Consider the following 56303-nt stretch of genomic DNA (forward strand, 5'->3'; position numbering starts at 1 on the left):
GTTCGCGGACCTCGGTGGTCTGGACTACGTCGACGCGGTCACCATCCACCCGTACGTGCAGCCGAGCGACCCGGAGGCGTCGGTCGCCTACGTCAACACGATCCGCGGCATCATGGCCGCGCACGGCTCGACCAAGCCGATCTACATCTCCGAGCAGGGCTGGGCCACCGGCACCAACCCGCAGGCGGTCAGCGAGCCGGTCCAGGCGCGCGACCTGGTCCGCGGCGAGCTGCTTGCCTTCGGCAACGGTGTGGCCCGGTACAGCGGGTACAACTTCATGGACTCCGGCACCGACCCGGCCAACGTCGAGCACCGGTTCGGCCTGGTTCGCAACCGGCTGGACACCCGTGGTGCCCTGGTGCCGAAGCCGTCGTACACCGCCACCGCCGTCCTCGCCCGGCAGATCGACGAGCTGCCGCTGATCGGCCAGACCAAGTTCGGCACCAACGGGTACGACGTCGCCTTCAACGCCGGCGGCGGACAGAGCGTGCACGCGGTCTGGGCCACCACACCCGGACTGGTGAACGCTGCGGCCCCACCCGGCTCGACCGTCCAGGTGACCAGCATGTACGGCGCTGTGACCAACCTGACCGCGGACGCCGGCGGCCACGTCTGGGTGACCGCTGGACCCGAGCCGGTGTACCTCCGCGGCGCCATCAGCGGCGTTGCTCCGTCGAACCGCTTTGCCCTGTCGGTCACCCCTGAAATCGCGGGCGACGCGGTCAGCGGCAGCCTGACCTTCACCAACCCCGACACGACCGCACACGCCTTCACCGTCGACGCGGGCGGAAGCCAGACGAGTGGCAACGTCCCGGCTGCTGGTACGACGTCCGCACCGGTCACCTACCCGGCCCAGAACTCGACCGGTGCCCGCACTTACACCGCCAAGGTCACCGTCGACGGCGTGCCCGCCGCACTCCTGAATGTGAGCGGTACGGCGACCCCACCGCTGACTGTCACCGGGTCACACGTGCTGAGCACCAGCGGCCAGGACCTGCTGAGGCTGCGCGTCACCAACGCGTCGACCCACTCGTACACGGTCGCCGGACTCGACTGGGCGTCCGGCCCCGGATCCGGAACCCTGCTGGGCGGCACCACGATCGCAGCGCACGGTACGGCGTCGGCCGACGTACCGCTCACCGTCACAGCCGCATCCGACTGGGCGGCCAGCCTGCGGATCTCGGGCGTCGGCTTCTTCAAGGCATCCGGCAAGCTCAAGCCCGTCGGTACGCCGACAGTCGCGACCGAGCACACCGTGACACTCGACGGGGTGATCGATCCCGAGCTGAGTCAGGTCCCGCCGATCGCGCTGGAAGGCACCGGAACACCACCGGTGACCGGCTGGGGTGGACCGAGCGATCTCTCCGGGTCGCTGTGGGTCACGCACGACGATCAGAACCTCTACCTGTCGGCCAAGGTCACCGACGACGTGTTCTCGCAGCCCAACCGCAACGGCAACATCTGGGGTGGTGACGGCCTGCAGATCGGCATGACGGCCGGTGCGCCGGGTGAGGCGACCAGGACCCAGGAGATCGGTGCCGCCCTGACCGATGCGGGCACTGTGGACACGTGGCGATGGACTCCGGTGGAGCTGGCCGGAACGCCGCCGGGTGTCCAGGCGAAGGTCGTGCGTGATGCCACTGCCCACACGACGACGTACGAGATCGCCATTCCCTGGAGCACGCTGGAGTTCGCGCCGGGTGACCGGTTGCTGTCCTCGACCGTGGTGGTCAACGAGAACGACGGCACGGGCCGCCGTGGCTGGCTGACCTGGGGGACCGGCGTCGCGGAGGCGAAGAACCCGGCCGGCTTCAACGCCATCCGGCTGGACGCCACACCGGCGGCACCGGCCAGCGCGTCGGACCCGGTCTTCAAGATCACGACGACGGCACGGCCGCAGTGCTGGAACGGCTCGGCGGTGCTGCCGGTCTACGCGTACAACGCGGGCTCGGCGTCGATGGACGTCCGCTTCACCACTCCGGTCGGTGAGCAGAAGATCTCGGCGGTCGCCGCGGGGAAGGGCGCGTACTACGCGTTCCCGGCGGGCGGCACGTCCCTGGCCGCGGGATCGCTCACCACGGCGGCGTACCGGTGGAACAACGGGTCGCCGCAGTACACCCGCCTGACCCTCGACTACCCGGCGATCAACTGTGCCGGGTGAGTAACTCGGCGTAGGTGCCCCGGACGCTGCCCCCGGGGCACCTGCGCCGGTCCTGGCCGGCCCGCCTAGGATCGAGGTGGGATTGCCGGACCGGAGGAGCGCGAGTTGAGTCACACCGTGGTGGCCGAGCTGGTGGCCAATGTGCTGAAGGTCACCGCCCGGGCCGGCGACACGGTGGGGCCGGACGACACCCTCGTCATCCTGGAGTCGATGAAGATGGAGATCCCGGTGCTGGCCGAGGTGGCCGGGACCATCGTCGAGCTGAAGGTCGTCGAGGGCGAAGTGGTCCGCGACGGGGACCCGATCGCCGTCATAGAAGAGAAGTGATTCAACCGAAATGGCCGCCCACGCGTCTTTACCGGTGAGGGCACCGGCCGGGAACTTCCGGCCGGGGCGCCGCGTTGAGCCGTCGTACGAGCAACTCAGGGTTTTTCCCGGGTTCTCCCGACGTGCGCAGAGGACGGTGACCGCGGCACCATGGCCTTCACGCTTATTGCCGAGAGGACCCAGGGAGGCGTTGCGGTGAAGCCGCTCGACGCGACGGTGCCCGCGCTCCAGCCGGTGCCGGACGCGCTGCCGTCGTGGGACGAGATCGTCCGCGCCCACTCCGCCCGCGTCTACCGGCTCGCGTACCGCCTGACCGGCAACAAGCACGACGCCGAGGACCTGACCCAGGAGGTCTTCGTCCGGGTCTTCCGCTCGCTGTCGTCGTACACGCCGGGCACCTTCGAGGGCTGGCTGTACCGGATCACCACGAACCTGTTCCTGGACGGCGCCCGCCGCAAGCAGCGGATCCGCTTCGACGGCCTGCCCGAGGACGCCCACGACCGGCTGCCGGCCAAGGGCGAGGGCCCGGCCGAGAAGCTGGACTCCGACCTTTTCGACCACGACGTGCAGGACGCGCTCGACGCGCTGCCGGAGGACTTCCGGGCCGCCGTCGTGCTCTGCGACATCGAGGGCATGACGTACGACGAGATCGCGGACGTGCTGGACGTGAAGCTCGGGACGGTCCGCAGCCGGATCCACCGCGGCCGGTCGATGCTGCGCAAGCACCTCGAGCACCGGGCTCCGCGGTCCGGCCAGTCCCGGGTCGGCGGCCCGCCCGCCGACGGACAGTCGCACGCCGGAGGTGAGCACCGGTGAGTCTCCAGCACCCGATGGACAAGCTCAGCGCCGTCGTCGACGGCGAACTCGACCACGACTCCCGCGACAAGGTGCTGGGCCACCTGGTCGGCTGCGACACCTGTCGCGCCGAGGTGGACGCACAGCGCCGGCTCAAGGCCCGGATGGCGGCGCTGGAGCCGCCGGAGCCTTCCACCGATCTGATGCAGCGCCTGATGGGTGTCTCGTCGTTCTCCCCAGAGCCGCGCGAGGAGGTCCGCCCGGTCCTCACGCCGGCGGTCACCCTCTTCCCGCAGCGGTCCGCGTTCCCGGCCGGGCGTACAGGTGGCACCCGGCCGGGCGCACCGCGGACCACGAGGTCCCGCCGGCGCACCGGCGTACTGGGTGCGGCCGGCTCCGCCGCCGCAGTCGCCTCACTCCTCGGTACGGCGTTCGTCGTCGGCGACCCGGCCCGGTCGGAGCAGCCGCCCGCGCTGCAGCCGCCGGTGGCGAGCTTCTCCTCGGACCACGCGAGTACGACCGGGGGAGCACCGTTCGCCGACCCGGTCGCGCTGCTGAACTCCTACAACGGGGCTGGGTATGCGGGGCTGAGCCCGACGCTGCAGCCGGTGGCCCTGACAGGACGCTGACTCGTGAGCCTCTCCCGGCTCGCCGTACTGGTCAGCACCGCTCTGATCGGCTTCGGCCTGCCCATGCCCGCCGTCGCGGCGCCGGCCGTCACGCGTGCGGACTCGCCGCAGGCGATCAGCTGGCTGGGCCGTGCCGCCGCCGCGCCGAACCAGGTGTCGTACCACGGCACGCAGATCATCACGGCCTGGGGACCGCAGGGCGCGAGCTCGGCCATGCTCGACATCGTCCACGCGGCCTCTCAGGGCTCCGAGATCAGCGTGGTCGGCTCCTCGTCCGCACCGGGCGCCAAGGCGTTCGTGCAGCGTGCGACGACCACGGGCGCGGCGATCGACGGCGGACCGTTGGCTCTGCTGCAGGCGACGTACCAGCTGGTCTACAAATGCTGCACGGACACCATCGGGCGGGCCGCCGTCCTGGTTGAGGCCCTACGCGCTGACCAGACCCTGGCTGCGCGATTCTGGATCGACAAGGCGACCGGACTGCTGCTGCAGCGGCAGCTGTTCAGCGGAGACGGCAAGACCATGGTCCGGGCGACCGTGTTCACCGAGCTGGAGATCGAGGATTCGGAGTTCATCAGCCATCTGCCGCCGATGGTGCCGAACGGGGTGGAAGACCTCGGCCTGGGCAAGGTCGACAACCTGCGCTCCGAAGGCTGGGTCTGCGCGCCGGAGCTGCCCGCCTCGCTGAAGCTGTACGACGTTCACCAGGACAGCAGCAACGGGTCGCTGCAGTTCTCGTACTCGGACGGGTTGTTCAACGTGTCACTCTTCGAACAGCGCGGCGCGCTCGACCCGGCCGCGGTGGCGGGCTTCAGCAGCACCGAGAGCCCCGGGGTGTACCTCCGCTACGGAATGCCGTCGTACGTCGTCTGGTCGTCGGGAGGGATCGTCTACACACTGATCGGCGACCTGCCCCCGGACACGCTCGGACAGGTCGTCAGGTCGTTCCCGCACGACGTGCCGGTCAAGCTGTCCGCGCTCCAGCGGATGGGCACCGGGCTGGCCAAAATCGCGACGTGGCTCACTCCGATGGGTGCGCTTTCGCCGAAACTGGGATAATCGAATCTGGAAGTGCCTCTCGTCACCCCGAGCAGGACCTCCGACCGACGACCACGATGACGACGTGAGGCGGGGACCGTGACCAGCGACGACGCCGAGCCGACAGTTCCGAATCCGACTTCGGAGCCCACTGCAGCGCTTCCCGCCTCAGATCGTCCCCCCGCGCCGCCGAACGGCTCGGGACCCGTCACCTCGCTGGCGCCGCCGACGCCGGGAGCGGGGACAGCTCCGATCCCGACACCGGGCAGTGACGCGCCGTACCGGCAGACGAACGGACGGTCCGTCACGCAGCGCAGCTTCGGCAAGCCGCAGGCCCAGGAGCCCACCTTCCGGCCGGTGTACCAGGGTCAGGCCTGGCCGACACAGCAACCGGCGTACAGGCCGACGTACACGCCGCCTCCGCCGCTCGACTGGCACCAGCAGCAGGCCCGCGCGTACACGCCGGCCCCGCCGCAGAAGGCCAACCGGGTGATCACCATCGCCGCGGTCGTCGCGCTGGTGATCGGTGTGATCGCCGGAGCCGGTGCCGCCGCGACGGTCGTCGCACTGGACCACAACGGCACCCCGGTCGCCGACCAGCCCAACGTGCCGGTCGGGACCGGCGCCGACCCGAAGATCCGGAGCGGATCCGTCTCCGCGGTCGCCGCCACCCTGCTGCCGAGTGTCGTCCAGCTGAAGGTCGAGGGCGCGGACAACTCCGACGCCACCGGGTCCGGGTTCGTGATCGACAACGCCGGGCACATCCTGACCAACAACCACGTCGTCGCGGGCGCGGCCAAGGGCGGCTCGATCCAGGTCCTCACCGAGAAGGGCAAGACCTCCACCGCACGGCTCGTCGGCCGGTCCCCGGCGTACGACCTCGCGGTCGTCCAGGTGATCGGGCTGGACGCGCCGTCGGTGCAGTTCGGCCGCTCGGACCTGGCTATCGTCGGGCAGGACGTGGTCGCGATCGGCTCGCCGCTCGGGCTGGCGGGCACGGTCACCTCCGGGATCATCTCGGCCAAGAACCGGCCGGTGACCACGGGCGAGAGTGCGGACCAGACGTCGTACATCAACGCCTTGCAGACCGACGCGGCGATCAACCCGGGCAACTCCGGCGGCCCGCTGGTCGACATGAACGCGCGGGTGATCGGCGTGAACTCCGCGATCGCCACCGTCCGCGGGGCCGAGGAGGGCCAGAGCGGGAACATCGGGCTCGGGTTCGCGATCCCGATCGACCAGGCCCGGCGGACCGCCCAGCAGTTGATCGCCAACGGCGTCGCGTCGTACCCGGTGATCGGGGCGAGCGTGGACATGCAGTTCGAGGGCGGGGCGCGGGTGAGTGCGGTGAACGCCGGCTCGCCGGCCGCGCGGGCCGGGATGCGGGTGGGTGACGTGATCACGGCGATCAACAACCAGGCGGTGGACTCCGCGGAGGCGCTGATCGTCGCGATCCGGACGCATCAGCCGGGCGAGAGCGTGCGGCTGGAGTACGAGCGCAGCGGCAAGCCTCGCGAGGCCACGGTCACGCTCGCGCAGCAGATCGGCTGAACTCGTCGACGGTGTCCGGGATCGGCTGACCCGGCAGGCGGCGTCACCATGGTCGGGATACCCTGGTCCGCGTCGGCGTTGACGTACTGAGAGGTGGGGACATGTTCGGCATCGGGCCACTCGAGCTGGTCGTGATCGCGATCGTCGCCGTGCTCGTCTTCGGCCCGGACCGGCTGCCGGAGTTCGCGCGGACGGCGGGCCGGTTGCTGCGTCAGGTCCGTCAGATGGTCACCAACGCGCAGAACGATCTGCGCAACGAGCTCGGCCCCGAGTTCGCCGACCTCGACCTGCAGGACCTGAATCCGAAGAACTTCGTCCGCAAGCACCTGCTCGAGGGCTCCGACGACTACGACGACGAGAAGCCCGTCGCCGACTTCGCGGACTCCACCCCGCAGCGCCTCCCGGCCGGCCAGAAGCCGCCGTACGACCCCGAGTCGACCTAGGCCGTCCAGATCGGCCGGAGTGCGGCCAGCCCGTCTTCGACGTACGTCGCGACCGCCTACGCGCAGCACGGCAAGCAGGCCTCCGAGGGCGCGCTCTACGGGCTCCTGTACGGCGTCGCCGTACTCGATGCCCTGCTCTGGCTTCGCGCTCCTACCGGCCGCAGCCGGTGCCGTCGCGGCCGCGCAGCTGTTTCAGCGGTCCGTGGCCAGCAGGTCATAGGTGACCTTGCCGTCGAGGTGGGTGGACAGGCGGAAGGCTTCCCGTTCGATGCCCGCCAGCTGGAAGCCGGCCTTCTCCGCGGTCCGGCGGGCTGCCGCGTTGGTTTCCGCCGTCCGGATGAAGAGTCTCCGGCCGCCGAAGCCGCCATCGTTCTCCGGCGCGAAGTACCACTCGGCGACCCGCTCGATCGCCTCGGTCATCACGCCGCGGCCCTGCGCGTCGGGATGCAACCAGTAGCCGAGCTCGGCGTCCTGCGCACCGTCGTGATGGATCCCGAACAGGGTCAGGTTGCCCAGTCCTTGGTCGGTCTCGGCGTCGGCCACGCACCAGTTGAACCTTCGGCCCGCCGCGGCCTGCTCGGCCATGTCCTTCAGCCAGAACCGCGCATCGTCGGCGGTGAAGGGCTGCGGGATGAACGGCAGGAAATGCGCGGTCGCCTGGTTGGTGCGAGCGGTCGTGATCCGCGCGACCTCGTCCTCACGCCAGGTCCGTAGCTTCAGCCGCGGCGTCTCCAGCACCGGGTGCACGTACCACGGCCTCCTCGGTGCCCGCGGATCCTCCGGCCCGATCCACGCCGTCCAGGCATCCACCCGCTCACCGCCTTCCTCCGCCAGCGCGGGAATGGTCTCACCGAAGTGGAACCCGGTCGCCCACGCGACCCGCCGCGACGCCCAGTTGCCGACCCGCGCCCACCAATGGATGACGTGGAAGCCACAAGTTGTGAACCCGAACTCCAGCAGCAGCCGCACCGACCGGCTCATCACGCCGGCTCCCTGAGCCCATCGCGACAAGCTGTAGTGCACCCGCGCGTTGCCGTCGGCGTCGGGCTCCAGCGCGACGGACCCGGCGTACCGGCCGTCGTACTCGACGATGAACAGGAGCCGTTCGTGCTTCGCCCAGGCCTCGGTGATGCCGTACGTGATCCACCGCCGGGCGTCCTCGGCGCCGAAGCGGCGGCCGGGTTGTTCCGCCTGGCGGTCGATCTGGCCCTGGACGTCGTCGGGCCGGGGAGCGCGCAGGGTCACGACGCCGTCGGTCAGGACCGGATGCTCAGCAGGAATCGGCACCCGGCCTAGTCAACACCAGGACAGCGTCAGCTTCCGCCGGATTACCGGCCGACGGGGGAGAGACCGAGCTGGCGGCCGAGGAGGCCGCGGGGACGGCCGCCGAGCTTGGCGGCGATCTTGTCGAGGACCTGCGCGGCCGGGGTGTCCGGGTCGGTGGCGATCAGCGGGTTGCCGAGGTCGCCACCACTGCGCAGCCGCTCGTCCAGCGGGATCTCACCCAGCAGCGGGATCGGGTAGCCGAGGCGCGCCGACAGGGTCTCCGCGACCCGCGTCCCGCCGCCGGACCCGAAGATCTCGATCCGGTGCTCGGGACCGCAGTGCGGACACGGCAGGAACGACATGTTCTCGACCACGCCGGCGACCCGCTGGTGCACCATCTGCGCCATCGTGCCGGCCCGCTCGGCCACCTCGGCGGCGGCCTCCTGCGGGGTCGTCACCACGATCACCTCGGCGCTGGTCAGCCGCTGGCCGACCGAGATCGCGATGTCACCCGTGCCGGGCGGCAGGTCGAGCAGCAGTACGTCGAGGTCGCCCCAGTACACGTCCGCGAGCATCTGCACCAGCGCGCGGTCCAGGATCGGGCCGCGCCAGGCGACCACCTGGTCCCGCTTCGGCTTCAGCATGCCGATCGAGATCACCTTCACGCCGTGCGCGGGCACCGGCATGATCATGTCGTCGACCGCGGTCGGCCGCTGGTCCGCGACGCCGAACATGGCCGGCACCGAGTGGCCGTAGATGTCCGCGTCCAGGACGCCGACCGACAGCCCCTGCCGGGCCATCGCGACCGCGAGGTTCACGGTGACCGAGGACTTGCCCACGCCGCCCTTGCCGGACGCGATCGCGAACACCTTGGTCAGCGAGTCCGGCCGGGAGAACGGGATCTCCTTCTCCGCCACGCCGCCGCGCAGTTGGGTCTGCAGCGCCGCGCGCTGCTCCGCCGACATCACCCCGAGGTCGATCTCGACCCCGGTGACGCCGTCGAGCTTGGTGATCGCGGCCGTGGTGTCGCGCCGCAGCGTGTCCTTCATCGGACAGCCCGCGACGGTGAGCAGGATCCGCACGGCGACCACGCCGTCGTCCCGCACCACGACGGACTCGACCATGCCGAGGTCCGTGATCGGCTTCTTGATCTCCGGATCCAGCACACCACCGAGGGCGGTGGTCACCTGATCAGCAGTGAGAGCCATGCCCCAAGGCTACGTGCTCCACAACCTCCAGCCGACCACGGTCCCTGTGACATAGGCCCACCAAGGCAACCCTTACCTCAGAGGCCCGGCGCTCCGTAGACGGGGAACCAGCGGGCGAGGTCCTGTTCCATCCGGAGGTCGGTGCCGATGATGGACCGGAGCTGGAGCTCGGTGGCGTTGTCGCGGCGGTCGGCGCCGGTGGGGACGAACGGGTACCAGGAGCCGCGTTTGTACAGGTAGACGAGGCCCAGTGACTTGGTGCCGTTGGTGAAGGCGATCAGGGTGCACAGCAGGGCCGAGCCGAAGCCGGCGTCGACCAGGGACGTGTTGACCCCATGGAGATCGGTGACGAGGCCTTCGAGGTCGTCGGGGCTGGTTTCGCGGACCAGCCAGGTGAAGCCGTAGGAGTCCGTGTGGGTGGTGAACTTGCCGTCGTCGAGGGCGAGCAGCTTGTCGACCTCCTCGCGCAGCGTCGAGAACCCACCGCCTTCGGCCGCCTTGAAGCAGACCGAACCACTGCCGGTCGGGCGGTAGCCGGCCGCGGTCTCCAAGGTGATCGCGGCCGACGGGAGCGAGAACAGCTGGTCGAGATTCGGCGGGACGGCCTTACTCCGGCCGAGCAAGATGTCGAGGATGCCCATAGGCCGAGGGTATGTCTCCCGATCCCACGCCTACTGCGCAGCACTCGGCACGGCACCTCGCCGCACGTGAGCACAGGCCACGATGCTCCGCATCGAGACCTTCGCTCCCGCGCGCCGATGCACCGCGCCGGGCACTTGCTCGCTACGGCGTGGGATCGGGAGACATACCCTAAGCTTGCTCGCCCAGTTCGCGGGAGAGCACACCGAGGCGGTCGAGGCGGGTCTCGAGCGGCGGGTGCGTCGAGAACAGCGACGACAGGCTCGCGCCCTTGCCGGAGATCGCGGGCGCGAAGAAGAACGCGTTGAACGCCTCCGCCTGTCGCAGGTCGCGCGACGGTATTCGGGCGATGTCCCCGCTGATCTTCGTCAACGCGGATGCTAGTGCGGATGGTCGTCCGGTCAGCATCGCCCCGGCCCGGTCGGCGGCCAGCTCCCGGTAGCGCGAGAGCGCCCGGGTCAGCAGGAAGGAGATCGCGTACACGGCGATGGACACCGCGATGATCGTGAGCACGATGACCGCGGTGTTCTGGTCACGGTTCCGCCCAAGGCCGCCGTACAGGCCGAAGCGGGTGATCAGGCCGGCGAGCACACCGAGGAACGACGCGATCGTCATCACGGCCACGTCCCGGTGCGCGACGTGCGAGAGCTCGTGCGACAGCACGCCCTCGAGCTCGTCGGTGTCCAGGCGGCGCATGATGCCGGTGGTCACGCAGACGACCGCCTTGTTCGGGTTTCGGCCAGTGGCGAAGGCGTTCGGCAGGTCGACGTCGGCGATCGCGACCCGCGGCTTCGGCATGTCGGCCAGCGCGCACAGCCGGTCGATCGCGCCGTGCAGCTGGGGAGCCTCCTCCGGCGTGACGATCCGTCCGCGCATCGCATAGAGCGCGATCCGGTCGGAGAACCAGTACTGCACGAACAGTGCGCCGCCCGCGATCACGATCGCCAGCACGGCGCTGCTCGTCAGCGCGATCAGCAGCGCCACGAAACCGACGTACAGCAGACCGAGCAGGAAGCTCGTGATCAGCATCCGGCTGGACAGCCCACGGTCAGGCGCGAATCGAGTCTTCATCCCACGTCCTTCCTCACCTGACAACGAGCGTAGCTCGGCTCCGAAGGGCCCGGAGAAGGGCCTGGAGAGGGGCTCAGACCCGGTCGTCCTCGCGGCTCTTCAGGTCCAGATCGGCGAGCAGCGAACGGAGCTCGGAGCGGAGGAAGTCGCGGGTCGCGACCTCGCCCACGGCCATCCGCAGCGACGCCATCTCGCGGGCCAGGAACTCCATGTCGGCGCGGGTCCGGGAGTCGACGTCGCGGTCGCGCTCGTACTGCACCCGGTCGCGCGCCTCCTGCCGGTTCTGCGCGAGCAGGATGAGCGGAGCGGCGTACGACGCCTGCAGGCTGAGCGCGAGGGTCAGGAAGATGAACGGGTACTGGTCGAACCGCCAGCTCGCCGGCGCGAAGATGTTCCAGGCGACCCAGAACAGGATCGTCGCGGTCATGTAGACCAGGAACCGCCCGGTGCCGAGGAAGCGGGCGATCCGCTCCGACAACCGCCCGAACGCGTCGGCGTCGTACGTCGGCCGCGGTACGAACGTCCGGCGCCAGTCCCGTGGCACGTCGAGTCGCGCCGTACTGCGGAGGCGGCGGTCGTCAATGCTGCGGTCGTCACGAGGCATCGTGGTCCACCTCCTGGGAGTCGCGGGGCTGGTCCGGTTCACGCCAGTCGTCGGGCAGCAGGTGGTCGAGGACGTCGTCGACCGTGACCGCACCGAGCAGCCGGCCTTCGTCGTCGAGCACCGGCGCCGCGACCAGGTTGTACGTGGCCAGGTACTTGCTGACCGTCTGCAGGCTGTCGTCCGGCCGCAGCCCGTCCAGATCGGTGTCCAGTACGGCGGACACCAGCTGCGACGGTGGTTCGCGGAGCAGTCGCTGGATGTGGCCGATGCCGATGAACCGTCCGGTCGGAGTCTCCAGCGGTGGCCGGCAGACGTAGATCATCGCGGCCAGCGCCGGACTCAGCTCGGCGTTGCGTACATGGGCGAGTGCGTCCGCCACGGTGGCGTCGGCCGGCAGGATGACCGGCTCCGACGTCATCAGACCGCCCGCGGTCCGCTCCTCGTACGTCAGCAGCCGCCGTACGTCCTCCGCCTCGTCCGGCTCCATCAACGTGAGCAGCCGCTCGGCGGTCTCCGTCGGCAGCTCGGCGATCAGGTCGGCCGCGTCGTCCGGTGACATCTCCTCGAGCACGTCCGCGGCCCGCTCGGTGTCCAGACCGGCCAGGATCTCCACCTGGTCGTCCTCGGGCAGCTCCTCCAGGACGTCCGCCAACCGCTCGTCGTTCAGGGCGGCCGCGATCTCGTTGCGCCGCTTGGACGACAGTTCGTGCAGTACGCCGGCCAGGTCCGCCGCCTTCATCGAGTCGAACGCGGCCAGGATGTGCGTCGCGCCCTGCCCCTCCTCGACCTGGGCGAAACCGCTGACGTCGGCCCAGTCGAGCACATGCGATTGTCCGCGCCGCCGGAACCGTTTGGTGGGCTCCCGGACCGCCACCTTCGACAGCACCCAGTCCCGGGTCCGCCACTGCTCCATGGCCATGTCGAACACGACCGCGGTGGTGTTGTTCTCGAGGATGGTGACAGTGCGGTCGAGCATCTCGCCGAGCACGAGTACCTCGGTCGGCCGCTGCTCGAACCGCCTCATGTTGACCAGGCCGGTGGTGATGACGTGCCCGACGTCGACGGACGTCACCCGGGTCATCGGCACGAAGATCCGGCGCCGGGTGAACACCTCCACCACCAGGCCGAGCACGCGCGGCGGCTGGGTGCCCTGCCGCAGCATCGCCACGACATCGCGAACCTTGCCGACCTGATCCCCGTTCGGGTCGTACACCGGGAGACCAGCCAGCCGGGCGACGTAGACGCGCGACGGTGATCCGCTCATGCTCGAAGGCTAACCCGTCGGCTTCCCCGGACCCCGGCACCGCGTCGGAACACTAGACTTCCGGCCAGGCGGGTTCGGCACCTTCGAGACTGGGGCGGGCGCATGCTGGGGTCGGGTGGGCTCGGGGCGGAGAGCGAGGCGACGTACCTGGCGCTGGTCCGGGACGGCGCGGCCTCGGTCGAGGAACTGGCCGGCCGGGTCGGTCGGCCGGTGGAGGAGGTGCGCCGAGCGGTCGACGTCCTCCAGCTCGAGGGATTCGTGCACCGGACGCCGCCGCCCCGCGAGCTGGTCGTACCGGTGCCGCCGGAGCTCGCCGTCGAGCAGATGATCGAGCGGCACGAGCAGGAGCTGCAGCGGACCCGCGAGGCGGCGTACCGGCTGACGGCCGCGGCGTTCAACCAGGCCGGCGACCGGCGGACCGAGGAGCTGATCGAGATCGTCACCGGGCAGACCGCGGTCGGCCTGGCGTTCGACCGGGTCCAGCGGACGGCCCGCAAGGACATGCGGGAGCTCGTCGCCCCGCCGTACGCCGCATCCGCCGAGGTGAACCGGACCCAGCTCGACCGGCAGGCCGACGGCGTCGTGTACCGGGTCGTCTACGACAGCTCGGCGCTGGCCGACGCGGTGCTCTCGGCCAGTGCGGTCAGCCATGTCCGGGCCGGTGAGCAGGCGCGGATCGCGGACGATCTGCCGACCAAACTGGCCGTGGCCGACCGGGAGCTGGCGCTGCTGCCGCTGGACTGGGCGACGCCGGCCCACGACGCGGCACTGCTGGTTCATCCGTGCAGCCTGCTGGACGCACTGGTCGCACTGTTCGAAACCGTCTGGAACAGGGCGAGTCCGCTGTCGGTGACCGAGTCGGACGGGCTGTCCGCCGAGGCCACGATGTCCGCGGAGGACCGGCACCTGTTGTCGCTCCTGGTCGCCGGTCTCACCGACGACGCGGCCGGGGCGCGGCTCGGGGTCAGCCGGCGGACAGTGGCCCGCCGGGTCCAGGTGCTGATGGAGCAGACCAACTCCCGGTCCCGGATGCAGCTCGGCTGGCACGCCCGCGAACGCGGCTGGCTCTGAACCCTGGCCGGGTTGGCCGTGTCAGCTTTGCGCCAGCGCAATCGATGGCACCCGGTGCCCGGGCGCACATGTAATGCGGGAGATCTGTGAGTTCGCCCCTCACCCTCTGGAGCTCCCTTGTCCCTGTCATCGTCCCGCCGGCGCGGGTTGATCGCCGGTGTGGCTGTACTGGCGCTGACGGCCGCCGTGCCGTCCACGCCAGGCGCAGCCGCCACCACGCCGCCCGCAGCTGTCCCTTCCGGCTCCCCGCGAACGGTCACCCTGATCACTGGGGACAAGGTCACGGTGACTGCCACCGCCGACGGCCGGTCTGCCACGACCGTGCAGAAGCCCAACGGCACTCCGGCCGGCGCACACATCATGGCCGTGGGCAACGACACCTACGTCTATCCCGACGCGGCCCTGCCGTACCTGGCGTCCGGCGTACTCGACCAGCGGCTCTTCAACGTCACCGAACTGATCGCGGACGGGTACGACGATGCGCACAGCGACCAGCTCCCGCTGATCGTCTCGTACACCGACGCCGCCACCCGCGCCCGCAGACAGGCCGTACCAGTCGGGGCTCGCCGTACCCGGGAGCTCACCAGCATCCAGGGCGCGGCACTGACGGCCGATCACTCCGCCGCGGCCGGCTTCTGGGCGTCTCTCACGAGTAGTCCGGCCGCCCGCAGTACCAGTGGACTCCTGGGTGGGATCGCCAGGGTCTGGCTGGACGGTAAGGCGAAAGCGACGCTGTCCGACACCACCGCGCAGATCGGCGCCCCACAGGTGTGGCAGACCGGCGACACCGGCCAGGGCGTCGACGTCGCCGTACTGGACACCGGCATCGACGCCGCGCACCCGGACTTCGGTGGCCGGATCGCCGCAGCGGAGAGCTTCGTGCCCGGTGCGGACGTCACCGATCGGAACGGCCACGGTACGCACGTCGCCTCGACCGTCGCCGGCACCGGCGCCGCGTCCGGTGGCAAGGAGAAGGGCGTCGCTCCCGGCGCTGCCCTGCACATCGGCAAGGTGCTGGCCGACGACGGCAGCGGCCAGGACTCCTGGATCCTGGCCGGGATGGAGTGGGCGGCCCGCGATCAGCACGCCAAGGTGATCAGCATGAGCCTCGGCTCGGGGCCGACCGATGGCACCGATCCGATGAGCCAGGCCGTGAACGAGCTCAGCGCGGAGACCGGTGCCTTGTTCGTCATCGCGGCGGGCAACTCCGGACCGGATCCCTACAGCGTCAGCGCACCTGGTGCGGCCGACGCGGCGCTGACCGTCGGCGCGGTGGACGCCGCCGACCGGCTGGCCCCGTTCTCCAGTCGCGGTCCGCGGATGGGCGACAGTGCCGTCAAGCCCGATCTGACCGCCCCTGGCGTCGACGTACTCGCGGCCCGGTCGCAGTACGCCCAGGAAGGGGAGGGCCAGTACCTGACCATGAGCGGGACCTCGATGGCGACACCGCACGTCGCGGGTGCCGCCGCACTGCTCGCGGCAACGCACCCGGACTGGAACGGCGCGCAACTCAAGGACGCGCTGGTGAGCACCGCGAAGACCACCGTCCAGTACAGCCCGTTCGCAGCCGGCAGCGGCCGACTTGATGTGGCTGCCGCGGTGAACAGCACTGTGTTCGCCACCGGTACGGCGTTCGCGGCCGTCAAGTGGCCGTATCCGTCGAGCGGGTCGGTGCAGAAGGACGTCACGTACACGAACACCTCCGCCGAGCCCGTCACGCTGGACCTCGCCGTCCGGTCGCAGGGGATTCCATCGGGTCTGTTCACTCTGACCACTCCGCAGGTGACTGTGCCCGCCCACGGCACCGCGACGGTCGGCGTACTGAGTCATCTGGAGCTCGCTGCCGACGACGCCGGCTACAGCTCGGTCGTCACCGCGACCGACAGCAGCGGCACAGTGCGAGCGCACACGTCGATCGGCGTCAGCAAGCAGAGCCAGCGAGTCAAGCTGTCGCTCCGCGCCAAGGACCGGAGCGGCTCGGCGTTGCCGGGAATCGTCGTACTGAAGGACATCCTGCGTGACGCCGTCCCCCAGGTGTACGCCGTTGACGAGAGCGGCGGCCTGGACGCGAGCGTGCGTCCGAGCACCTACGCCGCCTGGATGTACGCCGACGTCCCCGGACTCGACGGACCGCACTCGCTCAGCCGTGCCGTGCTCAGTGCGCCCGAAGTGGTCGTGGACAGCGACCGGACGTTGACGTTCGATGCGTCCACCTTGCGCAAGGTCAGTGCGATCACGCCGCAGCCCAGTGTCAACAGCTACCTGCGCGTGGACCAGTACCGCAGCTATGGCACGCTCCATCGCTTTGTCGACACCTACCAGCTCGAGTGGTGGCTCTACGACAGCGTCTGGGCCACTCCGACCCCCAAGGTGACGCATGGCTCGTACACGTTCGCGACCCGGTGGCGTCAGGTGCAGCCGGCGTTGACGGCGGGTGGGTTCGGCACGATGGTGCAGAGCTTCTCGCCCAAGCTGCCGGAAGGGACGGCGACGTACCCCGTGGTCTTCGCCGGCGATGGCTCCGACCTGGGCAAGGTCGTTGCCCGCGGCAAGATTGTTGTCGTCCGCCGCAACGGCACGGTGGCCGCGACCGACCAGGCCGCCGCGGCGGCGAAGGCCGGCGCCAAGCTGTTGCTGCTCGTGAACGACGGCTATGGGCCGCTCGACGCATGGGCCGATCTTCCGCAGGAGGACGCGGCTCCGTTGCCGGTGGCATCGCTCAACACGGACGACGGGCAGCGGCTCGTCGATCAGCTCGCGCATGGCACCAAGACGCTCAAGCTGGTCTCGCATCCCTATCCGCAGTACCTGTACGACCTCGTCCAGCACCATGACGGTGCGATCCCACGCGATCCGGCGTACCGGCCCGCAGCCGGGGACCTGGCCCGGATCGACGAGTCCTTCCGCAACACCTCGCCGGATGAGGCGCTCGACATCCGGTACGACCTGTCGACCGACTTCCCCTGGGCCGTCGGCGCCGCTGCGACCCCGGTGCCCGCGCAGGGCGACCACACCGTCTGGGTCACTGCCGGGCCGAAGGTCAAGTGGCTCAGTCAGGCCGCGGTGCCGGATCTGAACGAGATCGGGTCGTCGCTGTCCTACCCAGCCCGCAGTACGACGCGCGAAACCTGGTTCGCCGGGATCCAGCGGCCGAGGTTGCTCAGCGACAGCGCAGTCTTCACTCCGCCGTCACGGGTCGGCGACATCATCAGCGTCTTCGGCATGCCCGGCTGGGGCGACTCCGGCCGGCACCAAGGCATTGTGTACGGCGGTGTCACGGTGAACACCTCGCTGTACCAGGGCGACACCCTGGTCGGAGAGGGCAGCGACTTCGTCTCGGCCGAGGTCTCGCCGGACCGGCTTCCGTATCGACTGGTCGTGGACACCACGCGGGACCTGCCGGATCGGCCGTATTCACCGAGCACTCACACCGAGTGGGGCTTCAGCTCCGACGAGGCCGACGTCACCGCGCTGGAGACGCTTCCGCTGATCCAGCTGGACTACGCCGTCGCTACGGACCTGTCCGGCCTGGCACACCGGCGTACGGATCTGACGGTGAGCCCATCGCACCTGCCGGGGGCCGCAGGGGTCGGGAAGATCGCGGATGTGAAGCTCGAACTGTCGTACGACGGTGTCAGCTGGCACACAGCCCGGCTGAAGCGGCAAGGATCGAGTTGGACGACGCAGGTGGATGCACCGTCGAAGGCTCGCTTTGTGAGTGTGCGGGCGACCGCCCGGGACTCCGCGGGTAACAGCGTCACCCAGACCGTGGATCGGGCGTTCGGGATCCGCTAGGTCCTTCGGGACTCCGCCGCCGTCCTCAGCTCAGCTTGGGGCGGCGGCGGATCTTGCGGTGCAGGGTGATCGGTAGCTTGCCCCGGGTGGTCGCCTTCGTGCCCACGGGCGCCTCGGCTCGCGGAGTGCCGTCGTATCGGCCGGCGGCCTCGGTGATCTCACCGGTGGGCTCCAGGACGAGCAGGTCGGCCTCGGTCTTCCACCGCTCGAGTTGCGTGTCCAGTCCGGCAGCGTTGAGCCGCTCGGTCCGCAGCACCTGAGCGGCAGCTGTCCACTCCTCGCTGCCCGGCTCGAGTCGGCGTACGGTCGCCTTCCAGCTCGCCAGCCGGTTGGTCGCCGGCTTGGCCGGTACGACGACCTCCGCCGCGCCGGCCGTGGACAGTCCGGGCAGCGGCTGCTCGGCGCTCTCGGCCGCGTCCGCGAGGACGACGTACTGGCCGTCGACCGTCGCGAACCAGGCGGGCAGCGGCCGCCCGCCGTTCCACGACAGCCAGACCAGCCCGGCCTTCTTCATCACCGCCGCGATCTCGGTCACAGCGTCCTCGGTCGTCACCGCCCAAGAGTGTCACAGTGAGCGATGTCACCGGGCAGGACGCGAGCGTTTCGCCGTACGCTGCCGGTGACCGGTGAGTAACCGACTGGGAGGTTGGCAGCGATGACGGAGCAGGTTCTGCGGAGCAGAAGGTCGTGTCTGGCGACGCCGGGGTCGAACCCGCGGTTCCTGGCCAAGGCGAAGGGGCTGGACGCGGACCAGGTGTTCCTCGACCTGGAGGACTCGGTCGCGCCGATCGCCAAGGTCGACGCCCGCAAGAACATCGTCGCCGCGCTGAACGAGGGCGGCTGGGGGAGCAAGCTCCGCGTCGTCCGGGTGAACGACTGGACCACCGAGTGGACCTACGCGGACGTGATCGAGGTGGTCGGCGGAGCCGGCGCGAACCTCGACTGCATCATGCTGCCGAAGGTGCAGACCGCCGAGCAGGTGGTCGCCCTCGACCTGCTGCTCACCCAGCTGGAGAAGGTGCACGGATACGAGCCCGGCCGGATCGGTATCGAGGCGCAGATCGAGAACGCGCTCGGCCTGACCAACGTGAACGCGATCGCCACCGCGTCGCCGCGGGTGGAGACGATCATCTTCGGCCCGGCCGACTTCATGGCGTCGATCAACATGAAGTCGCTGGTGGTCGGCGAGCAGCCGCCCGGGTACGACGTCGGCGACGCGTACCACTACATCCTGATGCAGATCCTGATGGCGGCCCGGGCGCACGGGAAGCAGGCGATCGACGGCCCGTACCTGCAGATCAAGGACGTCGACGGCTTCCGCCGCGTCGCCGGCCGCTCGGCCGCGCTCGGCTTCGACGGCAAGTGGGTCCTGCACCCGGACCAGATCGCCGCGGCCAACGAGGTCTACTCGCCGCGCCAGGAGGACTACGACCACGCCGAGAACATCCTCGACGCCTACGACCACTACACCTCGGCCGCCGGCGGCGCCCGCGGCGCGGTGATGCTCGGCGACGAGATGATCGACGAGGCCTCCCGCAAGATGGCCCTCGTCATCTCCGCCAAGGGCCGCGCCGCCGGCATGCCCCGCACCGACGTCTGGCAGCCGCCCGCGGACTAAGGCCCGACCTGGGCCATGATCGCCAGCAGATGACCGTCGGGGTCGGGGAAGAACGCCATCCATTCCTCGACCCCGTTGTCGTGCTTGTGGATCAGGTGCGGTGCCTGCTCGAACTCGGCGCCGCGGCCGCGGAGTTCGTCGTACGCCGCTTGGATGTCGTCGACCCGGAAGTACAGGCACGACGGGTCACCGCCGGAGGATTCCTCGGTCGCGCTGAGGAACAACCGCGTCCCGCCACAGTCGAAGAACGCCAGGTCCCCGAACGTGTACAGGTGCGGCAGCCCCAGCACCTTCCCGTAGAAGTCGACCGCGGTCTGGATGTCGCTCACCGGGCGGGCGATCTGCCCGATCGCCCCTAGCTGCAGGCTCATGTCCGGGTCTCCTTGTCGTCGCAGAGCACTGTCCGCGGGCACACCGCGCCAGCTGCGAAGCTCGGCCCGGCGCTCCAGGCCGAGCTTCATCAGCGCGTTCGCGACGTGGAACTTGACCGCGTCGGCGCTCACCCCGCGCCGCCGCGCGATCTCCCGGTTCGACATCCCGTGCCGCACCAGGTGCACGACCTGCCACTCGGCAGGCGTCAGCACGTCGGGATGCCTCGGTCGCCCACGTGTACCCACGACCTCAAGGTAGACCCGCGGGCCGGGGAATTACCCTCCCCTCAGTGCGCCCAGACCTTGTAGATCCGGATCGGCTTCACCGGCGGGCCGTCCTGGTCGGGGTCGGCGATCCCGTGGACCACGAAGAACTCGGACCCGTTGGTCCCCGGGCCCTGGTTGCCGTAGGCAACGGTCCCGCGCGGGTAGGTCTCCTGGCGGTAGATGTCACCGCACTGCAGGACGTCTTCACCAGGTGGAGGAAGTTGTGCACGCCGCACGGTGCTTGGCAGCCGGGTTCTCGGGGTCGGAGTGAACTCACATCAGGGCGGTGAGTGATCGCTTCATCACCACAACGTAGTACTCCGGTCGCTCTCCGCAGAGGTTCGGCAAGCTTTCGGTCCAGAACTCGCTCTCGAACGCCTCGCTTGCCTAAGGTGTTGCGGTCCGCTGCGGAAGGTGTGGTGTGTGAACGGCGAGGTACTCGCAGGGCGGTACCGGTTGCTGACCCTGCTGGGCAGGGGCGGTGCGGGTGAGGTGTGGCAGGCCGAGGACACCGTCCTCGCCCGTCAGGTGGCGGTCAAGCTGCTGCGCCGGCTCGACGGCGATCCGATGGACGCGGTCCAGCGGTTCCGGGCCGAGGCCCAGGCGGCCGCGGGGCTGATGCATCCGAACGTCGTCGCGACGTACGACGTCGGCTCCGAGGGCGAACACGTGTTCCTGGTGATGGAACTCGTGTCCGGGCCGGACCTGGCCAACTTGATGCGGACGGCGGGTCTGCCGAGCGCGGACCTGGTCGCCGACATCGCCACCCAGGGCGCACGCGCGCTGGACGCGGCTCACGCCGCCGGGATCGTGCACCGCGACGTGAAGCCGGGCAACCTGCTGCTCGCCCCGGACGGCACGCTCAAGATCACCGACTTCGGCATCGCCAAGCGTGCGGGCAACGAGACGACCGGTCTGGGCGTCCTGCTCGGTACGGCGTCCTACGTGTCACCGGAGCAGGTGCGTGGCGAGCCCGCCACCCCCGCCAGCGACTGGTACTCGTTCGGCTGCGTCCTCCACGAGCTCCTCGCCGGTACGCCGCCCTTCACCGGCCCGACCGTCGACGTGGTGATGCGCCAGCACCTCGACACACCGCCACCACCGATCACGCGCACCGACGTACCGCCTGAGCTGGGCGACCTTGTGGCTCACCTGCTCGCCAAGGACCCGGCGGACCGGCCCTCGTCCTCCGCTGAGGTGGTCGAGCTGCTGACGGCGTCCAGCAGGACGCAGGTGCTCGCGTTCACGCCACCTCCTGCGGCCGCGGAAGTGCTCGGTGTCGGCAAGTGGGAGGAAGAGCCGGACGAGCCGGCGGAAACCGGGACGCACCGGGCGCCGGGCCGGACGTTCCCGTTGGCCAAGGTGGGTGTGGCCGCGGCGGTGGTCGTCGCCGGTGTGGTCGGCGCCTTGCTGCTGCGGGCGGGTGTAACGAACGATGCGCCCGCGCAGGCCGGTGGGACCCCGTCGTCCCCGGCGGTGGTGAAGGCGACCAGTGCGCCGAAGACCACACCGAAGCCGACGCCGACTCCGTCGAAGAAGCCGACCCCCAAGCCGACTCCGAAGGAAACGCCGCGCCAGAACCCGCAGGCGGCGCTGGTGTCGACGCTGCGCACACTGGCCGCGCAGGTCCGCGCGACGGAGCAGGGGACCCGCAGCAAGGCCCCGCGCGAGGCGGCGCGCGACCTGGACCAGGCCGCGGAAGCGCTGGACCACGGCGACACCCAGGCGGCGGCGGAGCACTTCTACGACGCCAGGCAGCGGCTTGTCGAGGCGCAGCAGCGCCACCGCTGGCAGGCCACGCCGCAGATCGCAGCGCTGTTCGGCACCGTCGGCCGCGCGTTGCCGCGCCCCGACAACCACGAGTGAGCCACGCGACCTTCCTCAGGTGGCCGGTGTCACAGCGGGTGTCACCCTCGTACCGGGATGCTGAGAGCCGCGATACTCGCGGGTAAGGCATCTCGACGCGAAGGAGCCGAGGATGAGCAGGTTGCAGCAGACCGACGGGCTGACCGACATCCAGGAGGAGATCCTGAAGACGGTCCGCGCCTTCGTCGAGGCGGAGATCCTCCCGGTCGCCACCGAGCTCGAGCACCGCGACGAGTACCCGACCGAGATCGTCGAGGGCCTCAAGGAGCTCGGCCTGTTCGGCCTGATGATCCCCGAGGAGTACGGCGGCCTCGGTGAATCGCTGCTCACCTACGCGCTGTGCGTGGAGGAGATCGCCCGCGGCTGGATGAGCGTGTCCGGCATCATCAACACGCACTTCATCGTCGCGTACATGCTGCTCCAGCACGGCACCGACGAGCAGAGGCGGAAGTACCTGCCCCGGATGGCGACCGGTGAGGTCCGCGGCGCGTTCTCGATGTCCGAGCCGGGCTGTGGCTCCGACGTGGCCGCGATCAAGACCAAGGCGGTCAAGGACGGCGACGCGTACGTCGTCAACGGCCAGAAGATGTGGCTGACGAACGGCGGCTCGTCGAACCTGGTCGCCGTCCTCGTGAAGACCGACGAGGGGCAGGACTCGGTCTACAAGAACATGACCACGTTCCTGGTCGAGAAGGAGCCCGGGTTCGGCGAGGTGGACAAGGGCCTCACGATTCCCGGCAAGATCGAGAAGATGGGCTACAAGGGCGTCGACACAACCGAGCTGGTGTTCGACGGCTACCGGATCGACGCCGGCCAGATCCTCGGCGGCGTACCGGGCAAGGGTTTCTACCAGATGATGGACGGCGTCGAGGTCGGCCGGGTGAACGTCGCCGCCCGCGGCTGCGGTGTGGCCCGGCGGGCGTTCGAGCTCGGGATCTCGTACGCGCAGCAGCGGGAGACGTTCGGCAAGAAGATCGCCGAGCACCAGGCCGTGCTGTTCCGGCTGGCCGACATGGCGGTCAAGGTCGAGGCCGCGCACGAGCTGATGGTGAAGGCGGCGCGGAAGAAGGACAGCGGCTCCCGCAACGACTTCGAGGCGGGTGTGGCGAAGTACCTGGCCAGTGAGTACTGCTCCCAGGTCGTCGAGGACTCGTTCCGGATCCACGGCGGCTACGGGTTCTCCAAGGAGTACGAGATCGAGCGGCTCTACCGGGAGGCGCCGATGCTGCTGATCGGCGAGGGGACGGCTGACATCCAGCGGATGATCATCGGCCGCCGGCTGCTCGAGGACTACAAGCTCTGAGACCGGCCGGCACGCTGGGCCGACGGGCGGGGCGGTGCCAGTCGGCGTCCAGCGTGCGGCGGGGCAGGGTCTAGGCGGTCACTCGGGATGGCACCTGGCGGGTGGAGCCGGAGCCGTGGCCGGACAGCAGCCAGATGCCCAGCTGGGTGATCTCGTGGCGGACGGAGGCGCCGTCGCGGCGGCCCGGGGCGAGCCGAGCAGTGAGCCCAGCGGGTCGTTCGTCGAGGTCGCCTCCCCCGACGTCTGCCGCAGGATGCCGGGCGCGTGCTGGATCGGATACACCAGGATCGGCTTGAGCTCCGGATCCCGCAGCTTCGTCGGCACCTGCCAGCAGAACGCCGACGGCTGCAGCTCGATCCCCCTGCCATCGAGGTACAGATCGCGGTCGTTCAGGTCGAGCACTTGCAGTACGGGCGCCACCCACCGGACCCGCGGGTGCAGCGAGGAGAGCAGCCGGTCCACGCCGTGCCGGGCCAGCGCCTCCCCGCGGTGCGCATGGTCGGCGGACACGTGCGTCCCGATCGACTTCCAGTACGGCGCGATCGCGGCGTCGTGATAGGTCCGGATCGCCCGGCCGAGCTTCTGCAGCGACGTCCGGCTGCCCTGCGCCAGCTCGCGTGTCCACGGCGACGCCGGCCGGTACTTGCCGAGCAGGTCGAGCTGGCTGCGGATCTGCCGGCCGTCGTACTGCTGCGGCATGTGCAGACTCAGCAGCACCTCCCACAGCGGCGCGGGCGTGGTGGCGACCGTGACCCGGGCCAGATCACGCGGAGTGAAATGAATCAGGAGCACGAGCCCTCCCTTCCTGCCCAGCCGTCACGGCATCCCCGATACCGTCGGTCGCAGACTGTGGTGGCCCGCTGACCGAACGCGATGGCCGCATTCAATCAAGGGCGCCGATCGGTCCACAACCGTTGGAACATTCCAAACGAGCGGGACTCGCGGCCATGGCAGAAGGTTGCCAAGTCAGGCGATCCGGGGTAGTGGAACTCCGGGCTCAGAGCCAGTGGTTCCGCTTGAACAGCCGGTAAAGCACCGTGCACGCGCCGAACATCACGCCGAGGACGACGAAGTACGCGTACTTGAGCCGCAGCTCCGGCATGTAGTCGAAGTTCATCCCGTAGATCCCGGCGATCACCGTCGGGACCGCCAGGATCGCCACCCAGGCCGAGATCCGCCGCATGTCCTCGTTCTCGGCCACCTGCACCTGCGCCAGCCCGGCCTGCAGGATCGAGCTCAGCAACTCGTCGAACGAGATCACCTGCTCCTTCACCCGCAGCAGGTGATCGTCGACGTCACGGAAGTAGTTCCTGGTCTCGTCCGCGATCAGTGGGTGCCGCAGCGTCGACAGCATCCGCATGGGGCCGGTCAGCGGAGCCACCGCCCGCTTCAGCTCCAGCACTTCGCGCTTGAGCTGGTACACCCGGTCGATGCCTCGCCAGCCGCGCGGAGTGAACATCGCGGTCTCGATCAGGTCGATATCGGCCTGGACGGCGTCCGCGACCTCCAGGTACCGGTCGACGACGTGGTCGGCGATGGCGTGCAGTACGGCGCCCGGACCGGCGGCCAGGCGCTCCGGCTGCTTCTCCATGCTCTGCCGCAGGCCGGCCAGCTCACTGTGCTCACCATGGCGGACCGTCACGACGAAGCCCGGCCCGCAGAACACCATCACCTCGCCCGTCTCCACCACCTCGCTGGTGGCGGTCAGATCCCCGTGCGGGACGTACCGGACGGTCTTGAGTACGGCGAACAAAGTGTCGTCGTACCGCTCGAGCTTGGGGCGCTGATGGGCCTCGGAGGCGTCCTCGAGGGCGAGCGCGTGCAGACCGAACTCCGCACCGATGATGGCGAGCTGGTGATCGGTCGGCTGGAACAGGCCGATCCAGACGAACCCCTGACCGCGCCGCGCCCGGGCCAGCGCCTCGGTGTAGGAGTTGATCCGGCCGTCGCGGTGACCGTCGCGGTAGAAGCCCCAGTCGACCAGGGCACCGTCCAGTTTGCCGCTCGCGACCAGGTCCGCCGGGGCCGGGCCGTCACCGCCCGCACGCCGGGCGAAGACTCGTCCCATCCGGCGTGTCGCGCCCATGTCCCACCGTCGCCCGGCCATCACCGGCGAGGCTATCAAGACGCGGTAACCAGCCGTCGGCAATGATGGGGGTGGAAGCACGTGGAGAGGAACGACGATGACCACGCAGGGCATGCCCTCGATGGACCCCCGGCCGAGCGGCCTGACGATCGGAACGTACGACACCTACCGGGAGGCACAGCGCGCTGTCGACTACCTCTCGGACGAGAAGTTCCCGGTCGAGCACACGACCATCGTCGGCAACAACCTCCGTCAGGTGGAGAAGATCACCGGCCGGCTCACCTGGGGCCGGGCACTGACCGCGGGCCTGGCCAGCGGTGCCTGGTTCGGTCTGTTCGTGGGCCTGCTGCTGGGTCTGTTCACGACCGGTAACTGGCTCGCCGCGCTGCTCACCGGTGTAGTGCTGGGTGCCTTCTTCGGACTGGTGTTCGGTGGCCTCAGCTATGCCCAATCGGCCGGCCGGCGCGATTTCACCTCCCGGACCGCGGTGGTCGCGACGACGTACGACGTACTGTGCGACTTCAAGTTCGCCGAGGAGGCGCGCAACCACTTGGCCAAGCTGGCGCTCAAGGGCGAGGTGAACCCGCGGCTCCCGGAGCAGCCGCTGCAGCAGCCGGTCCAGCAGCAGGTGCAGCGCCCGACCGACTGATCCCGGCCGGCCGGAGGTGACCTATCTCTCCTGCCGATGAGAGCCACACCACGGACCGGATGCGCCCGGATTCGGCAGCATGGGTGTCCACCCTGGAGGAGGAGCCGAGATGCAGTTCGGGCGTAGCTACGAGGAGTTCGAGGTCGGTGCCGTCTACAAGCACTGGCCCGGCAAGACGGTCACCGAGTACGACGACCACCTGTTCTGCCTGCTGACCATGAACCACCACCCGCTGCACCTGGACACGCACTACGCCGAGGAGACCACCCAGTTCGGCAAGAACGTTGTGGTGGGCAACTACATCTACTCGATCCTGCTCGGCATGTCGGTGCCGGACGTGAGCGGCAAGGCGATCGCGAACCTGGAGATCGAGTCGCTGCGACACGTCGCGCCGACCTTCCACGGCGACACCATCTACGGCGAGACCGTCGTCCTGGACAAATGGGAGTCGAAGTCGAAGGACGACCGCGGCGTCGTCCACGTCGAGACCAAGGGCTACAAACAGGACGGCACCGTCGTCTGCCTCTTCCGCCGCAAGGTCATGGTCCCCAAGAACAACTACCTCGAAGCCCGCGGCGGCGAACAACCCGGCCGCCCGGTCCCGGCCGAGTAGCCGCAGCTTTCCGGAACATTTCTGCCGCCAGGCGCCACAGAGTTTCCGGAAAGAAAGGTGAGCGGCCCGTCCGGGGAGGGGAACCCGGGCGGACCGCTCGCCAACCGCGGACCGAACGCTTACAGGAACAGCTCGATCACCGGTACGAGCGTGTTCGGCTTCTGGATGGGGAGTTTGAGGGTCAGGGTGTCGGCGGAGACCCCGCCCATCCGGGTGTTCTGGGCGGTCTGGTGCGGGTCGTTCTCGATCCGCTGGATCTCGGAGGCGTCGTTCAGGAGCTGGGCGTACTTGACCTTGCCGCCGAGGCTGGGCAGGTGGACGTGGCCCATCGGCCAGGAGAACAGGTGCAGGTAGAGGCGGTTGCCCTTCTGCGTGTAGCGGGCGTCCACCGGCGGCGTGAGCTCACTCGGCCGGGCGCCACGGACGGACCGCTCGTGCAGCCGCATCCACTCGCCGATCGACGCCAGCGTGGCCAGCGCCCGCGGGTCGAACTCGCCCCGCCCGGTCGGACCGACGTTCAGCAGCAGGTTGCCGTCCTTGGAGACCGAGTCCACCAGCATCTTCACCAGCGTCTCCGGTGACTTCCAGTCCAGGTTGTCCCGGTCGTAGCCCCAGCTGCCGTTCAGCGTCTGGCAGGCTTCCCACAGCACCGGCTGCCCGTCGCGCGTCATCGGCCCGTCCGGCTGGTACTGCTCCGGCGTGACGAAGTCGCCCGGGATGTCCAGCCGGTCGTTGATCAGGATGTCCGGCTGCAGCTCCCGGACCATCGCCATCAGTTCCTCGGACCGCCACTCGTCCTTGCCCTTGCCGTTGCCCGGTCCGGGCAGGCCGTCCTCGCGGTTGCGGTTCGGGTAGGAGAAGTCGAACCACATGATGTCGATCGGGCCGTAGTTGGTCAGCAGCTCACGGGTCTGCGCGTGCAGGTAGTCGGCGTACACCTGGACGTCCCGGCCGGCCGCCTTGGCCTGCGCCTCCTCGTCGTACCGCTGCGGGTGGACGACGTCGATCGGGAACTCCGGGTGGTGCCAGTCGATCAGCGAGTGGTAGAAGCCGACCCCGAGGCCCTCGGCCCGGCAGGCCTCGACGAACGGGCCGACCAGGTCCTTGCCCCACGCCGTCTTCGCGACCGTGTAGTCCGACACCTCGGAGTCCCACAGGCAGAAGCCCTCGTGGTGCTTGGTCGTCAGTACGGCGTACTTCATGCCGGCGCCGCGGGCCGCGCGGGCCCACTCGCGCGGGTCGTACAGGTCGGGCTCGAAGTGGTCGAAGTACGGCTGGTAGTCCTCGTCGGTCAGCCGTTCGCGGTTCTTCACCCACTCGTGCCGGGCCGGCAGCGAGTACAGGCCCCAGTGGACGAACAGGCCGAACCGCCAGTCGCGGAACTTCTCGACAGAGTGCGCGGGAGGCGCGTCGGTCATCTCAGATCTCCTTCAGGGTTAGCGGCCGCCCAGACCGGTGACGAGCAGGCCGCGGACAAGGTGTTTCTGCAGCAGGATGACGAGCAGGACGGTCGGAATCATGGCCATGATCGACGCCGCCATCATCAGGTTCCACTGGGTGCCCTGCTGCCCGCTGAACTGCGCCAGGCCGAGCGGCACGGTGCCCTTGGTCTCGACGCTGTTCACGATGATCAGCGGCCACAGGAAGCTGCCCCAGAAGCTGATGAAGGTGAAGACGGTCAGGACGGCGAGCGCCGGCCGCGCCAGCGGCAGCATGATCCGCAGGAAGGTGCCGAACGGTCCGCACCCGTCCACCCGGGCCGCTTCCTCCAGCTCGGCCGGGACGGTCAGGAAGAACTGCCGGAGCAGGAAGGTGCCGAACGCGGTGAACGCCCAGGGCAGGATCAGCGCCCAGTAGCTGTCCACCCAGCCGAGCGACTGCATCAGCCAGTACATCGGCACGATCAGCACCTCCTGCGGCACCATCAAGGTGCCCAGGAACAGCACGAACAGTTGCTCACGGCCCCGGAACCGCAACCGGGCGAAGGCGTACGCCGACAGGCTCGAGGCGACGACCACCACCAGGGTCCCGGCCACCGCGACGAACAGGCTGTTGAGGAAGTACCGGCCGAACGGCGCGAACGTGAACGCGTCGGCGTAGTTCTGCCAGCGGATCTCGGAGCCGAACAGATGCGGTGTCGGCGTGAACACCTCGTCCGCGGGCTTCAGCGAGGTGGACACGGCGTACACCAGCGGCCCGAGGAAGAGCAGCGCGACGATGATCAGCAGGATGTGCGACGCACTGCTGCGGATCCGGCGGCCGGTGACTGTGGCTACGGTCTCAGACGTCATAGTTCACCCACTTGCGCTGGCCCACGAACTGGATCGCGGTGATGGCCATGATGATCACGAACAGCACCCAGCCGGCCGCGGACGCCAGGCCCATGGTGAGGAACTGCCAGCCCTGGTTGTAGACGTACATCACGATCGTCTGGGTGGACACGCCCGGACCGCCCTGGGTCAGGATGAACGGCTGCGCGAACACCTGGAACGACGTGATCAGCGTCATCGTGGTGGCGAAGAAGATCGCCGGCGTGATCATCGGCCAGGTGACGTACCGGAACCGTTGCAGCGGACCGGCGCCGTCGATCTGCGCCGACTCCAGTTGCGACTGCGGAACCTGGTCGAGCGCGGCGGAGAAGACCAGGAAGTTGTAGCCGAAGCCCTGCCAGACCGACATCGCCACGACCGCCGGCATCGCCCAGGTGGACGAGCCGAGGAAGTTCGGCGCGTCGATGCCGAACCAGCTCTGCATCCCGCTGTCGATCAGGCCGCCGGGCTGGAACAGCAGCTTCCAGACCATCGCGTTGGCCACCATCGGCGTCATCACCGGAATGAAGAACAGCACCCGGAACGCCTGCCGGCCCTTGATGTGCGGGCCGACCCAGACCGCGAGCCCGAGGGACACGACCACGTTCAGCGGCACGTACAGCACCACGAACAGGACCGTATTCAGCACTACCCGGCGGAACACCGGGTCGTGCAGCAGGTGGGTGTAGTTGTCGATGCCGAGGAACGTGCGCGCGCCGAAGACCGGCCAGTCGAACAGGCTGATCCCCAGCGCCATCACGGTCGGGAAGAGCGTGAAGAGGGCGAGGCCGATCAGGCTCGGACCCAGGAAGATCCCGGCGTACCGGCCGTCCCTTCGCAGGGCGGGCCGCCGCCCCGCCCGGGCGGCGCCCGAAGGCGGCGCGCCGGGTGGAGCGACGGTCGTGGTGTTCGTGGCCATCAGGACCCAGCGCCCGCCTGGTCCTGGATGGTCTTCAGCGCCTGGTCCGGCGGGATCTCACCGTTCAGGGCCTGGGTCCCGAACCGGCCGAGCAGATCGGCTACCTGGACCCAGTTCTTCGAGGTGACCAGCGCGACCGAGTTCTCGGACGCGTAGTCGATGACCTCCTTGGCCTCCGGGATCTTCGCGGCGGTGAACCAGGCCGGGTGCGCGGCGGTCCGGGCCGGGTAGGCGCGGCCGGCCGCGGCCAGCGTGGTCAGCGGCCCCTCACTCGTCATCGACTGGATGGCCTGGAAGGCGGCGTCCGGCGTCTTGCAGGACCGGGAGATGCCGAAGCCCGAACCGGCGGTGAAGGTCTTCGAGCCGTCCGGACCGGCCGGGATCGGCGCGATCCCGAGGTTGAACTTGACCTTGCCCATGGTGTCGATCAGCGACCACGGACCGTTCAGCTGCATCGCCGACTTGCCGGAGACGAACTGGGTGGTCTCGAAGTCGGCGTTGCCGGCCGGCACCTGCGGCGCGATCTTGTCGGTCCGGACGAAGTCCGCGTAGCCCTGGAAACCCTCCTCGAACTTCGGGTCGGTGAGGTTCAGCTTGCCGTCGGTGACCGGCTCCGCGCCGGTCTGGGTCCGCACCCAGGACGTGACGCCGAGGTCACCGGGCGATGTCACCAGCCCGGTCTTGCCGGCGGCGGTGAGCTTCTTCGCGGCCGCCTTGAACTCGTCCATCGTCCAGCCCGGCTTCGGATCGGGGATGCCGGCGGCCTTGAACATGTCCTTGTTGTAGAAGATCACCATCGGGCCGGAGTCGTAGGGGATCGCGATCTGCTTCCCGTCCACCTTGAGGCCGTCCATGATCGGCTTGTCGAAGTCCTCGGCCTTCAGGCCGTACTTCTTCATCAGGTCGTCCAGCGGCAGCATCGCGCTCGCGTACGACGCGGTCCGCAGGCTCTGCATGCCGATGATGCACGGCGCCTTGCCGCTGGCCAGCAGGGTGCCGATCTTGGACCAGTAGTTGTTCCAGTCCGTGCCCTGGAGCTTGACCGTGATGCCGGCGTGGTCGGTGTGGGCCTGGTCCGCGACCTTCTGCCACGCGGCCTGGTCCTCGGTACCTCCGATCCAGAACTGCCAGGTCAGGTCGGCCTTGTCGGCCGAACCGGAGCTACCGCTGCTGCCGTCGTTTCCGCCCCCACAAGCGGCTACGGCCGTGAGCGCCAGCACCGACAGGGCGGCGGTGGCCCAGCGGCGTGCCCGCGCTGGTGTTCCTTTCATTGCTGACCTCCAGGGACAGGCTTGGTTCAAGCGTGCTAGTCATCCGATCTATATGCCGAAGCCTTGACATCAGTCAACAGTTCATGTCCTTAATTCAGGGTCGAAAGTCACGCCTGAGCGTGAAAAATCGCCCAGACATCCGATGTATGTTGGAGGGACATCGGATGTTTCGACCGTTTGCGAGGAGGGGTGTGTGCGGGTCACCGACGAAGCGATCGACCGGATCAAGCAGATGATCGTGACCGGCGAACTGCGGCCCGGCGACCGGTTGCCGCGCGAGGCCGACCTGGCCGCGCGCCTCGGCCTGTCCAGGAACTCGCTGCGCGAGGCGGTCAAGGCGCTCGCGCTGATCCGGGTGCTGGAGGTCCGGCAGGGCGACGGGACGTTCGTGACCAGCCTCGACCCGTCGCTGCTGATGGAGACGATGGGCTTCGTCCTGGACCTGCACCAGGACGCGTCGGTGCTCGAGTTCTTCGAGGTACGGCGGATCCTCGAGCCGGCCGCGGCCGCCCGGGCCGCGTTGCGGATGGCCGACGAGGACATCGCCGCACTGCGCAAGCTGCTCGACGACCTCGGCCCGGAGCCGTCGGTGGAGGATCTACTGACCAGCGACGTGGAGTTCCACCGGCTGGTCGCGGTCGGCAGCGGCAACCGGGCGCTGGCCTCGATCATCGACAGCCTGCGCCAGCCGACCTACCGGGCGCGGATCTGGCGCGGTCTGACCCAGAGCGACGCCGTCGCCCGGACGCTGGCCGAGCATCGGGCCATCCTCGACGCGATCGAGGGGCACGAGCCCGAGGTGGCCAGGTCCTGGGCGACGGTGCACATCGCCGGCGTGGAGCGCTGGATCCAGGAGGCCGTCAATCTTGACGACGAGGAGCTAGCTCCACCAGGACTGCCGAGGGCATCGGCAGCGTCAGGTCGAGACCTGAGCCGGTCCACTCCAGTGGAGTACTGACGAGCTTGCTCCGCTCGGCCAGCTCGGCCAACTGCTCGTCGGTCGGCCAGTCGCCGAGGCCGAGCTCGCCGGCGGCCGTGGCCAGGTCACCGGCGCCGATACCGAGCGTGGTGGCGGTGGCCTGCCAGGACGGGTCCGCGCCGGGCAACTCGATGTGGACCGTCCTGGACAGTTCGGGGGCACCCGCGGCCTTGGTCTGGTCAAGGGTGAGATTCCACAGCAGTACTGCGATCCGGTCGCGGTCCCGGGACGCCCAGGCCTCGACCAGACTCCCGCCGCCGTCACCGGTGAGCGTCACCGGCAGCTCGACCGGCCCGAGCCGGCTCAGCAGGCTCATCGCGTGATAGCGCGGTTTCGCCAGCCCACCAACGGTTTGCAGCCCGAAGCCGCCGTGCAGGAGTCTCGGCGGGCGGCCCAGCTCCTCGAAGTGGTCCGACGCGACCCAGTATGCGAGCGCGTCGACCCGTCCGGCCGCCGACCGCATCCCGCGCAGCAGGAACACCCCGGAGAACACCGAGTCGTTGATCGGGTTGAAGTGCGTCGGCGTCACACCCCACTCGGTCCACAGGATCCTTGCTTCGCTGAATCCGTGCCGATCGAGCGAGGCCTGGACGTCGAGAGGTGGCGAGCCATAGGTGTGCGTGGACACGAAGTCCACCGGTGATCCGTGGGCCGCGGCGTGGGCGAGCAGGTCGTCGACCCACCCGGCCGCGGCCGACGACGGACCCCCGACCGCGAGCCGCTCGTCCACCGACTTCACGGCCGCCGCGGTGGCGTCGTACAGCCGCATCCATTCGGCCTTGGTGCCGGACCAGAAGACCTCCAGGTTGGCCTCGTTCCAGACCTCGAAGTCCCAGGTCAGCACCTCGTCGAGGCCGTACCGCTCGACCAGGTGCTGGACGAGGGCGCGGACCAGGTCGTGCCAGCGTTCGTAGGACTTCGGCGGCGAGATGATCGCGCCGTACTCGAAGACCTTCTTGGACGGATCGCTCGCCAGGTCGCGGGGCATGAAGCCGAGCTCGACCACCGGCCGCAGCCCGATCCCGAGCAGCTTGTCGTAGATCGCGTCCACGACCGAGAAGTCGTACGACGGCTCGCCGTCGATCTCGGCGTACACCCGGGTGTCGTCGTGGAAGATCGCGTGCGCCCGGACGGTCCGGACGCCGATCTCGTCGTGCATCCGGCGCAGTGCCTGCTCGAGCTCGGCGCCGATCTCGTGACCGCCGGTGCGGTCCGTGCAGAGCAACTGGCTGAGCCGCTCGCTGCCGATCATCGGCACCCACGGCCGCCGCAACTCGGTGCCTTCGGCAACTGCGTCGACGGTGACGCCGACCTGCGGGACCGTGCCGTCGGCAACCAGCGGTACGGCGCCGACGGCCTGGCCCGGCCGGCCGCTGACCGTCACCTCGGGCACGCTCGCGACCGCGTAGCGGTACGGCGTCCCCGGGGTGATCGTGGTGTCGACGTACGGCGGTGCCGGGACCGAGAGGATGTCGCCACTGTGGTGATCGACCGGTTCGAGCGGGCCGCGCTCGCCGGTTCCCCGCAGGATCAGGTACCCGGCCGCGCCGTCCACCGGCGACCAGTCGATCGTCACCTGGCCGACGCCGCCGACCGCGGTGACCTCCTTGGGTGGATCGAGGTCCGGGAACGCGAACTCGCGTTCCTCGTCACTGCGGATCGCGATCCGGGCGTCCCAGTCGGTCTTCGCGTCGTGCTGCATAAAGAGGTCTCCTGTTGGTTACTCGAGGCCGGATTCGAACTGCTCCATCGCGATCAGTGGCCGGATCCGGCTCTCGACCGTCGGGCCGGCGAAGTTGCGCCGGATCAGGTCGTTGCCGAAGACGTTGCCGATGGCACCCAGCACCATCGCCTGGTCGAGGGCGAGGTAGCGCTTCGCGATCAGGCCTGACTTCACCGCGACCGAGTCGTAGAAGCCGCCGCCGCCGTACGCGTGCAGGTTCGTCTCGATCCGGCTCAGGTTCTCGATCGCCTGCCGGGGTGCGTAGGCCATCGCGAGGAACGCCGCGTGCGGGGTGACCACGCCGTCGCCGTACGCCGGGTTCGGGTTGGTGCCCTCGCGGCAGCCCTCGAAGCCGGCGTCGAAGTTCGTCGCCTCCAGGTCGGACGGGTAGCCGCCCGGGTCCATCCCGATCGCGTCGACGCCGTAGACGGAGTACCCGCCCTTCGGGTTCGAGGCGGGGGAGAAGCCCCAGTAGCCGTACTTCGCGTCGTCGAGACCGTGCTCGATGTGCGCGCGGACGGTGAGTGGGTGGTTGATCCCCCAGCTGCGCGGTGCCCAGGTCGACTCGGGGACGAACAGGTCCGGCATCAGCGACTCGAACATGTCGCCGCCCCAGGACGGCACGAGCCGCATCCCGCGGTAGGAGTAGGTGCCCTCGAACACGTCGAGGCCGAGGTAGGTCCGGTGCACACCCTTGGGCCGCTGCTCGACCCAGGACCAGTCGCACGAGTCCGGGAAGGTCCGGTAGGTGGCGAAGTACTGCGTGTGCGGGACCTGTCCGAGGGCGAAGCCGACGTACCCCGCGATCCGGGCCTCGGTGTTGCAGGTGTCGTAGTGGAACTTGCGGTAGTACACGTCCGGGCCGGTGCCGGCGTGGTTGCCCTTGTCGGTCTCCTCGTCCGGCGGTGGGGTTTCGAAGAAGCCGCCGCGCATCAGGCCGCCGGGACGGGCCGCGGGGTTGTAGTAGTAGGCGAAGTTCATCTTGTTCAGCAGGGAGTCCGCGAGGGCCCGGGCGCCCGGCTCGGCGTTGCGAACGACCATCAGGGCGCAGGCCAACCAGCCGTTGTCGACACTCGACACGAACGGCGTGATCGGCCGGGTGCCGTCCGGGTCGGTGTAGCGCACCTCGCCGGTCGCCTCGTCGTACCAGTTGAAGTACATGCCGCTGGGCTCGTGGTGGTCGACGTTCTTCATCGTGGTGAGCGTCTGGGTGATCCGGCGGAGTGACTCCTGCGGCGAGATGATGCCGAGGTGGCGGGCGACCACCGTGCTCCACAGGTAGCCGCCGATGTTGGTGGGGGAGGTGTAGTTGCTGCGGACCGGGCTCGTGACGGACTCGCCGCTGTTGTCGGCGGGCAGGCCGGTGTGCTCGTCGGTCATCGCGACCATGCTGCGCCAGGTGTCCCTGGCCCACCGGCCGACCAGAGCCTTGTCCGCACGGCTCGGTTTCCAGCCACCCTTCAACAGCTCCGCGGGGGAAGGCGTTCCACCGAAGGCGGGCGTGATGGTGGCGGTTCCGATCAGGGCGGTGGCGCCGGTGGCGGCCAAGAGCGTGCGGCGACTGATGTTGGCGGTCATCTTGTCTCCAGAAGGGTCTATTTGAGGCCGGTGATCGCAATGCCCCGGGTGACGTGGCGCTGGAAGGCCAGGAACATCACCAGGACCGGTACGACGACCACGACCGCGCCGGCCATCAGCAGGCCGTAGTTCTGCGCGTTCTGTCCGGTCGAGTACAGCGCCAGGGCGACGGGAAGGGTGTACTTGTCCTCGGTCTGGGCGATCACCAGCGGCCAGAGGAAGTTGTTCCAGGAACCGAGGAAGGTCAGGATGCCGAGCGTGGCGAGCGCGGGGCGGGTCAGCGGCAGCATGATCCGGGCGAAGATGCCCAGCTCACCGCTGCCGTCCACCCGGCCGGCGTCCATCAGGTCGTCCGGCAGCCCGAGGAAGAACTGCCGCATCAGGAACACGCCGAACGGCGAGACCAGGAACGGCAGGATCAGGCCGGGGTAGCTGTTCGCCAGCCCGGCGTTGGTGACGAGCACGAACAACGGGACGAACGTGACCATGCCCGGGATCATCAGCGTGGCCATCACCACGACGAACAGCGTGTTGCGGCCCTTGAACCGCAGCTTGGCCAGGGCGTAGCCGATCATCGAGCAGAAGGTCAGGTTCCCGGCCGTCACGACCAGCGCGACGATCGTCGAGTTGAGGAAGTAGCGCGGGAAGTTCGCCTTGCTGAACAGCGCGTCGTAGTTCTCGGTGGTCGCGTTTTCCGGCCACCAGGTCGGCGGGACGCGGAGCAGTTCGCCCTGCGTCTTGAAGCTGCCCAGCACCATCCAGAGGAACGGTGCCGCGACGGCGACGAGGCCGAGCACCCCGATCAGGTAGATCCACCAGGTACGGCGCATCACTTCTCCCTCAGCAGCCGGAACTGGATGAACGTAATCACCGCGATCACGACGAACAGGATGTACGCCATCGACGTGGCCAGGCCGTAGTTGCCGAAGCCGAACTGCTGGTAGGTGTACATCGACACCGAGATGGTGCTGTTCAACGGACCGCCCTGGGTCATCACGAACGGCTCCTCGAAGAACTGCAGGTAGCCGATCCCCGTGGTCACGCTGGTGAACAGGATCGTTGGCCGGAGCAACGGCAGGATCAGGTGCCGGAACCGTTGCCACGAGCTCGCACCGTCGATCTGGCCGGCCTCCTCGACCGACTGCGGGATGCCCTGCAGACCGGCCAGGAAGATGATCATCGCGGAGCCGAAGTTCCGCCAGACCGCCATCGCGATCAGCGACGGCATCGCCCAGGTCTTCGACGCCAGCCAGTTCGGGCCGTCGATGCCGACCCAGCCGAGCACCGTGTTCAGCAGGCCCGAGTCCGGCGCCAGCACGAACCGCCAGATCACCGCGATCGCGACGATCGACGTCACCACGGGCAGGTAGTAGCCGACCTTGAACAGGCTCTGGAACCGCTTCACGCCCCGGTCCAGCAACACCGCCGCGGCCAGCGCGACCACCAGGGTCAACGGCACCCCGAGAATCACGAAGTACGCCGTGTTGAACGCGGCCTTCTGGAACGTCTCGTCCGACAACGCCTTCACGTAGTTGTCGAACCCGACCCCGTTCACCGCGAACGGCGTCCGCAGGTCCCGCTGCCGCATGTCGGTGAAACTCATCCCCAACGACCCCAGCACCGGGCCGGCCGTGAACGCGAGGAAGAGGAAGACGAAGGGAAGAACGAGGACCCAGGCCGCGGCGGCCTCCCGGGTGATCCTCCGTCGCGGGCGCCCAGGCGGCGGCGTCCGCCGTACCGCCTGGGTCCGCGTGTCCGTGAGGGTAGACATCGCGATCAGCTGCCGCCCGTGCCGATCTGCGTTGCCTTGGTCTGGATGGCCTTCGCCGTGTCGGCGGGGGACTGGCCGGCCTTGGCCATCTTCTCGATCTCGGCGTCGAACGCGGTCGCGACCTGCTCCCAGTTCACGATCGCCGGCGGCGCCTTGGCGTCCTCGAGCTGCTGACCGAAGACCGGCAGCAGCGGGTCCGACGCGATGCTCTGGTCCTGCCACGCGCTCTTCACCGCGGGCAGGTCGGACGACATCTTGAACCACGACGCCTGCGTCTTCGCGTCCGACAGCCACTTGATCAGCTTCCAGGCGCTGTCCTTGTTCTTCGACGCCTTGAACACCACGAAGTCCGAACCACCGACGAACGACGTCGACGTCTTGTTCTTCGGCAGCAGGAACACCCCGATGTTCGGCTTGATCGCCTCACCGCCGGCCTTCGCCACCGACCCGGCCATCCACGGCCCGGAGATGAACATCGGCACCTGCCCGTTGACGAACTGGGCCTCGGTCTGGTTCGGCGGCAGGTCGGTGCCGGCCAGCTTCTCGGTGAAGAAGCTCTGGTAGTACTTCAGCCCTTCCTGCATCTCCGGCGTGTCGAAGGTGAACTCCTTCTGGTCGTCGCCGGTGATGTTCGCGCCGGCCGACCAGGCGAACGGCATCACGGTCTGCCAGGAGCCCGCGCCACCCGGCTGCAGGTTGATCCCGTACTTCGCGCCGGCCTTGTCCTGCATCGCCTTGGCCATCGCCTTCAGCCCGTCCCAGTCGGTCGGCGGCGTGCTGAAGCCGGCCTTCGCGGCCAGGTCCTTGCGGTAGAACACCAGCCGCGTCTCGACGTACCAGGGCACGCCGTACTGGGTGCCGCCGACCTTCGTGGTGTCGAGCGCGCCCGGGTAGAAGCCGGAGTTGTCGAAGCCCTGCGGGGTCGGGTCGAGCGCGCCGAGGTCGGCGAACTCGCCCATCCAGGTGGTGCCGACCATCGCCAGGTCCGGCGTCGACTGCGCCGTGATCGCGGTGGTGAACTTGTTGTGCGCGGCGTCCCACGGGATCGGCGTGACGGTCACGTTCACGCCCGGGTTGGCCTGCTTGAACTGCTCGAGCAGCTTGGGCAGGTTCTCGCCCTCGGTGCCCATCGCCCACACGGTCAGGTTGCCGGTGGCGGGTCCTTCGCTCACGGTGGTTGTCGCTTGTGCCCCTCCACTGGGAGAGTCCTCGGACCGGCCACACCCCGCGAGTGCAAGGGCCGTGGCCGTCAGCGCAGCGCTGCCGATCACCAGCCGGCGGCGGATGCTGTGGGTGAACATCTGTTGTCTCCTCACTCGGTTACTTCTGCATCCCCCGGTTTCGTACCGCAGCTGGCCCGCAGCACGAGTTGTGTCGCCAGTACGTCGTTCCGCGACCGGGTCCGCTCCCCGGTTGCGCGTTCGTGCAGCCGTTGCGCGGCCAGCCGGCCGAGCTCGATCATCGGCTGCCGTACAGTCGTCAGCCCCGGCGACACGTACCGTGCCGCCATCACGTCGTCCCACCCCGTCACCACGATCTCGCCGGGTACGTCGAGCCCGTGCCGGGTGAAGCTGGTCAGCGCCGCGAGCGCGAGCTCGTCGTTCGCACACACCAGTCCGTCCGGCCGAGTGGTTGCCTTGAGCACCTTTTGGGCGACCTCACCGCCGGCGTCCTCGGTGAGCGGGACCCGCTCCGGCTCCGGCGCCCGCAAGCCGCGGGCCACGTGGGCCTGTGCGAACCCGGCGTACCGCTCGGAAACGTCGTACGAGATCGCCGGATCGCCGACGAACAGCAGGTTCGTGCGGCCGTGGTCGAGGAGGCGGGTCGTGAGTGCTTCCGCGCTCGAGGCGCTCTCGCTGCGGACCGAGTCGCACCCGGTGATCGGTGGGTGCGCGACCAGCACCAGCGGTACGCCGGCCTTGCGCAGGCCCTGGATCGTGGGCAGGTCGAGAGCGTTGCCGTGGACAACGATCCCGTCGACCCGCCCGGCCAGGTCGCGGACGCTGCGGCGGGGATCGGGATTGCCGTGGGTGACCGTGATGACGACGCTCTGGCCGTGCTCGCCGGCCCAGCGCTCGTACCCCATCAGCAGGTCGCCGTAGAACGGGCCGGCCAGGTCGGGCAGCACGAGCCCGTGCGCCTCGTGCCGTTGTACCGCCAGGCTGCGGGCGGCGCGCAGCGGTACGTAGTTGAGCTCCTGCGCCGCCTGGTCGACCCGCGCGCGTGCCTTCTCCGACACCGGTCCGGTCCCTTGCAGGACACGCGAAACCGTCGCGATCGACAGCTTCGCCCGGGCCGCGACGTCGTAGATCGTCGCCGGCCGGCCGGTGGGTCCGGATGCCACGTGCTCGCTCCTCGGGGTCAGAGTGGAAGCGCTTACAGTTTCCGACCCTGCCTTGTCCCGGGTGCATCGGTCAAGACCTCGGCGGCGATCTGGGACGATGAATCCCGTGACCACACACGAACGCGAGGATCAGTTGTTCCTGATCCGGCACGGCGAGACCGAGTGGAGCAGGTCGGGCCGGCACACGTCCGTCACCGACCTCCCGCTGACGCCGGACGGAGAGCGCGTCGCGGCAGGTCTGCGGCAGCGGCTGGCAGGGGAGACGTTCGACCTGGTGCTGACGTCACCGCGGCAACGAGCCCGGCGTACGGCGGAACTCGCCGGCTTCCCGGACGCCGAGGTCGACGACGACCTGGTCGAATGGAACTACGGGGACTACGAGGGCATCACCACCGCGGAGATCCGCAAGACCGTGCCCGGGTGGACGGTCTGGGCCGACCCGGTACCCAACGGCGAAACCCCCGCCCAGGTCGCCGCCCGCCTCGACCGCGTCAACGCCCGCATCGCCGCCGTCCCCGGCGACGTCCTCGTCTTCGGTCACTCCCACGCCCTCCGCGCCCTCACCGCCCGCTGGCTCGAACTCGACGTGACCGAAGGCCGCCACTTCGTCCTCAACACCGCCACCGTCTCAGTCCTGGGCTGGGAACGAGGCTCCCCCGCCATCCACCACTGGAACGCCTGACGCGTGCTGGGAAAGACCCACGCGCGCTGTCGCGGACGGACCTTCACCGCCGTGCACTCCGGAGCCGCTTTCCGGAACATTGTGGTCAGTGGGTGGCAGTGAAGTTCCGGAGACCCTCAGCGGACCGGGCAGGTGGGGCTGCAAGGTTTGGGGGTGAGGGTGGGGTCGGTTCGGCGAAGCATGCCCAGGACTTGTACGGCGGCTGCGCATGGGCGGTTGGTGATGTCGGACCAGCCGTAGCGCAGGGTGGATTCGGCGCGCAGGGTTGCGCGGTTGTCGCGGTCCAGGTCGCGCCACCGTTGGTGGGGTGCGAGGTGGAGACGTCCGTCGAGTTCGACCACGAGCTCGAATCCGGCGTAGAAGACGTCGGTGAACTCGCGGTCGACAGCGCGCTGCCGCTGTCCGGCCGGCAAGGCGTGGCGCCGTTCGACGTCGCGCAGATAGCGCAGTTCGAGCAGTGAGTGCGAACCCGCGGCGACGTCGGCGAGGATCGGCCGGAGCGCCCGGCGGTGCGGTAACCGCGGCCGGTCGATCAGGGACCGCTCGATGTCGGCAGGACTGACGCGTCCGCTCTGGCACGCCTCGGCGATCGCCGCCGCGGCCTGATCCAGCGACTGGCTGGCGCCGACGATGTCCAGAACTGCGTGTGCCGCCGTACGCCGCGGTGGGATGACGGCGGCGAGCCGGTCAGCCCAGTGCTCGTCGCGGTGTACGACGAGATTCGGCTGCGCTCGTACCTTCCGGCGTTCTGGAATGACCACGTGGACCGGACGGTTCCCGTCGGACTTGATCAGGCCGAGCTGTTCGGCCGCGGTGTGGTGGCTCCAGGCAGCTTCCGGCCCGGCGTAGAGCAGTCCCGCCAGCCGGCGTTCGTCGTACCCGATCGGTCCGGTGTGCGTGGCGTAGACACCAGGATGAACGCGCTGCCAGCGTCTGCCTCGCAGCCGTCGCCGGATCTGAGCGTCGGACCACCCCGCGGCGATCAGTTGAGCGCGTCCGACGATCCGGCCCTGAGTGTGGATCAGCGTGTCGATCCCCTCGGCCGCGAGCTGACCTCTCCACCACCAGTCCATCCCCTCCAGCCTGACCGATTCCCGCCACCCCCGCTGACCCCCTGTGGACAACCGGCAGCGGCTCCGGTTGGCGGAACATTTCGGTCGGTATGCGGCTGAGATGTTCCGGAAAGGTGGCTTGGTCAGCGGGTGATGGTGGCGAGGAGGAGGTCCAGGCGGGCTTGGTGGTGGGCGGGGCGGAGGCGGGCGCCCGCTCTGAGGGTGGCGAGGCCGTGGAGGGCGCTCCAGAACACCTCGGTCGCCGTCTCGGTGTCGCCGCGTGCGTACGGCTGGATCGCGGCGAGGATCTCCCCGAAGGCGGTGCGCAGGGGCTCCGGGGTCTCCTCGCGGCCGAAGACCAGGTCGGTCCGGCGGACGAACATCGCCTCGTAGACGGCTGGGTGCTGTTCGGCGTACTCGAGGTAGGCGTTGGCGATCCCGCGCAGGCCGTCGGTCTCGCGGGCTGTGCGGAGGACGTCGGCGAGTTCGGTGAGGCCCTCGACGGCGACGGCGCTCTCGATCGCGTGCATGTTCTTGAAGTGGCCGTAGAGGACGGGCTGGCTGTAGTCGACGGCGTCGGCGAGGCGGCGGGTGGTGACGGCGTCCCAGCCCTCGGTCTCGGCGAGGTCCCGGGCGGTGCGGACGATCAGGTCGCGGCGCTCCTCGCGGGCGCGCTCCCGGCGTGACGGTGTCGGCATAGACCGGATCTTAGCACCGCTAGACAATCTAGCAACGGCAATGTTAGCGTCGCTAGGAAACTTAGCGCTGCTAGATCACAGGAGAACCCGATGCGTCGCTTCACCACCGTCCTGACCGTCCTGCTCGGTGTCTTCCCGCTCACGTTCGGCCTGCGGTTCCTGCTCCTCGACCCGCACGGTGCCGCCGCCGGATACGGCGTCGACGCGTGGCCGAGCGGCGCCGCGGCGGGCTACCTCGCGGCGAAGGGCATCCGCGACATCGTCCTCGGGCTCAACCTGCTGGCCCTGTTCGCGCTCGGCCAGCGCCGGGCGACCGGCGTCCTGATGGCGATCACCGCGCTCGTCCCGATCACCGACATGATCATCGTGCTCACCCACGGTGGCACCGTCGCGACCGCCCTCGGCGTCCACGGCCTGACCGCGGTCGTCGTCCTCTTCGACGCCTGGCTGCTCCTCCGCGAACGCCGTACAGCGGATGTCGCTCAGCCGGTCGGAGTCCACTCGTAGAGATCGACCGTGCAGTACTCGCGGAACCCGAGCCCGGCGTACACCGACCGCCCGGCCTCCGACGACCCCAGTACGCCGTACTCCGCGACCTCCCCGGCTTCGCGGAGCGCGGCGTGGGTGATCGCGGCACCGATCCCGCGTCGCCGCGCCTCGGGGACCGTCATCACGAAGTACACCCCGGCCACGCCGGCGCCGAGGAAGATCGTGGTCGTCGCGACCGGCGTACCGTCGAGCAGACCCAGGTAATGCCGCCACGGATCGCCGTACCCGAGCTTCCGGTAGACCGACGCGACCCAGCGCGCTTCCTTCTCGCCCTCGCCGAACCCTTGCCCGAGCGTCCGCTCCCACGCCGCGAGCGCCTCGTCGTCGCCGACCCGAACAACCTCGAACCCGGGTACGGCGCGTGGGGTGATCAACTCGGGGATCCGCACAGCCATCCCCGGCTCGGATCCGCCAGAAGTGAAGCCGGCCGCGGTCAACTGCTCGGCCAACCCATCCATCCGCATCGACGGGCCGACATGCCAGCTCCCGGGAACTCCGAACTTCTTCAACGCTGCAAGGGATTCCGCCACCACATGGTTGCCGGAAGCACCGACCACGGCGTTGTGATAGTCGATCGGCGAACCACCGATCGTCCACCGTGCCACGGCATCATCGCGCTGCTCCCCGCCACCCGCGGCGCCCATCGCCATCAGCAGCTCAGCGGCGTTCTCCTCGATGGCCCGCGCCAGCTCAGCCCGGGAGAGCATTCCATTGCTCCAGCGTCGAGACGAGCAGCGTGGTCGTGGCGAGCGTCAGGAACTCGGACCGGGTGACGAACCGCGCATCCGAAGCATCGTCACCTGCGGTGAGGGTGCCGCCGACGGCGGTCGCCTCGTAGTCGCGGATCACGTAGAGCTGCCCCTGCGGACCTTCCCGTTCGACCTCGCCGACCAGGTCGCCGACCTCGACCGTGAGCCCGGTTTCCTCCGCGACCTCGCGCGCCACGGCCGCCGGATCGTCCTCACCTGGCTCGACCCGCCCGCCCGGGATCGACCACAATCCCCGCCCCGGCTCGTTCGCCCGGCGGACCACGAGCAGCCGGTGCTCGTCGTCGTACACCAGAGCACCCACACAGTCGACACGCCGCGCGTCCATGCACCCGAACAATAGGCGTTCTGGGGACAACTGCCAGGGGTAAGGGGTGAACGCGGATAGCATCTGCGGTGACAGAAGGCCTTCGAAGGGATCCGGACCGCTCGTGCGCATCGATCTGCACACTCACTCGAACCGCTCGGACGGCACCGACCCGGTGGCCGTCCTGATCGCGCATGCCGCGCAGGCGGGTCTCGATGTGATCGCGGTCACGGATCATGACACCGCCGACGGGTGGGCCGAGGGCCGGATCGCCGCGGAGGAGACCGGGATCGGGTTCGTCCCCGGCATCGAGATCTCCTGCAAGCTCAACGGCATCAGCGTCCACCTGCTCGGCTACCTGCTGGACCCCTCCTACCCGGAGCTGGCCGAGGAGCTGCGGATCGTCCGCGACGGGCGGACCGACCGGATCCCGTCGATCGTCGCCCGGCTGAACAGCGTCGGCGTTCCCCTGACCGTCGACGAGGTGCTGGCCCAGGCCACCGGTACGCCGTCGGTCGGGCGGCCGCACGTGGCCGACGCGCTGGTCGCCAACGGCACGGTCGCGAACCGTGGCGAGGCGTTCGACCGGTTCCTGGCCGACGGCCGGGCCGGCCACGTGCCGCACTACGCGATCGAGCCGGGCCGCGCGATCGACCTGGTCCGCGCGGCCGGCGGAGTCCCGGTGATCGCCCACCCGTGGGGACGCTCCAGCTACAAGGTGATGACCCAGGACACCATCGCCCGCCTGGTCGATGACCATGGTCTGGCCGGGATCGAGGTCGACCACCAGGACCACTCGCCCGAGTCGCGGGTGGCGTTGCGCGCGATCGCCGACGAGCTCGGCATCATCGCGACCGGCTCGAGCGACCACCACGGCGCCGGCAAGATCGACCACGACCTCGGCGTGAACACCACCGACCCCGAGCAGTTCGAGCGGCTGCTCGAGGTCGCCAAGGCGAATGCGGCCGCGGTCACCGGCGTGCAGGTCCCCGAGGCCTACCTGCCGTGAACAGTGTCATCAACATCGGACTGCTCACCGAGGTCATTGTGACGCTGTTCGTGATCATGGACCCGCCCGGGACCGTGCCGGTGTTCATCTCGCTGACCGCGGGCCAGTCCCGCGCGGTCCGGAAGAAGGCCGCGTGGCAGGCGGTGCTGGTCGCGTTCGGCGTGATCGTCGTGTTCGCGGCGTTCGGGCAGCAGATCCTGCACCACCTCGGCATCACGCTGCCGGCGCTGCAGTGCGCGGGCGGCCTGCTGCTCCTGCTGATCGCGCTGCAGTTGCTGACCGACACCGCCGAGGACCCGGTCCAGACCAAGAACGTGAACATCGCCTTCGTCCCGCTCGGTACGCCGCTGCTCGCCGGCCCGGGTGCGATCGTCGCCACGATGGTGTTCGTGCAGCGCGCCAACGGGTCGTTGCCGGACGTGGTCGCGATCTCGGTCGGCATCATCGCGATCCACCTGATCATGTGGCTGACCCTGCGGTTCTCCGGTGTGATCATGCGGATCCTCGGGGAGAACGGCGTCCTGCTGGTCACCCGGATCGCCGGTCTGCTGCTGAGCGCGATCGCGGTGCAGTTGGTCGCGGACGCGGTCTCGGACTTCATCAAGGTAGGCTGAGATGAGCGACATGCTGCCCGGGATGCCGGCGCGGCTGTTCGTCGCGACGCCGACCAAGCTGCTCAACTTCGCGGACTGCAAGCGCAAGTACCGCTACACCTACCTGGAGACGCCGCGTCCGCCGAAGGGTCCGCCGTGGGCGCACAACACGGTCGGTGCGATCGTCCACGAGGTGCTCGCCGACTTCTTCGGTCGCTGGCCGGCCGCCCGCCGTACGCCGGACGAGGTGGTGGCCAAGATGCGGTCGAGCTGGCGCAGCGAGGGCTTCCGCGACGAGCGGCAGTCGCTCGACTGGCGCGACCGGTCGACCGACATGGTGCTGGGTTACCTGCGCGACTCCGATCCGTACTACCAGCCCCGCGGCGTCGAGCGTACGGTCGTCTTCACCACCGAGCGGGCTTCGCTGCGTGGGCGGGTCGACCGCATCGACGAGCGTCCGGCCCGTGACGGCAGCGGCGGGACCGAGCTGGTGATCGTCGACTACAAGACCGGCCGGCGCCCGCTGACCTCGACCGACGCGCGGTCGTCGCTCGCGATGGCGCTGTACGTCCTGGGCGCTCGCCGCGTCCTGCACAAGCCGTCCACCCGGGTCGAGCTGCACCACCTGCCGACCAACACCGTCGCCGCGGCCGACCACGACGACGCGTCGCTGGCCCGGCACCAGCGCCGCGCCGAGTCGATGGCGGACGGCGCCGCCGCGGCCGAGAAGCGCTGGTACGAAGGCCTCACCCCCGCGGAGGCCGACGAAGCCTTCCCGCCGGAGCCGTCCGCGCTGTGCGGTTGGTGCGACTTCGTCCGCATCTGCCCGGAGGGCCGCCGCGAGTCCCCACCCCGGGACTCCTGGGCCGGCCTCGACGACAGCTCCCCGATCCCGATGGAGGACGCCGGCTGAGTCGGCGTACCAGCGCCGTGTGCGTGGGATGTCAGCGCCGGGGTGAACCCTGAGGGTGATGAGAAAGGGGATTGCCGGATGGGTGCGAAGACTGTGAACAGGCTGGCGGTGCCGGGGGCGACCCTGCACTACGAGGTGACCGGATCGGGGCCGATGCTGCTGCTGATCCCCGGCGGTGGGACCGACGCGGGGATGTTCGACGGGATCGTCGGGCAGCTCGCGGCCGAGTACACGGTGGTGGCGTACGACCCGCGCGGCAACTCCCGGAGCCGGTACGACGGTGAGCCGTCGGACGAGCGTGTCGACCGGTCGGCCGAGGACGCGCTGGCGTTGATCGACGAGGTGGCCGGCGACCAGCCGGCGTACGTGCTGGGCGCCAGTTCCGGCGCGATCACCGGGCTCGAGCTGATCACCCGGCACCCGGATCGGGTCCGGATGCTGGTCGCCCACGAGCCGCCGTGCACCGAGGTGCTCCCGGACGCGACGGATGCGCGGGCGTTCTTCGAGGACGTGTACGACACCTACAAGACCGAGGGACTCGCCGCGGCCGACGTCCTGTTCCTGGTCGGTACCGGGATGGACGACGACGCGATGCCGCCGATGGAGGACCTGCTGCCGGAGTACCGCGAGGTCGCCGAGCGGATACAGGCCAACGCGGCGAACTTCTACGAGCACAAGCTGCTCCCGTTCACCCGGTACGAGCCCGATCTGGACGCGCTCAAGACCGTGGCGGACCGGATCGTCCCCGCCGCCGGACTGGAGTCGATCGACCACCTGCCGGGCCGGCCGATCCAGCTGATCGCCGAGCACCTCGGGTGGCCGGTGGTCACGTTCCCGGGAGGGCACGGCGGGTACGCCAGCCACCCGGTGCCGTTCGCCACGCACCTGGCCGCGTTGCTGAAGGCCGACACGGTCTGATCACCCGGTTCACCGGTCCGGGTGCGGGTCTGAGGGGTCCCGTGCCCGGACCGGTCAATTGAGGTTGACGCCCGCTCGTCGTGCGGCGTACCGTCCGTTCTCTGCCTTGACAAATCGGTGTGGGTCACCCATGCCGTCACAGTGGTGTCCGAACCCCCCGGGTCCTACGGATTCGGGGTAGTTCCGCGTGCCGCTGGGGGATCCGGACGCCACTCTCGAGTAGGAGAGGAGGTCGCCGTGGGCGTCTACTGGGCGATCGGCGTACGGTCGTTCCGGCGCTTCTCGACGTACCGGATCGCCACCGCGTCCGGCGCGTTCACCAACACCGTGTTCGGGTTCATCCTGTGCGGGATCTACCTGACCCTGTGGCACGAGCGCCCGGGGCTCGGTGGGTACGACGTGTCCGACGCGCTGACGTTCGTGTGGTTGCAGCAGGGGTTGCTGATGCCGATCGGGATCTTCGGCGCGACCACCACGGTCGAGCTGGGCGAGCGGGTCCGCAGCGGTGAGATCGCGGTGGATCTGTACCGGCCGACCCGGCTGATGCTGTGGTGGTTGTCGGTCGATCTCGGCCGGGCGATGTTCCAGCTCCTGGTCCGTGGCGGGGCGCCGCTGCTGATCGGTGCGCTGGTGTTCGACCTGAAGTTCCCGAGCGGGCCGATCACCTGGCTCGCCGTCGCGGCCGGGCTGGTGCTGGGGATCCTGGTGAGTTTCACCATCCGGTATCTGGTCGCGCTGTCCGGGTTCTGGATCACCGATACGCGCGGCATGGAGCAGCTCGCGCTGCTGCTGTCGTGCTTCTTCTCCGGGACGATCCTGCCGCTGGTCGTGTTCCCCGGCTGGATCGGGGAGTTCGCGCGGGCGACGCCGTGGGCCGCGACGCTGCAGGTGCCGATCGACATCTGGCTCGGCCGCAATCCGGGCGGGATCACGTCGGCCCTGATGTTCCAGCTGGGCTGGATCGTGGTGCTGATGCTGGCCGGGCAGCTCGTCACGTCGGTGGCGACCCGGAAGGTGGTGATCCAGGGTGGTTGAGCGGCTCCGCCGGGCTCCGGCGCAGTACTGGATGCTGGTCGTGATGTGGATCCGGTCGTCGCTGGCCTACCCCGCGTCGTTCGTTCTGATGGTGTTCAGCTCGATGCTGATCACGGTCACCGACTTCGTCGCGATCGTGCTGATGTTCAGCCACATCGAGGCGTTCGGCGGCTTCACCCTCGCCGAGATGGCGTTGCTCTACGCAACAGCCTCGATGACGCTCGGGTTCGCGGACCTGTTCACCGGGTCGATCGAGCGGATCGGGCAGCGGATCCGGACCGGGGTGCTCGACGTCTACCTGATCCGGCCGGTGCCGGCGTTCGTCCAGACCGCCGCGGACGAGTTCGCGCTGCGCCGGATCGGCCGGCCGCTGCAGGCCGGGATCGTCCTCGGGTTCGCGCTGGCCAGGCTCCAGCTCGACTGGACCGTTGCCAAGGGCATCATGTTGGTGGTGTCGGTGATCGCCGGATCGATCATCTTCGCCGCGATCTTCGTCCTCGGCGCGGCGTTCCAGTTCGTCTCGGTCGACTCCGCGGAGGTGGCCAATTCCTTCACGTACGGCGGGCAGACGCTGACCCAGTACCCGTTGACGATCTTCGGCAAGGAGATCGTCCGGGCGGTCACGTTCGTCGTACCGCTTGCCTTCGTCAACTACTACCCGGTGCTGTTCGTGCTGGGTAAGCCGGCCCCGCTGGGCCTGCCGTCCTGGATCGGCCTGCTGTCGCCGCTGGTCGCCGTCGCGATGGTCGCGCTGGCGTCTCTGGCGTGGCGGGGTGGCCTCCGTCGTTATCGCAGTACAGGGAGTTGAGTCGCGTGCCAGTCATCGAGTTGTCCAACGTCTCCCGCGCTTTCACCGTGACGTCGCGGCGCGGGTTCCGCCGTACCCGCCGCGAGGTGCGTGCGGTGGACGGCCTGTCGTTCACCGTCGAACCGGGGGAGGTGATGGGCTACATCGGCCCGAACGGCGCCGGCAAGTCGACGACGATCAAGATGCTCACCGGCATCCTGGTCCCGTCGGGCGGAACGATCCGGGTGGCCGGCGTGGATCCGTCGCGTCATCGGCTGAAACTGGCCAAGCGGATCGGCGTGGTCTTCGGCCAGCGCACGACGTTGTGGTGGGACCTGCCGTTGAAGGACTCGTTCGCCGTACTGCAGAAGATGTACGACGTCCCGATGGCCCGGCACCGGGAGAACCTCGCGACCTTCGTGGAACTGCTGGACCTGGGCGATCTGCTCGATGTCCCCGTCCGCCAGCTCTCACTGGGCCAGCGCATGCGCGGCGACATCGCGGCCGCCCTGCTGCACGACCCGGAGATCGTCTACCTCGACGAGCCCACGATCGGCCTCGACGTGATCAGCAAGGCCCGCCTCCGCGAGTTCCTGGCCGAGGTCAACGCGGAACGCCGTACGACGGTCATCCTCACCACCCACGACCTCGACGACATCGAGGCCCTCTGCACCCGCGTCATGGTCATCGACCACGGCCACCAGATCTTCGACGGCACCCTCGACAGCCTCAAAGCCAGCCAGAACGCCCCCCGCACCCTGGTCGTCGACCTGGCCACGTCCCTCCCACCCATCACCGTGGAAGGCGCCACCGTCACCAAGGTCGACGGCCCCCGCCAGCACCTCACCTTCCCACCCACCACCAGCGCCGCCCCTCTCCTCTCCCAGATTGCGGCCAACTACCCCCTGGTCGACCTCTCCGTCGCCGAGCCCACCATCGAATCCGTCATCACCCAGCTCTACGCGCCCACCGTCCACTGACGCTCCGGATAACTCGGGTGGGTCACGGAATGGGGTGGAGTGGTGACTTGGGGGTGGTGGGGTCGTTGAAATGCGGGTAGGGACCCAACCGGAAGTGGGATTCGGGGGTAGACAGGGTATGCCGACGATGACGGATGAGCCCGCGGTGGTGGTGGGTCCGCCGGCCGACGGCGCCGGGGTCGTCGAGTGGGTGCGGCCGCACCTGCCGGCGATGGCCCGGCTGGCGGCGCGGCTCGCCGTGGGTGCGGACCGCGACGACATCGTGCAGGAGGCGCTCGCGCGGGCGTGGTCGAAGCGCGGGCAGTACGACACCGCCCGCGGCACCGCGTCGGCCTGGTTGCTCGCGATCACCGCGGACCAGGCCCGGAAGGCGGCCCGGCGGCTGCGGCCGGCCGGTGAGCTGGACGACCACGACGGCCCGGTCTCCCGGCCGGACCTGGACGCCCGGATGGACGTCGACCACGCGCTCACCTCCTTGTCGGCACGACAGCGCCTCGCGGTGGACTGCTACTACTTCGCCGACCTGTCGATCGCCGACACGGCCGCGGTGATGGGCTGCTCCGAGGGCACCGTCAAGTCCACCCTGTCCGACGCGCGGGCCCGCCTGCGCACCCTGCTGGAGGTCAGCGAATGAACCCGACCGACGAGGTCGACGACCTGCTGACGCGGGCCGGCGCGCGCTGGCGCGCGGACCAGCCGTCACCGCCCGAGCCCGACCTGGAGCAGCTCCTCGGCGGCCGCCGGCCGCGCCGCTGGGTCCCGGCCCTGGCCGCCGCGTCCGTCGCGGTGATCGCCGCCGGCGCGCTGATCGTCCTGCCCGACGGCGACAAGACCCCCGGCGACAGCTCCCAATCATTTGCTCAAGGCAACCAAGCGCCGTACGACGAGCTCCTCGTCCGCGACGGCGACCAGGTCCGGGCGAGTGGACAGGTGATCGCCGCGCCCGGCAAGGATCCGCTGTTCTGCGCGCCGGTGCCGAGGCTCACCGACCCCGGCTTCGCGAAGGGCCTCGAGTCCGCACCGACCTGCCCGGCGCAGTACGCCGTGACGCTGAAGAACCTCGACCTCGCCAAGCTCGCCGAGGTCAAGACGACCCAGGGGGTCACGGCCGGGTACGCCGTGCTGACCGGGATCTGGAGCGGCCGGACGATCGACATCCGGGAGCAGACGAAGCCGGAGGTGCGTTCGACGACCTTGGAGCAGAACCTCCCGCCGGACCGGATGCCGTGCCCGGCGCCCGCCGGCGGATGGAAGCCGGGCCAGATCAACGTCGACAAGGCCGCGGTCGCCAAGTTCCTCGAAGGACGCCAGGACCAGGCCACCGACCCGCGCGTGCTGTACCCCGACGGGCACGCGCCCGGCGCGCCCGAGGTGTACACGATCGGCGTGGCTCACGGTGATCTCGCCGCCTTCCGGAGCGCGTTCCAGAAGGTGTACGACGGCAACCTGTGTGTCCACCAGGTCAAGTTCAGCGAGACCGAGCTCACCCAGCTGGGGACGGCGGCCGGCGACCTGATCCCGAAGGGACTCGGGGTGTATGCGGCCGGCGGCTCGGCGGAGGAGGACAAGATCGACGTCTCGGCGCTGGTGTACGACGAGGCGCTGAGGACAGCGCTGACGCCGATCGGCCTGGACGACCTCAACCTCGAGGTCGCCGTGAAACCGGTTCGCTGACCTCAGTCGGTCGTGAAGCCGTCCCGGTCGTGGAAGAAGTCGACCAGGAGACGGGCGGTGGCTGCGGGCTGATCGATGGCCGGCGAGTGGCCGGCATCGGGGACGACCTGCGGCTCGACGCCCAGCGTCTCCGCCATCGCCCGCTGCACCGTGATCGGCCAGCCGTCGTCGGCGGCGCCGTACAGGACCTGGGTGCGTACTCCGGTCTTGGCGAGCCGGTCGGTCTTGTCCTCGGCGTCCATCAGGCGCCGGGTGATCTCCGCGAGGCTGACCGGGCCGTTGCTGGTGAAGCGCTTCCGGAGGAACGCCGCGATGTCTTCCGGCGGAGCGACGTACCCGGGGTTCTTGGTGTCGTGCTGGAGCTTCAGGTCGTAGACCTGCTCGATCGGCAGGTTGTCCAGCCCGAACGCGAGCATCTGCAGGCCCTGCAGCGTCTCCTGGTCGTTGAACGCGGACGGGCCCGAGCACAGCAGCGTGATCGTCGAGAACACCGACGGATCGGTCAGCACGGCTTCCCGCGCGACCAGTCCGCCGAACGAGTGCCCGACCAGCTGGCTGTAGCCGCCGAGGGCCTTGCTCATCGCCACCACGTCAGCGCCGAGCTCGGCCAGTGTGTACGCCGAGGGCTCGGCCGGCCCGGCGGTTTCGTACTGACCGCGCTGGTCTACCGCCACAGCGCGCCAGCCGTAGCGGCACAGGTGGTCCACCAGCGGAGTGAAGTCCTCCTTGCTGCCGGTCCACCCCGGCACGAGCAGGACCGTGCCGAGCGGGGTACCGCCTTGCGGTACGGCCGTCAGCGTGGCGAACGAGCCACGGTCGGTCTCCAGGGTCGCAGTGTGAACCCCATCGGGCAGCGTCAGCGTGCGCGGCGTACTCACAAGTAAAGAGGGTAACTGCTCAGGCACCCCGGACCAGCCTGGCGGTCACCACGGCGAGGGTCGTGATCATGACCGCGCTGACGACAGCCACCAGCTGTACGCCGTTGGTGTAGGCGTCACGAGCGGTCTCGAGCAGCTGCTGCGCGACCGGACCCGGCAGCTGCTTCGCGGCCGAGACAGCGCTGCCCAGAGTGTCGCCGACGGAGTCGGGAGCGCCCACTGGGACGGTCATGTCGGCCCGGTAGACCGCTGTGACCAGACTGCCCGCGATGGCGATCCCGAGCGCCATTCCGAGCTCGGTGCCGGTCTCACCCATCCCGGATGCCACTCCAGCGCGCTCCGGCGGGGCACTGCTGACGACGAGGTCGTAGGTGAGCGCCAGTACGACCTGAACGCCCATGCTGGTGATGGCCAAGCCGATGACGACGGGCCACCGTCCGGACAGCGCCATCAGAGCCACCCCTGGTACGGCGACCGCGAAGCCGATGGTCATCGCGGTACCGGGCCGGAGAACCCGGACCACCCACGGCGCGCCCAGCGTGCCGATGATGCCCGTGACCATCATCGGGAGCATCCAGAGTCCGGCCTCGAGCGGAGTCATGCCGAGCACCAACTGGAAGTACTGCACGGTCAGGAACTGCATCGCCGCCAGCACGTACAACCCGAAGGTCTGCGCACCGAGCGAGGCGCTGAACGCGGCCCGCCGGAACAGCCGCAGATCCATCAACGGCTCCCGCAGCCGCAGCTGCCGGCGAGCGAACACCACGCCCAGCGCGATCCCGGCGACCGCGATCCCGAGCGTACTCAGGTGGAGTCCGCTCTTGGCGGTCTCCTTGACCGCATAGACCACCGACACGATGGCAGCGATGGACAGGACGACGCTGAGCAGGTCGATCCGCCCGGCGTGCACGTTCCGGAACTCGGGGAGCAGCAGCGGACCCGCGACGAGCAACACGACCAGCGGCGGTACGCCGATCAGGAACACCGAACCCCACCAGAAGTGCTCGAGGAGTACGCCGCCGATCAGCGGGCCGGCCATGCCGCCGATCATGAAGTTGGTCATCCAGATCGCGATCGCCACCCCGCGCTGACCGGGATCGCGGAACATGTTGCTGAGCAGCGACAGCGTGGACGGCATCAGCGTCGCACCGGCCACGCCGAGCAGGGCGCGCGCGGCGATCAGCATCCCGGCGCTGGTGGCGAACGCGGCCAGGACGGACGCGGCCAGGAACCCGGCGGCGCCGATCAGCAGCAGCCGGCGACGGCCGATCCGGTCGCCGACCGTACCCATGGTGACGAGCAGCCCCGCCACCACGAACCCGTACACGTCGATGATCCAGAGCAGCTGCGACGAGCTGGGGCCGAGATCGGCGCTGAGCACCGGTGCCGCGAGATGCAGGACGGTGCCGTCGAGGCCGATCAGGATCGTGGGCAGTGCGAGGACGGCGAGGCCCAGCCACTCGCGGCGCCCCGCCCTGGCGGGCGGCCGGTCGTCGCAGTCGGGGGCGGGAGGGTCCGGGCAGATCGTCGTTCCGGTCATGTCCAGCATGCTGGGAGTTCAAGAGTGGTTGAAGTCAACCCGTCGGCTTCCGCCGGTCGCCGGGGCCGGGCGGTCCGCGGTGCGGCACAATGGCGGCGTGCCTCGCACTCTCGCGGTCGCGAACCAGAAAGGCGGCGTGGCCAAGACGACCACCGTCGCGACGCTCGGCGCTGCCCTGACCGAGCTCGGGCAACGGGTGCTGGTGGTCGACCTCGACCCGCAGGCGTGCCTGACCTTCTCGGTCGGCATCGACCCCGAGGACCTGGACAAGTCGATCCATCACGTGCTGCTCGACGGGGTGCCGATCGAGGACGTGCTGATCGAGTTCGACGACGCGCCGGACCTGGTGCCGGCGACGATCGAGCTGGCCACCGCGGAGGTGCGGCTGGCGGGGGCGAGCAGCCCGGAGCAGGTCCTGCAGACCGCGCTGCGTCCGCTGCGGGCGTCGTACGACTGGATCATCGTGGACTGCCCGCCGACGCTGGGACTGCTGACGGTGAACGGGCTGTCCGCGGCGTCCGACGTACTGATTCCCCTGCAGTGCGAGACGTTGGCACATCGTGGCGTAGGGCAACTACTTGACACGATTCACGACGTGCAGGTGCTGACGAACCCGAACCTGCGGGTGCTCGGGGTGCTGCCGACCCTGTTCGACGGGCGGACGAATCATGCGCGCGCGGTGCTGGAGACGATCTCGGACACGTACTCGCTCGACGTCCTGCATCCGGCGATCCCGAAGTCGATCCGGTTCGCGGAGGCTCCGGCGATCGGCGAGACCATCCTCAGCACGGCGCCGGCCTCGCCCGGTGCGAAGGCCTACCGGGCGCTGGCCGGCGCACTGCTCTGACCTACTGGGCTCCGTCCGGAGCCGGCGGGACGGCGGCCGGCTGACGGCGGATCCGGTGGCGGAAGCGCCACAGCGGTACGCCGATCAGCGCGAGCAGCACCAGGAACGGCAGGAGCGCACCGAACGCGGTCGCCAGCGCGGAGAACGTGGCCGTGAACGCGTTCCAGCCGCCCTTCAGCCCGGCCAGGAAACCGCGATCCGGGTCCTCGGCCGCGGCCGGCGGTGTGCCCTTCTCGGTCACCGTCAGGGTGAGGGTGGCGAGGTCGGTCTGGAGCGCGAGGTTCTTCTGCTTGGCCAGCAGGGACTCGAGGTCCGCCTCCCTGCGGGTGAGTTCGCTCTCGACCGAGACGATCTCGCCGACCGTGTTGGCCTTCGCCATCAGCGCGCGCATCCGGTCCAGGCTGGCGCGCTGGGACTCGATCCGGCTCGCCACGTCGACCACCTGCTCGGTGACGTCGCTGGACTCCTGGTGGATCTGCAGCCGCTTGCCGAGATCGGACAGCCGCTGGATCGCCGTCTCGTAGGACTTGGTCGGCACCTTGAGGACGAGATTCGCCTGGGTGATCCTGCCGTCGGCGTTGCTGCCGGTGTCCTCGGACGCGACCTGCCCGTCCAGGCCGGCGATCGCGGTGATCGCCTTCTGCCGGGTGGTCGCGACGTCCTCGGACTCGATGGTGAGCGAACCGGTCTTGATGATCGCCCGGGTGATCGACGGCTGCGTCTGGCCCTGGGGCTGCCCGGGTGCCTGCGGCGCCCCGTTGGTGGCCTTGCCGTCGGCCGCCGAACCCGACGCCTGCTTCTGCACGGGGGCCGCCTCGCTCGTGCCGGCATTGTCGTTGCCACTGGCCCCACACCCCGCCAGCAGCGCGAGCCCCAGCGCCGCCATCACCACACCGTTGATCGGCCTCATCACCCATGCCCCTCTCTTGTGGTTTCCGTCCTAGGACGGTCGCCGAGGGGCAGGGTGTTGCAGGCTCAGATCACCGTTTGGACACACTCATTCCGGCGCGGTGAACAGCGGCATGGTGGGCGTGCTGCCCGGCTCCGGCGTCGCCGCGGTGTCGGCGGCCGGCGCCTCCGCGGTCTTCCGGGTACGCGTCCGCGTCCGCTTGACCGGCGCCTCGGCCGGCTCGTCGGCGGAGGTCTCTTCGACCTTGACCTCAGCCTGGACCTCGGCGGGCTCCACGGACTTGCGGGTGCGCTTGCGCGGCTTCCGCTCGCGGACCGGCGCCTCGGCGGCCTCGGTGGAGGACTCCTCGGTCGGCGGCACCTGGGTCTTGGTGGTGACGTCGGACTCGGACTTCTCGTCGACCACCTGACCGGACCGGGTGCGCTTGCGGGTCCGGTTGCGCTTCCGGGCCGGGCGGTCGCCGTCCTCGGTCCGTCCCTCGCTCCGGCGACGGTCGCGGGCCGGCTTGTCCGCATCGGACTCACCGGACTCGCGCGGTTCGCGGACCGGCTTGATCCGGCCCTTCGCGTCGGTCGGGATGCCGAGGTCGTGGTACAGCTCCGGCGAGGTCGAGTAGATCTCCTGCGGGTCCTCGT

Annotated in this window: 56 protein-coding genes (2 of these 56 cut by a window edge); 27 read left to right on the forward strand and 29 right to left on the reverse strand. The window is 69.4% G+C overall.

The annotated features are described in order from the left end of the window. The 7 genes from ACZ6O0_RS24500 to ACZ6O0_RS24530 all read left to right on the forward strand — a co-directional run. Window positions 1-2161: the 3' portion of a sugar-binding protein gene (locus ACZ6O0_RS24500; RefSeq protein ID WP_465767290.1), read on the forward strand. 917 nt of this gene lie to the left of the window's left edge; only the last 2161 of its 3078 coding nucleotides appear in the window; its start codon lies off the left edge, out of view; the stop codon is at window positions 2159-2161. 105 nt (window positions 2162-2266) lie between these two features. After that, window positions 2267-2488 (forward strand): biotin/lipoyl-binding carrier protein, encoded by a 222-nt coding sequence (locus ACZ6O0_RS24505; RefSeq protein WP_337007183.1) that lies wholly within the window; start codon window positions 2267-2269, stop codon window positions 2486-2488. Between the two features lie 150 nt (window positions 2489-2638). Then, window positions 2639-3304, forward strand: coding sequence for an RNA polymerase sigma factor SigE (sigE, locus tag ACZ6O0_RS24510; protein ID WP_465767291.1), 666 nt, complete (start codon window positions 2639-2641; stop codon window positions 3302-3304). Continuing rightward, window positions 3301-3912 carry an anti-sigma factor family protein gene (locus ACZ6O0_RS24515; protein ID WP_465767292.1) on the forward strand — a complete coding sequence of 204 codons (612 nt, stop codon included), beginning with the start codon at window positions 3301-3303 and terminating at the stop codon, window positions 3910-3912. The genes sigE and ACZ6O0_RS24515 overlap by 4 nt, the downstream gene beginning before the upstream one ends. Window positions 3913-3915: 3 nt before the next feature. Then, a complete protein-coding gene (locus ACZ6O0_RS24520) occupies window positions 3916-4971 on the forward strand; it encodes a sigma-E factor regulatory protein RseB domain-containing protein (protein WP_465767293.1) in 1056 nt (351 codons plus the stop codon). 78 nt (window positions 4972-5049) lie between these two features. Continuing rightward, complete coding sequence (locus tag ACZ6O0_RS24525) at window positions 5050-6501, forward strand: S1C family serine protease (RefSeq protein WP_465767294.1); 1452 nt, start codon at window positions 5050-5052, stop codon at window positions 6499-6501. 101 nt (window positions 6502-6602) lie between these two features. Further along, window positions 6603-6944, forward strand: coding sequence for a sec-independent translocase (locus tag ACZ6O0_RS24530; protein ID WP_465767295.1), 342 nt, complete (start codon window positions 6603-6605; stop codon window positions 6942-6944). Between the two features lie 192 nt (window positions 6945-7136). Here ACZ6O0_RS24530 and ACZ6O0_RS24535 read toward each other — a convergent pair whose 3' ends face one another. The 6 genes from ACZ6O0_RS24535 to ACZ6O0_RS24560 all read right to left on the reverse strand — a co-directional run bounded on the left by ACZ6O0_RS24535 (window position 7137) and on the right by ACZ6O0_RS24560 (window position 12996). Next, window positions 7137-8231 carry a GNAT family N-acetyltransferase gene (locus ACZ6O0_RS24535; RefSeq protein ID WP_465767296.1) on the reverse strand — a complete coding sequence of 365 codons (1095 nt, stop codon included), beginning with the start codon at window positions 8229-8231 and terminating at the stop codon, window positions 7137-7139. Between the two features lie 41 nt (window positions 8232-8272). After that, complete coding sequence (locus ACZ6O0_RS24540; RefSeq protein WP_465767297.1) at window positions 8273-9418, reverse strand: Mrp/NBP35 family ATP-binding protein; 1146 nt, start codon at window positions 9416-9418, stop codon at window positions 8273-8275. Between the two features lie 77 nt (window positions 9419-9495). Further along, the gene (pspAB, locus tag ACZ6O0_RS24545; protein WP_465767298.1) at window positions 9496-10059 is read right to left on the reverse strand and encodes a PspA-associated protein PspAB; all 564 of its coding nucleotides are present in this window, start codon (window positions 10057-10059) and stop codon (window positions 9496-9498) included. Window positions 10060-10228: 169 nt separating this feature from the next. Next, window positions 10229-11128 carry a zinc metalloprotease HtpX gene (htpX, locus tag ACZ6O0_RS24550; RefSeq protein WP_465767299.1) on the reverse strand — a complete coding sequence of 300 codons (900 nt, stop codon included), beginning with the start codon at window positions 11126-11128 and terminating at the stop codon, window positions 10229-10231. Between the two features lie 73 nt (window positions 11129-11201). Beyond that, a complete protein-coding gene (locus tag ACZ6O0_RS24555; protein WP_465767300.1) occupies window positions 11202-11732 on the reverse strand; it encodes a DUF1003 domain-containing protein in 531 nt (176 codons plus the stop codon). Further along, the gene (locus tag ACZ6O0_RS24560; RefSeq protein ID WP_465767301.1) at window positions 11722-12996 is read right to left on the reverse strand and encodes a magnesium transporter MgtE N-terminal domain-containing protein; all 1275 of its coding nucleotides are present in this window, start codon (window positions 12994-12996) and stop codon (window positions 11722-11724) included. The genes ACZ6O0_RS24555 and ACZ6O0_RS24560 overlap by 11 nt, the downstream gene beginning before the upstream one ends. Window positions 12997-13098: 102 nt before the next feature. Here ACZ6O0_RS24560 and ACZ6O0_RS24565 point away from each other — a divergent pair, with 102 nt between their 5' ends. Both ACZ6O0_RS24565 and ACZ6O0_RS24570 read left to right on the forward strand, forming a co-directional pair. Then, window positions 13099-14067: a helix-turn-helix domain-containing protein gene (locus tag ACZ6O0_RS24565; RefSeq protein WP_465767302.1), complete on the forward strand. Its 969-nt coding sequence runs from the start codon at window positions 13099-13101 to the stop codon at window positions 14065-14067. 117 nt (window positions 14068-14184) lie between these two features. Next, window positions 14185-17862, forward strand: a complete 3678-nt coding sequence (locus tag ACZ6O0_RS24570) for a S8 family serine peptidase (protein WP_465767303.1) — start codon at window positions 14185-14187, stop codon at window positions 17860-17862. A 25-nt stretch (window positions 17863-17887) separates the two neighbouring features. Here ACZ6O0_RS24570 and ACZ6O0_RS24575 read toward each other — a convergent pair whose 3' ends face one another. Further along, on the reverse strand, window positions 17888-18415 hold the full coding sequence (locus ACZ6O0_RS24575) for a hypothetical protein (protein ID WP_465767304.1): 528 nt from the start codon (window positions 18413-18415) through the stop codon (window positions 17888-17890). 102 nt (window positions 18416-18517) lie between these two features. On the opposite strand from ACZ6O0_RS24575, the gene ACZ6O0_RS24580 reads away from it, so the two are divergent. After that, window positions 18518-19480 (forward strand): HpcH/HpaI aldolase/citrate lyase family protein, encoded by a 963-nt coding sequence (locus ACZ6O0_RS24580; RefSeq protein WP_465767305.1) that lies wholly within the window; start codon window positions 18518-18520, stop codon window positions 19478-19480. Here the strand turns inward: ACZ6O0_RS24580 and ACZ6O0_RS24585 are convergent. Together ACZ6O0_RS24585 and ACZ6O0_RS24590 are read right to left on the reverse strand one after the other, a co-directional pair. Continuing rightward, complete coding sequence (locus ACZ6O0_RS24585) at window positions 19477-20097, reverse strand: VOC family protein (RefSeq protein WP_465767306.1); 621 nt, start codon at window positions 20095-20097, stop codon at window positions 19477-19479. The two genes, ACZ6O0_RS24580 and ACZ6O0_RS24585, sit on opposite strands and share 4 nt — an antisense overlap. Window positions 20098-20138: 41 nt before the next feature. Further along, window positions 20139-20354 (reverse strand): hypothetical protein, encoded by a 216-nt coding sequence (locus ACZ6O0_RS24590; RefSeq protein WP_465767307.1) that lies wholly within the window; start codon window positions 20352-20354, stop codon window positions 20139-20141. 187 nt (window positions 20355-20541) lie between these two features. On the opposite strand from ACZ6O0_RS24590, the gene ACZ6O0_RS24595 reads away from it, so the two are divergent. Both ACZ6O0_RS24595 and ACZ6O0_RS24600 read left to right on the forward strand, forming a co-directional pair. After that, window positions 20542-21984 carry a serine/threonine-protein kinase gene (locus tag ACZ6O0_RS24595; protein ID WP_465767308.1) on the forward strand — a complete coding sequence of 481 codons (1443 nt, stop codon included), beginning with the start codon at window positions 20542-20544 and terminating at the stop codon, window positions 21982-21984. A gap of 112 nt (window positions 21985-22096) precedes the next feature. After that, complete coding sequence (locus tag ACZ6O0_RS24600) at window positions 22097-23287, forward strand: acyl-CoA dehydrogenase family protein (RefSeq protein ID WP_465767309.1); 1191 nt, start codon at window positions 22097-22099, stop codon at window positions 23285-23287. Window positions 23288-23365: 78 nt separating this feature from the next. Here ACZ6O0_RS24600 and ACZ6O0_RS24605 read toward each other — a convergent pair whose 3' ends face one another. Further along, the gene (locus tag ACZ6O0_RS24605; protein ID WP_465767310.1) at window positions 23366-24079 is read right to left on the reverse strand and encodes a hypothetical protein; all 714 of its coding nucleotides are present in this window, start codon (window positions 24077-24079) and stop codon (window positions 23366-23368) included. A gap of 205 nt (window positions 24080-24284) precedes the next feature. Further along, window positions 24285-25394 carry a magnesium and cobalt transport protein CorA gene (locus ACZ6O0_RS24610; RefSeq protein WP_465767311.1) on the reverse strand — a complete coding sequence of 370 codons (1110 nt, stop codon included), beginning with the start codon at window positions 25392-25394 and terminating at the stop codon, window positions 24285-24287. Between the two features lie 76 nt (window positions 25395-25470). Here ACZ6O0_RS24610 and ACZ6O0_RS24615 point away from each other — a divergent pair, with 76 nt between their 5' ends. Together ACZ6O0_RS24615 and ACZ6O0_RS24620 are read left to right on the forward strand one after the other, a co-directional pair. Then, the gene (locus ACZ6O0_RS24615; protein ID WP_465767312.1) at window positions 25471-26022 is read left to right on the forward strand and encodes a YflT domain-containing protein; all 552 of its coding nucleotides are present in this window, start codon (window positions 25471-25473) and stop codon (window positions 26020-26022) included. Between the two features lie 109 nt (window positions 26023-26131). Beyond that, window positions 26132-26635: a MaoC family dehydratase gene (locus tag ACZ6O0_RS24620; protein ID WP_465767313.1), complete on the forward strand. Its 504-nt coding sequence runs from the start codon at window positions 26132-26134 to the stop codon at window positions 26633-26635. 119 nt (window positions 26636-26754) lie between these two features. On the opposite strand, the gene ACZ6O0_RS24625 is transcribed toward ACZ6O0_RS24620, so the two are convergent. Genes ACZ6O0_RS24625 through ACZ6O0_RS24640 form a run of 4 tightly spaced genes read right to left on the reverse strand, consistent with a single transcriptional unit; the run spans window position 26755 to window position 31134 of the window. Next, window positions 26755-28053: an alpha-L-fucosidase gene (locus ACZ6O0_RS24625; protein WP_465767314.1), complete on the reverse strand. Its 1299-nt coding sequence runs from the start codon at window positions 28051-28053 to the stop codon at window positions 26755-26757. 18 nt (window positions 28054-28071) lie between these two features. Then, window positions 28072-28926, reverse strand: coding sequence for a carbohydrate ABC transporter permease (locus ACZ6O0_RS24630; RefSeq protein WP_465767315.1), 855 nt, complete (start codon window positions 28924-28926; stop codon window positions 28072-28074). Then, window positions 28916-29863, reverse strand: coding sequence for a carbohydrate ABC transporter permease (locus ACZ6O0_RS24635; RefSeq protein WP_465767316.1), 948 nt, complete (start codon window positions 29861-29863; stop codon window positions 28916-28918). Before ACZ6O0_RS24635 ends, ACZ6O0_RS24630 begins: the two co-directional genes overlap by 11 nt. After that, window positions 29863-31134, reverse strand: a complete 1272-nt coding sequence (locus tag ACZ6O0_RS24640) for an ABC transporter substrate-binding protein (RefSeq protein WP_465767317.1) — start codon at window positions 31132-31134, stop codon at window positions 29863-29865. The genes ACZ6O0_RS24635 and ACZ6O0_RS24640 overlap by 1 nt, the downstream gene beginning before the upstream one ends. Before the next feature lie 193 nt (window positions 31135-31327). Between ACZ6O0_RS24640 and ACZ6O0_RS24645 the strand changes: the two genes are divergently transcribed. After that, a complete protein-coding gene (locus ACZ6O0_RS24645) occupies window positions 31328-32092 on the forward strand; it encodes a FadR/GntR family transcriptional regulator (RefSeq protein WP_465767318.1) in 765 nt (254 codons plus the stop codon). Here ACZ6O0_RS24645 and ACZ6O0_RS24650 read toward each other — a convergent pair. The 6 genes from ACZ6O0_RS24650 to ACZ6O0_RS24675 are packed head-to-tail and all read right to left on the reverse strand — an operon-like array spanning window position 31995 to window position 39529. Continuing rightward, window positions 31995-33815, reverse strand: a complete 1821-nt coding sequence (locus ACZ6O0_RS24650; protein ID WP_465767319.1) for a GH39 family glycosyl hydrolase — start codon at window positions 33813-33815, stop codon at window positions 31995-31997. The two genes, ACZ6O0_RS24645 and ACZ6O0_RS24650, sit on opposite strands and share 98 nt — an antisense overlap. A gap of 18 nt (window positions 33816-33833) precedes the next feature. After that, window positions 33834-35414, reverse strand: a complete 1581-nt coding sequence (locus ACZ6O0_RS24655) for a glucoamylase family protein (protein WP_465767320.1) — start codon at window positions 35412-35414, stop codon at window positions 33834-33836. Between the two features lie 17 nt (window positions 35415-35431). After that, window positions 35432-36244, reverse strand: coding sequence for a carbohydrate ABC transporter permease (locus tag ACZ6O0_RS24660; protein WP_465767321.1), 813 nt, complete (start codon window positions 36242-36244; stop codon window positions 35432-35434). Continuing rightward, window positions 36244-37185, reverse strand: a complete 942-nt coding sequence (locus ACZ6O0_RS24665) for a carbohydrate ABC transporter permease (RefSeq protein ID WP_465767322.1) — start codon at window positions 37183-37185, stop codon at window positions 36244-36246. The genes ACZ6O0_RS24660 and ACZ6O0_RS24665 overlap by 1 nt, the downstream gene beginning before the upstream one ends. A gap of 5 nt (window positions 37186-37190) precedes the next feature. Next, window positions 37191-38486, reverse strand: a complete 1296-nt coding sequence (locus tag ACZ6O0_RS24670; protein WP_465767323.1) for a sugar ABC transporter substrate-binding protein — start codon at window positions 38484-38486, stop codon at window positions 37191-37193. Window positions 38487-38497: 11 nt separating this feature from the next. Then, complete coding sequence (locus tag ACZ6O0_RS24675) at window positions 38498-39529, reverse strand: LacI family DNA-binding transcriptional regulator (RefSeq protein WP_465767324.1); 1032 nt, start codon at window positions 39527-39529, stop codon at window positions 38498-38500. Between the two features lie 97 nt (window positions 39530-39626). Here ACZ6O0_RS24675 and ACZ6O0_RS24680 point away from each other — a divergent pair, with 97 nt between their 5' ends. After that, window positions 39627-40211 carry a histidine phosphatase family protein gene (locus ACZ6O0_RS24680; protein WP_465767325.1) on the forward strand — a complete coding sequence of 195 codons (585 nt, stop codon included), beginning with the start codon at window positions 39627-39629 and terminating at the stop codon, window positions 40209-40211. Between the two features lie 116 nt (window positions 40212-40327). Here the strand turns inward: ACZ6O0_RS24680 and ACZ6O0_RS24685 are convergent, their stop codons facing one another. Together ACZ6O0_RS24685 and ACZ6O0_RS24690 are read right to left on the reverse strand one after the other, a co-directional pair. Continuing rightward, window positions 40328-41284 (reverse strand): hypothetical protein, encoded by a 957-nt coding sequence (locus tag ACZ6O0_RS24685; protein WP_465767326.1) that lies wholly within the window; start codon window positions 41282-41284, stop codon window positions 40328-40330. 122 nt (window positions 41285-41406) lie between these two features. After that, window positions 41407-41961 (reverse strand): TetR/AcrR family transcriptional regulator, encoded by a 555-nt coding sequence (locus tag ACZ6O0_RS24690; RefSeq protein WP_465767327.1) that lies wholly within the window; start codon window positions 41959-41961, stop codon window positions 41407-41409. A gap of 90 nt (window positions 41962-42051) precedes the next feature. Between ACZ6O0_RS24690 and ACZ6O0_RS24695 the strand changes: the two genes are divergently transcribed. Further along, window positions 42052-42468, forward strand: coding sequence for a DUF4267 domain-containing protein (locus tag ACZ6O0_RS24695; RefSeq protein WP_465767328.1), 417 nt, complete (start codon window positions 42052-42054; stop codon window positions 42466-42468). Here ACZ6O0_RS24695 and ACZ6O0_RS24700 read toward each other — a convergent pair. After that, window positions 42444-43217, reverse strand: a complete 774-nt coding sequence (locus ACZ6O0_RS24700) for a GNAT family N-acetyltransferase (RefSeq protein WP_465767329.1) — start codon at window positions 43215-43217, stop codon at window positions 42444-42446. The genes ACZ6O0_RS24695 and ACZ6O0_RS24700 overlap by 25 nt on opposite strands. Continuing rightward, entirely contained in the window at window positions 43201-43605 is a 405-nt protein-coding gene (locus ACZ6O0_RS24705; protein WP_465767330.1) for an NUDIX hydrolase, read from the reverse strand. Before ACZ6O0_RS24705 ends, ACZ6O0_RS24700 begins: the two co-directional genes overlap by 17 nt. Before the next feature lie 103 nt (window positions 43606-43708). Here ACZ6O0_RS24705 and ACZ6O0_RS24710 point away from each other — a divergent pair, with 103 nt between their 5' ends. The 9 genes from ACZ6O0_RS24710 (at window position 43709) to ACZ6O0_RS24750 (ending at window position 51493) form a co-directional block, all read left to right on the forward strand. Continuing rightward, entirely contained in the window at window positions 43709-44593 is an 885-nt protein-coding gene (locus ACZ6O0_RS24710; protein ID WP_465767331.1) for a PHP domain-containing protein, read from the forward strand. Next, on the forward strand, window positions 44590-45207 hold the full coding sequence (locus tag ACZ6O0_RS24715; RefSeq protein WP_465767332.1) for a MarC family protein: 618 nt from the start codon (window positions 44590-44592) through the stop codon (window positions 45205-45207). The genes ACZ6O0_RS24710 and ACZ6O0_RS24715 overlap by 4 nt, the downstream gene beginning before the upstream one ends. A 1-nt stretch (window position 45208) precedes the next feature. Then, window positions 45209-46099, forward strand: a complete 891-nt coding sequence (locus tag ACZ6O0_RS24720) for a RecB family exonuclease (RefSeq protein ID WP_465767333.1) — start codon at window positions 45209-45211, stop codon at window positions 46097-46099. 78 nt (window positions 46100-46177) lie between these two features. After that, complete coding sequence (locus tag ACZ6O0_RS24725) at window positions 46178-47017, forward strand: alpha/beta fold hydrolase (protein WP_465767334.1); 840 nt, start codon at window positions 46178-46180, stop codon at window positions 47015-47017. Between the two features lie 237 nt (window positions 47018-47254). Continuing rightward, complete coding sequence (locus ACZ6O0_RS24730; RefSeq protein WP_465767335.1) at window positions 47255-48052, forward strand: ABC transporter permease; 798 nt, start codon at window positions 47255-47257, stop codon at window positions 48050-48052. Beyond that, a complete protein-coding gene (locus ACZ6O0_RS24735) occupies window positions 48045-48860 on the forward strand; it encodes an ABC transporter permease (RefSeq protein ID WP_465767336.1) in 816 nt (271 codons plus the stop codon). The genes ACZ6O0_RS24730 and ACZ6O0_RS24735 overlap by 8 nt, the downstream gene beginning before the upstream one ends. A 5-nt stretch (window positions 48861-48865) precedes the next feature. Next, window positions 48866-49819, forward strand: a complete 954-nt coding sequence (locus tag ACZ6O0_RS24740; protein WP_465767337.1) for an ABC transporter ATP-binding protein — start codon at window positions 48866-48868, stop codon at window positions 49817-49819. 127 nt (window positions 49820-49946) lie between these two features. After that, on the forward strand, window positions 49947-50453 hold the full coding sequence (locus tag ACZ6O0_RS24745; RefSeq protein WP_465767338.1) for an RNA polymerase sigma factor: 507 nt from the start codon (window positions 49947-49949) through the stop codon (window positions 50451-50453). Then, the gene (locus tag ACZ6O0_RS24750) at window positions 50450-51493 is read left to right on the forward strand and encodes a hypothetical protein (protein WP_465767339.1); all 1044 of its coding nucleotides are present in this window, start codon (window positions 50450-50452) and stop codon (window positions 51491-51493) included. The genes ACZ6O0_RS24745 and ACZ6O0_RS24750 overlap by 4 nt, the downstream gene beginning before the upstream one ends. A gap of 2 nt (window positions 51494-51495) precedes the next feature. Here ACZ6O0_RS24750 and ACZ6O0_RS24755 read toward each other — a convergent pair whose 3' ends face one another. Further along, window positions 51496-52371, reverse strand: a complete 876-nt coding sequence (locus ACZ6O0_RS24755) for an alpha/beta fold hydrolase (RefSeq protein ID WP_465767340.1) — start codon at window positions 52369-52371, stop codon at window positions 51496-51498. A gap of 19 nt (window positions 52372-52390) precedes the next feature. After that, window positions 52391-53911: an MFS transporter gene (locus ACZ6O0_RS24760; protein WP_465767341.1), complete on the reverse strand. Its 1521-nt coding sequence runs from the start codon at window positions 53909-53911 to the stop codon at window positions 52391-52393. A gap of 97 nt (window positions 53912-54008) precedes the next feature. Between ACZ6O0_RS24760 and ACZ6O0_RS24765 the strand changes: the two genes are divergently transcribed. Further along, window positions 54009-54758 carry a ParA family protein gene (locus ACZ6O0_RS24765; RefSeq protein ID WP_465767342.1) on the forward strand — a complete coding sequence of 250 codons (750 nt, stop codon included), beginning with the start codon at window positions 54009-54011 and terminating at the stop codon, window positions 54756-54758. 1 nt (window position 54759) lies between these two features. Here the strand turns inward: ACZ6O0_RS24765 and ACZ6O0_RS24770 are convergent, their stop codons facing one another. Continuing rightward, the gene (locus ACZ6O0_RS24770; protein ID WP_465767343.1) at window positions 54760-55668 is read right to left on the reverse strand and encodes a DUF4349 domain-containing protein; all 909 of its coding nucleotides are present in this window, start codon (window positions 55666-55668) and stop codon (window positions 54760-54762) included. Window positions 55669-55755: 87 nt separating this feature from the next. Further along, window positions 55756-56303, reverse strand: partial view of a DEAD/DEAH box helicase gene (locus ACZ6O0_RS24775; RefSeq protein ID WP_465767344.1) — the 3' portion only. 1033 nt of this gene lie beyond the right edge of the window; only the last 548 of its 1581 coding nucleotides appear in the window; the start codon falls outside the window, past its right edge; it ends in the stop codon at window positions 55756-55758.

This window comes from Kribbella sp. NPDC048837 (assembly GCF_055586945.1).

What these genes read in the sequence shown, in the direction of transcription:
- ACZ6O0_RS24650 (WP_465767319.1), bottom strand. Translation starts at nt 33,815, where the DNA reads ATGCAGCACGACGCGAAGACCGACTGGGACGCCCGGATCGCGATCCGC.
- ACZ6O0_RS24540 (WP_465767297.1), bottom strand. Translation starts at nt 9,418, where the DNA reads ATGGCTCTCACTGCTGATCAGGTGACCACCGCCCTCGGTGGTGTGCTG.
- ACZ6O0_RS24580 (WP_465767305.1), top strand. Translation starts at nt 18,518, where the DNA reads ATGACGGAGCAGGTTCTGCGGAGCAGAAGGTCGTGTCTGGCGACGCCG.
- ACZ6O0_RS24555 (WP_465767300.1), bottom strand. Translation starts at nt 11,732, where the DNA reads ATGCCTCGTGACGACCGCAGCATTGACGACCGCCGCCTCCGCAGTACG.
- ACZ6O0_RS24625 (WP_465767314.1), bottom strand. Translation starts at nt 28,053, where the DNA reads ATGACCGACGCGCCTCCCGCGCACTCTGTCGAGAAGTTCCGCGACTGG.
- ACZ6O0_RS24680 (WP_465767325.1), top strand. Translation starts at nt 39,627, where the DNA reads ATGAATCCCGTGACCACACACGAACGCGAGGATCAGTTGTTCCTGATC.
- ACZ6O0_RS24760 (WP_465767341.1), bottom strand. Translation starts at nt 53,911, where the DNA reads ATGACCGGAACGACGATCTGCCCGGACCCTCCCGCCCCCGACTGCGAC.
- ACZ6O0_RS24655 (WP_465767320.1), bottom strand. Translation starts at nt 35,414, where the DNA reads ATGACCGCCAACATCAGTCGCCGCACGCTCTTGGCCGCCACCGGCGCC.
- ACZ6O0_RS24565 (WP_465767302.1), top strand. Translation starts at nt 13,099, where the DNA reads ATGCTGGGGTCGGGTGGGCTCGGGGCGGAGAGCGAGGCGACGTACCTG.
- sigE (WP_465767291.1), top strand. Translation starts at nt 2,639, where the DNA reads ATGGCCTTCACGCTTATTGCCGAGAGGACCCAGGGAGGCGTTGCGGTG.
- ACZ6O0_RS24700 (WP_465767329.1), bottom strand. Translation starts at nt 43,217, where the DNA reads ATGCTCTCCCGGGCTGAGCTGGCGCGGGCCATCGAGGAGAACGCCGCT.
- ACZ6O0_RS24560 (WP_465767301.1), bottom strand. Translation starts at nt 12,996, where the DNA reads ATGAGCGGATCACCGTCGCGCGTCTACGTCGCCCGGCTGGCTGGTCTC.
- ACZ6O0_RS24635 (WP_465767316.1), bottom strand. Translation starts at nt 29,863, where the DNA reads ATGGCCACGAACACCACGACCGTCGCTCCACCCGGCGCGCCGCCTTCG.
- ACZ6O0_RS24720 (WP_465767333.1), top strand. Translation starts at nt 45,209, where the DNA reads ATGAGCGACATGCTGCCCGGGATGCCGGCGCGGCTGTTCGTCGCGACG.
- ACZ6O0_RS24620 (WP_465767313.1), top strand. Translation starts at nt 26,132, where the DNA reads ATGCAGTTCGGGCGTAGCTACGAGGAGTTCGAGGTCGGTGCCGTCTAC.
- ACZ6O0_RS24705 (WP_465767330.1), bottom strand. Translation starts at nt 43,605, where the DNA reads ATGGACGCGCGGCGTGTCGACTGTGTGGGTGCTCTGGTGTACGACGAC.
- ACZ6O0_RS24660 (WP_465767321.1), bottom strand. Translation starts at nt 36,244, where the DNA reads ATGCGCCGTACCTGGTGGATCTACCTGATCGGGGTGCTCGGCCTCGTC.
- ACZ6O0_RS24695 (WP_465767328.1), top strand. Translation starts at nt 42,052, where the DNA reads ATGCGTCGCTTCACCACCGTCCTGACCGTCCTGCTCGGTGTCTTCCCG.
- ACZ6O0_RS24770 (WP_465767343.1), bottom strand. Translation starts at nt 55,668, where the DNA reads ATGAGGCCGATCAACGGTGTGGTGATGGCGGCGCTGGGGCTCGCGCTG.
- ACZ6O0_RS24685 (WP_465767326.1), bottom strand. Translation starts at nt 41,284, where the DNA reads ATGGACTGGTGGTGGAGAGGTCAGCTCGCGGCCGAGGGGATCGACACG.
- ACZ6O0_RS24745 (WP_465767338.1), top strand. Translation starts at nt 49,947, where the DNA reads ATGACGGATGAGCCCGCGGTGGTGGTGGGTCCGCCGGCCGACGGCGCC.
- ACZ6O0_RS24670 (WP_465767323.1), bottom strand. Translation starts at nt 38,486, where the DNA reads ATGTTCACCCACAGCATCCGCCGCCGGCTGGTGATCGGCAGCGCTGCG.
- htpX (WP_465767299.1), bottom strand. Translation starts at nt 11,128, where the DNA reads ATGAAGACTCGATTCGCGCCTGACCGTGGGCTGTCCAGCCGGATGCTG.
- ACZ6O0_RS24665 (WP_465767322.1), bottom strand. Translation starts at nt 37,185, where the DNA reads ATGTCTACCCTCACGGACACGCGGACCCAGGCGGTACGGCGGACGCCG.
- pspAB (WP_465767298.1), bottom strand. Translation starts at nt 10,059, where the DNA reads ATGGGCATCCTCGACATCTTGCTCGGCCGGAGTAAGGCCGTCCCGCCG.
- ACZ6O0_RS24610 (WP_465767311.1), bottom strand. Translation starts at nt 25,394, where the DNA reads ATGGCCGGGCGACGGTGGGACATGGGCGCGACACGCCGGATGGGACGA.
- ACZ6O0_RS24615 (WP_465767312.1), top strand. Translation starts at nt 25,471, where the DNA reads ATGACCACGCAGGGCATGCCCTCGATGGACCCCCGGCCGAGCGGCCTG.
- ACZ6O0_RS24725 (WP_465767334.1), top strand. Translation starts at nt 46,178, where the DNA reads ATGGGTGCGAAGACTGTGAACAGGCTGGCGGTGCCGGGGGCGACCCTG.
- ACZ6O0_RS24750 (WP_465767339.1), top strand. Translation starts at nt 50,450, where the DNA reads ATGAACCCGACCGACGAGGTCGACGACCTGCTGACGCGGGCCGGCGCG.
- ACZ6O0_RS24690 (WP_465767327.1), bottom strand. Translation starts at nt 41,961, where the DNA reads ATGCCGACACCGTCACGCCGGGAGCGCGCCCGCGAGGAGCGCCGCGAC.
- ACZ6O0_RS24530 (WP_465767295.1), top strand. Translation starts at nt 6,603, where the DNA reads ATGTTCGGCATCGGGCCACTCGAGCTGGTCGTGATCGCGATCGTCGCC.
- ACZ6O0_RS24600 (WP_465767309.1), top strand. Translation starts at nt 22,097, where the DNA reads ATGAGCAGGTTGCAGCAGACCGACGGGCTGACCGACATCCAGGAGGAG.
- ACZ6O0_RS24630 (WP_465767315.1), bottom strand. Translation starts at nt 28,926, where the DNA reads ATGACGTCTGAGACCGTAGCCACAGTCACCGGCCGCCGGATCCGCAGC.
- ACZ6O0_RS24640 (WP_465767317.1), bottom strand. Translation starts at nt 31,134, where the DNA reads ATGAAAGGAACACCAGCGCGGGCACGCCGCTGGGCCACCGCCGCCCTG.